This window comes from Nitrosomonas sp. Nm33 (assembly GCF_900107265.1).
Classification (GTDB): domain Bacteria; phylum Pseudomonadota; class Gammaproteobacteria; order Burkholderiales; family Nitrosomonadaceae; genus Nitrosomonas.
Map to the genome: position 1 here is coordinate 1 of NZ_FNPJ01000013.1, position 54716 is coordinate 54716.

Here is a 54716-nt window from a genome sequence, read left to right on the forward strand (position 1 = left end):
GCAACACGATACGACAAACTAAAGAGAAATTATGAAAGTATGGTTGCCATGGCATGCGGGTATCTGTGGCTACCTGTGTGAAATGTCAACAGACCGTAGCATACTACTCATTACTGCTAACAATAGCTGCAAGCTTTCTGGGCTACATTATTCCCAACTGCTGTCTGATTATATAAAACAGCCGTTGAGCAGCATCTAATCATCAAGGTTATCTCAGAAATTTCTATTGATTTGGATACAGCTCAGTAGTCATAAAAAATGAGCTCATCCAAATCGAGTTCCTATGTGGAGAAGCTTATTTTGACGCGGAAACTGCCCAGAAAAAAATTAGTAACAAATTGGAAGTTACTCTGAGTAATACATGTATCAAGAACTTGTGCACACGTTATAATTCCATTTCCAAATCAAAGATGACACGAAGGCGAACCGCAGACAGTATAAATAATACGGCAAGGTGAAGCTGACAAAGTCAGGTTTGATTTAGAAATGGGATAACACCAGAAAGTAAAAGCGCAATTGCAGAAGATCAGGTAAAGCTGCAGATTGGCTCTCGAACTCAGGTGATCAGTACAGGCAGGCTGATAAACTTTGATACCACGGGTATTATCAACGACGCTATAATAGTCATTTCAAATATCGCTCCATAGCGATTACAGAAATAACATTGAATCTACTCACACTTCTGATTTAGCGAATCAAAATGTTTTAAGCCTAAACGTAAACAAAATAGATCCTCATTTCATTAAGTAAAAGAGCGTTACGATATTTCTGCTTCATTAGATCATTTATGCAATAGTTACACCATGTTTGCAAAAATTTCCGTATAAATTTTTCTCAATCGCTAAACATTTTTGCTTTCACTTCAGATCATTAATTCGGAACTATATGCTTCCAATCAGTTCAATTTTACAGAAACCCCAAACAGACCTGTGTAATTGCTCTAAAGCTTTCAATAAGAGCTTTTATTCAGGGTTTCCATTGCGTCCTTTTTGAGTTAACATTGCCCCCCATGACCAAGTATGTCTTTGTGACTGGCGGTGTAGTATCTTCCTTAGGTAAAGGTATTGCCGCAGCTTCATTAGCAGCCCTTCTGGAAAATCGTGGTATTAAAGTTACCATGCTAAAACTGGATCCTTATATCAACGTAGATCCTGGCACGATGAATCCATTTCAACACGGAGAAGTTTTTGTTACTGATGATGGTGCAGAAACTGATCTCGATCTAGGACATTATGAGCGTTTTATCAGCACGAAGATGACTAAACGCAATAATTTTACGACTGGTCAAATCTATGAAAGTGTAATTCGTAAAGAGCGACGAGGAGACTATCTTGGTGGCACAGTACAAGTTATTCCCCATATTACCGATGAAATCAAACTTTTTATCCGTAATGGCGTAAATGATGCCCAAGTGGCTATTGTAGAAATTGGTGGCACCGTTGGCGATATTGAATCTTTGCCCTTTTTGGAAGCAATCAGGCAAATGGGAGTGCAGCTTCCACCCCATGATACGTGCTTTATTCACTTGACCTTATTACCCTATATTGGGTCAGCTGGAGAATTAAAAACCAAACCAACACAACATTCAGTAAAAGAGCTAAGAGAGATTGGGATACAACCTGATGTATTGCTCTGTCGTGCCGATCGTATGCTTCCACAAGAAGAACGACGCAAAATTGCTATGTTCACCAATGTCAAGGAAGAAGCTGTCATCTCAGTGATTGATGTCGACAGCATTTACAAAATACCTGCATTGCTGCATGAACAAATGTTGGATGAAATCATCTGTCACAAACTGAATATACTTGCCAAATCAGCCGATCTCTCAGTCTGGAAAAAACTGGTTTATGCATTAGAGCACCCTAAATACGAAGTAACGATTGCTTTAGTAGGAAAATATGTCGATCTGACTGAATCTTATAAATCCCTATCAGAAGCGCTGATACATGCTGGCATTCATGCTTGCAGCAAGATAAACATATGCTATATCGATTCAGAAGATATCGAGAAAAATGGTACGGATTGTCTCGTTGGCAAGGATGCCATTCTGGTTCCTGGCGGATTTGGTAAACGTGGAGTTGAAGGAAAAATAAAAGCTATTTACTACGCCCGTATCCATCGAATTCCTTATCTGGGTATATGCCTTGGTATGCAGCTAGCTGTGATCGAATATGCACGCAACGTGCTTAAAATGGAAGATGCGCATAGTACGGAATTCAATCCTACCACCCCTTATCCTGTTCTAGGATTAATCACTGAGTGGCGTACGCGCGAGGGTCGCCTTGAGAAACGTACAGCAAAGACGGATCTAGGAGGAACCATGCGTCTAGGCGGACAGGAATGCATACTTAAAGAAGATTCGCTAGCAAGAAAGATTTATGGAGCAGACAAAATCATTGAACGTCATCGCCATCGCTACGAAGTCAATGCAGAATTTATTCCTCAATTGGAGCAAGCAGGACTACACATAAGCGGCTTATCTGCCGAAGAAAATTTATGTGAAATGGTCGAATTATCACAAAGTGAGCATCCCTGGTTTGTTGCCTGCCAGTTTCATCCGGAATTTACTTCTACACCTAGAATGGGGCATCCCCTATTCAAAGCTTATGTTAAAGCTGCTATTGACTTTGCCAACAAACGCACCAGTTCAGAAATAAAAAGTAGCGCTGAAATAAAAAATTCAATTTGAATCGTTACAATGTGTTTTATATATTCATTTATTCAGTTTATCTACCTAACCTTTCACAAACAATCAAATTATAAAAAATGATTGTTTGTCTAGATGTAAATAATTTAACAACAATATTTGAGTGAAATAACTACAAGGAAAGTCGCATGAGTGCAATAGTGGATGTAATCGCCCGTGAAATTTTAGATTCCCGTGGCAACCCGACCATTGAAGCAGATGTATTACTTGAATCTGGTGTGCTTGGACGCGCATCGGTTCCTTCAGGTGCATCTGTTGGCACTAAAGAGGCAGTAGAATTACGTGATGAAGACAAACAACGCTACTCAGGGAAAGGTGTATTAAAAGCTGTTGAAAATATTAACACCGAGATCTCAGAAACTATTATGGGGCTTGATGCAGTAGAGCAATCTTTCATCGACCAGACTCTGATAGATCTTGATGGTAGCGAAAACAAATCAAGGTTAGGTGCTAACGCAATTCTTGCTGTTTCATTGGCGGTAGCCAAGGCAGCGGCTGAGGAATCTGGTCTACCGCTATACCGTTATTTGGGAGGTGTTGGCGCAATGTCACTGCCGGTGCCTATGATGAATTTGATCAACGGTGGCGCCCATGCTAATAATAATCTGAATATGCAAGAATTCATGATTATCCCATTAGGCATGCAAAGTTTTCGCGAGGCGGTCCGGTGTGGCGCTGAGATATTTAGTACACTCAAGACACTCATAAATAAAAAAAATATGTCAACAACTGTCGGCGATGAGGGAGGGTTTGCCCCCAATCTCATGAATAATGAAGAAGCACTTAAACTTATTGTACAAGCTATTGATCAGGCAGGTTATTTACCTGGTTCCGATGTAGCAATTGGTGTCGACTGTGCCAGTTCAGAGTTTTATAAGGATGGGAAATATCATATAGAATCAGAAGGACTGAGTTTTACTTCAGCTCAATTTGTCGATTATCTTGCTAGCTGGGTAGACAAATATCCAATCATCAGTATTGAAGATGGTATGAGCGAGCATGATTGGGATGGCTGGGAGCTACTTACTAATAAGCTAGGCAAATTAGTGCAACTCGTTGGAGATGATGTATTCGTTACTAATACAAAAATTCTAAAAGAAGGAATCGCACGCGGTGTTGCTAATTCAATTTTGATTAAAGTCAATCAAATTGGCACGCTTACTGAAACTTTGTCTGCAATCGAAACGGCTAAGTGTGCTGGTTACACTGCCGTGATATCTCATCGCTCGGGAGAAACTGAAGATACCACCATTGCTGATATTGCGGTCGCAACAAACGCACTGCAAATTAAAACTGGCTCGCTTTCTCGTTCTGATCGTTTGGCAAAATATAATCAATTATTGCGCATTGAAGAAGATCTTGGTGAAACGGCTAAATATCCGGGGCGGAGAGCTTACTATCAACTAAAGTAATGAAGAAACTGGCTGTCACGCTTCTCGTACTGATCATTCTGGCGCAATATCCATTGTGGTTTGGCAAAGGAAGTTGGCTGAATGTATTTGAAATAGACCAGCAAATTGCTATTCAGCGCCAAACTAATCAGAAATTACTAAATCGAAATACTGTTCTGGAAGCTGAAGTTAATGATCTCAAGAAAGGGCTCGATGCCATTGAAGAGCTTGTCCGGAATGAATTGGGCATGATACGGGGAGATGAGGTTTTTTTTCAAATCTTAGAGAGCAATGAAGAGAGCAGCTCACAAATAGGAAGACAATAGAACGTGATTATTGGGATTATGATTGGTTATTCAGGAATGATCCCATCACGTGCCAGAAAACAAATAAGAGCATGTTTATCCTTTAATCAAAAGGACGCCACAGTAAGCATAACACGAGCTAAATAATCTATTAGTTAACTTTGACCAACTTATTAAAGTTATTGTTAATAAGTTCTTGCTTTAGGCGGAAATGAGCTTACTGTCAAAGGCTTCAGCCGGACCGGTTTGTAGTCAATACGATGATTTTCCCTGAAAAATAAAGTGTGCTTGAGCCATTTGTCATCGTTCCGCTCAGGAAAATCATCCCTGGCATGCGCACCACGACTTTCACGACGAGCTTCAGCTGATACTATGGTTGCCGTTGCAACTTCAATCAGATTATCGAGTTCTAATGCTTCAACTCGGGCAGTATTGAATATTTTACTTTTGTCCTTGATTTCCGTTTGCGCAACATGTTTGGCGATTTCACTGATTTTTTCTACCCCTTCCTTCAGCATGTCAGCAAAACGAAATACACCACAATATGTCTGCATGGTTTTTCGTAATAGATCACCTACTTGGGCAACACTCTCTCCGTCTTTCTGGTTATCCAAACGTGCCAATCTTGCGAGTGTCTTATCGGCAATGTCGGAAGGGAGTTGTTTGTATTGGGAATTTCGTTTCAAATCTTCAATAATTTGATTACCTGCTGCTCGCCCAAAGACGATAAGGTCCAGTAACGAATTAGTGCCCAAACGATTTGCTCCATGCACAGAGACGCAAGCACACTCGCCTATCGCGTAAAAGCCTGGCACAGCTTCTTCTGGCCCTGTTTTATAAGGCGCAACGACTTGACCGTAGAGATTAGTAGGAATCCCGCCCATCATATAATGAGCCGTCGGAACAACAGGGATAGGTTGTTCAATGGGATCTACATGCACAAACTTGATTGCTATCTCACGTATTCCGGGTAAGCGTGATTTGATCACCTCGGCACCAAGATGATCGAGCTTCAATAAAAGGTGATCAGCATTTGGGCCAAAACCTCGGCCCTCTTTTATTTCGGTTGTCATAGCACGCGATACTACGTCGCGACTCGCCAGATCCTTGGCATGCGGTGCATAACGTTCCATGAAACGCTCACCGTCCTTATTGAGCAGATACCCCCCTTCCCCCCGCACGGCTTCACTAATCAGCACCCCTACTCCATACAAACCAGTTGGATGAAACTGCCAAAATTCCATATCTTGCAGCGGGACGCCGGCACGCGCAGCCATAGCCAGACCATCACCCGTATTAATAAAGGCATTCGTACTCGCCTGAAAAATGCGGCCAGCCCCGCCTGTGGCAAATAAAGTCGCCCTGGCTTGAAGAATCATGACCTCGCCAGTTTCCATTTCCAGCGCGGTTACACCAAGTACATCACCTTGCTCATCCCGCAAGAGATCTAACGCCATCCACTCTACAAAAAACTGGGTGTTTGCACTCACATTACGCTGATAAAGTGTATGCAGCATGGCATGACCTGTGCGATCAGCCACTGCACAAGATCGTGTTGCCTGCGTCTCCCCAAAATTCCGTGAGTGCCCGCCAAAAGGACGCTGGTAAATTTTGCCATTCTCCAATCGATCAAATGGCATACCGTAATGTTCGAGCTCGTAAACAACCTCGGGAGCCTGCCGACACATGAATTCAATTGCATCCTGATCACCGAGGTAATCAGATCCCTTTACGGTATCATACATATGCCAATGCCAATTATCCTCGGTGACATTACCCAGGGAGGCAGCAATACCGCCTTGTGCAGCAACTGTATGTGAACGAGTGGGGAAAACCTTAGATAGAACGGCTACTTTTAAACCAGCTTCTGATAATTGCAGCGCAGCCCGCATCCCTGCTCCGCCTGAACCAACAATCACCACATCAAATTTTCGTTTCGGGATGTTCACGTTAACTCCACAGAATTTCAGCAAACCAGATAAGATAGAAAAACAAGGAAATGATAACTGCGATATGCAACGTTAGACGAATAATTGTGGCATGAATATAATCCATAAATACATTACGCATACCTACCCAAGCATGCCAACAAAGGCTTATAAAAAATAAAAAAGAAGCTATTCTCACCCACTGACTGGTAAATAGCGATTTCAACGCTGCATAATCAGAAATTGGATAGAAAGCGAACAGGAAGGCTAATAGTAATACATAAACTACCATCAATACTGCTGTAACGCGCTGGATTAACCAATCCCGCAAACCATAATGAGCGCCGCTTATAATACGATTCATATCTTTTACCATAATAAAGCTCCCATCAGCACTGTCAGGATAAAACCCATTATGAATACAATCTTACTACTCAAACGCGCTTGTTCCAGGGAAATACCATAATGTAAATCCAGCGCCAGATAACGAATGCCTGCGCAAAAATGATGCATAAAAAACCATACTGGCAGTAATAAGGCCCATTTCACAAATGGATTAACCAGTATCAGTTGTAACTCAGTAAAACCCTCAGGCGAACCTAATAGCATTTGCAAGCTGCAAAGTAACAATGGAATACCCGGAAAAAACAATAATACACCGCTTATACGATGCAGGATGGAAACCTGCGCTGGCAACGGCTGCTTAATCTTAAAGAGATTAAGATATTTTGGCCGCTTTCTCTGAAATTTTGTTTCCATAGAATAAGTAATGGACCATGTTGTTTTTAGATAATTGACAACACTAACAAATCTTTACAGATTTTAGTTTAATCTGTTATTCCGTGTCATACAATGCCAAATCATCATTTAAGATTTGTTCTGATGACTATCTTAATAATGCTCGAATTCCGTACGACCCTCGCGTCTGATCAAATCATCAATCGTAAGGCCGATTGCTGGCCTGCCATTAAATACAGTTCCCGATCTTTTATTATTGAAGTGCTCTAACATGGTTCGGTAGGCTGACGGTGGTAATGGGAAGGATTTGGCTTTTTTTACCTGAAGAAGAGCATTCTTCATATAAAACTCAACAAACTCTCTCACTTCAGGTTTCTCTGCTGCCTTGATACTTACATAAATAAAAATAGGACGGGATAGAGGTTGGTAACTTCCGTTCTCAACTGTTTCAACAGATGGCAAAACACCACCATTACCGCTATCTATCGCAACGGCTTTAACTTTATCCTGATTCTCGATGTAATAGTGAAAACCGAAGAAACCCAATCCATTCTTATTGTTTGCCACCCCCTCCACTAATACGTTGTCATCCTCGGATTCAACATAATCGCCACGGCTTAATTTTGACTTGCCAACGATAGCCTTGGTAAAGTAATCAAAAGTGCCAGATGCTGAATCAGCTCCAAAAAGTTTGAAATCTTCATTTGGCCATGCCGGGTTTATTTGGTTCCATTTGGTAATTCTACCCTGGGCAATTGGTTCCCATATTTTCTTCAATTGTGCGACAGTCACGGTTGTACTCCAATTGTTATCCGGATTAACAGCCACGGTTATTGCATCAAAAGCAACGGGTATCTCTACGAATTTCACGCGGGAATTTTTGCACTCTGCCATTTCATTTTCCAGGATAGGGCGGGAAGCATTCACGATATCTATTTCACCGCGGCAGAATTTGTTGAAGCCGTCACCGCTACTAGAGATATTAACCATCACTTTGACAACATCTTTCTTAGCTACCTGAAAATTCTTTGCTACCGCTTTGGTAATGGGATAAACGGTGCTGGAGCCATCTATTTTGATAATTGACTGAGCACTTACAATATCGGCAGCACCGATTAAAGCACTCATTAAGATAAGCATACTCAGCACCTTAAGAGTGTGTACTTGTAACATTTTATCCTCCTTTGTTTGAGATACCGCTTAGAGTAGCTTACCTTAGAGCAGTTTCGGTACTATGTGTATAAGAATGTTAATACATATTTCTAGACTTTGATCATATCCGCTTGTTTCTGATCGATCAGAACATAAATTACTATACTCTTCATCAATCAGAAACTGGTTTTTTTAAATAAATGCGAATAAGTGCGATATAGTTTTGGAAACATTAGAGTTTATATATATCATCACTATTACCAGCTCACTGCACAATAAATTGCCGGTTTAGATTCAGAACACTCCTATTCCTCATTACACTGCCGAGAATTCAGGAAATAGCCCTCTATTCTCGGCGTGTGGAAAACCTTAACATCTTGTTTTCTTTACACTCGGTTAAAAATCGACTGTAATCTGTGATAGGAATGCTGCAAAACCACCATTATCCCATCCGTGGGTTCGTGCGCCTGCACCACCGGAGTAGCCTCGAGTATTTGTAGTTGGAGTTCCAGATGTGTCGATATCTAGCAAATAGACCATATTGTTCTGAAATTTGACATTCGAATGAGGATACCAATTTAAGGCAAATCTGAACATTGAAGCTCGACCACCTCTAATTACACCCGAGTTCATGTCAATAAAATCATAGCCAGCAGCGACCTCCCACGCACCCAAGCCTGAAAGATTCCAGTGAAATGGTTTCTTGGGCTTAATCCGGTTTGCTGCACCGTTTCTGACATGGTAAGCTTTGGATTCACCGGTCAGGAAATAGCTTACAAAACCGTAGTAGCCAGTCAAATGCTCATTGTCATAACCGACACCATTGATATTGGTACGTAAAAATTCAGCTTGAGCGGAAAAAGGGCCATAAACTAACCAGGATTCTGCCCCATAGCGATCGAAACTGGTGATCTGGCGGCGATTTGGATCGGTTAGTGCACCATTACTCAGGTTTCCAGTATTCAGAACACTGGTACGATCTACGTTTGTTCCAAGGAATCCAACAAATGACATACCGCCGCCGCTAGTTGATCCCTCTCCAACCATAGTGCCGTCAGCTCGGAACTGCGTATTGACCGTAGTGTGTCCTGCAGAGATACCTACGTGCAAGAATTTGGTGTCATCTTCCATCCACGGCCTGCCTGTTATACGACCGATAGCTGTCCAGCCGGTGTCACCAGAGCCATTATTGCGGTTCTGATTACCGTTGGCGTTAACCGAGGTATTAGCCGAATTCCCCGCACCAATAGGTTCTGTTTGAAAAGCGATCCCAGTCTGCCAGCGCGGAACCGCATAATTGACACCAATACCAGTTTTATACACATTAGGATTATCAATGAAAGCGTTAACTGCCATATGGCGTTCAATAAAAGTTAAAAAACGGTTACTGGCAGCTTCTTCCAAGCTGAACGGTTCTTTGAATGAACCAATTTTGTATGACAATGCATCGGTGTGATTAAATCGTACGAAGGCATCAGTAATCCCGGCTGCTACCGTGCCATTGCCACGGCTAAAATCGTACTCCAATTTATAATCCCATACTTTAAAGAAAGTACCTTCAACACCAAGACGTGCACGGCGGATAGTTGCGCCACTATTCAATTCATTGGGTGTATTGCTACCAATAGGAGGATTGGGTTCATTGATAAAATTGTATTCTGCAGCAGGCTGGATACGTCCATTTACTGCAAATGAGAAATTACCGTCCTTGGTTTTAAAATGCAAACCTCGATCATCAAAATCCATGTGAACTTTCTCGGCTTCCTTGACACGTTCCTCGAGTACTGAGATTTGGTTAGAAAGACGCTCAGTCGTAGCTTTATCCGCCACTTCCGTCGTTTGGTCCTTACGGGCTGGAGCTAATTCAGCCGACTCAGTTTTTCTCGATGGTTCTGCTGAAGTCTGCGATGGTGCTGATAGTACTTTCGGTGTTTCTGTTTTTGGAGGTATATCCTCAGCTTTTACGAAAGTACCTAAAAGTACCCGGCCAGGTCCTGGCTCAGCAAAAATTTGCTTGGTCTCGGTATCAACATAAAGCTCCAACGCAATTGCATCTGAAATAACTCCGGCACTCAAAGCAAAAGAGAATGCTAGAGCATGTTTGAATATTTTCATGTTCTGTCCTTAATGAGATGTCCTTAAGGGCAGCATGGTAATAAAATAGTATTACAGTTTTATGACATTATTACAATTTCATGACATATATGACATTTCTTTAATGAGGCTTAGCAAGTCAGTAAAATTGCTAGAATCTAAAGAATTGAAAATTCGTTCTCAATGAAGAGAATTCAACTGGAAAGATAAAATAGGCTAGAGGAGATCGGAATAAAGGTGTGACCTGGATATAGTACAAATCACACGGAGGATAGTGCCTGAGAAAACAAGCTTTTAAGCCCTGCTATCGACAATTGAGAAACTAATCAAAATAGCCTCCGGCTTTGCCGGAGGCTATTTATTCTATAATCGTCTTTCTAGTTTTACCACTTCATCAATTCTGAGATCTAATTTGCTCTCGCCACCAAAAACGGTACCCACTTTTCTTTGCTTAAGGTGATCCAGGTTCAACTGATAAACCTCTGCCGGCAGAGGAAAGTATTTGACTTCTTTTACAAGAGCAGGTGCATTTTTCATGTAAAAATCTACCAATTCATTCACTTCAGACTTATCTGCTGCCTTGGCGTTTACATAGATAAAGATTGGGCGGGATAAAGGTTGATAGCTTCCATTTTCTACTGTTTCTGCTGAAGGAATAACACCACCCTTACCATTATCTATCGCAGCAGCATTTACTTTCTTCTTGTTCTCAGTGTAATAAGCAAAACCAAAGAAACCAAGACTGTACTTATCAGTAGCTATACCTTGTACGAGCACGTTATCATCTTCAGAAGCAGTAAAATCACCACGACTCGATTTTGCCTTGCCAACAATTGCTTCTGTAAAATAATCGAATGTACCAGAATCCGCACCTGCGCCAAATAACTTGATTTTCTCATTAGGCCATGCTGGATTAACTTGATTCCACTTGGTTATTTTCCCCTGTGCCGATGGCTCCCATATCTTTTTCAACTCGGCAACTGTTATCGTTTTGCTCCATGTATTATGGGGATTAATTGCTACTGTTAAGGCATCAAACGCAATGGGCATTTCTATATACTGAACACCCGCTGCTTTGCAAGCTTCCATTTCAGAATGCTGGATCGGTCTCGAAGCATTGACGATATGAATTTCTCCTCGACAAAATTTCTTAAAACCACCCCCTGTCCCCGATATTCCTACTGTTACCCGAACCCCGCCTTTTTTAGCTTTCTGAAAATCTTCCGCAACCGCTTCTGTAATGGGATAAACAGTACTAGAGCCATCAATCGTTACAGTTGGATTGGCATTGACTTGACCATTCATAGTAATCGCCATAGTTAAGACTATAACGAAAGGGGTAATTTTGAGTATATGTGATTTCAAAGTGAATTCCTCCATACGTAATTAGCTCTACAAATTAATGACATCGCCTGGGCAAAATTAAATGAGTAACGAATACTAGTTGATGAATATTGCAGAATTGTGACAAGCTACTCTAAAGCTTAATTTATTTATTAGATTGTTCAATCGAAGGAAGTTATTCCATTTTCAAATCAAAAATGGCGCGGAAGCAAGCCGAAAACAGTATAAATAATACGGAAAGGGGAAGCCGGCAAAATCAGATTTGATTGAACAATGGAATGAGTTCAGCTCTCACCTTCACAAATCACTATCCGGCAGAGTGCGCCGACAAAATAGTATGTTGCTCACATTCTTGATCGGCACAAAACATGTGAACCACTTATGCAAACCTGGCTTAGAAAAACAGGCGTTCCAACTCTACTCCGGGATCGTCCGCGCGCATGAATGTTTCCCCTACTAAAAATGTATTCACCTGATGCGCCTGCATCAAAGTGACATCATCACGTGTTTTGATACCACTCTCAGTAACGACAATTTTCTCCGCTGAAATTTGTTCTAGCAGCTGCAAGGTCGTATCCAGGTGTGTCTCAAAAGTACGTAAATTGCGATTGTTAATACCAATCAGCGGTGTGGACAGTTGCAAGGCAAGCTCGAGTTCGTCTGCATCGTGCACTTCAACCAGTACCGCCATACCAAGTGAATGCGCAAGAAACTCAAGTTGACGCATGCGTGCAAGTGGATCGGCTGCATGCTTTTCATTAGGATAAGGAAACAGCAGAAAAGCGGAAACAATCAGCAAAATACAATCCGCACCCATGGCACGGGATTCGAATACCTGATAATCATCCAAAATGAAATCTTTGCGCAACACCGGTAGCTCACAGGCCGTACGCGCCTGTTTGAGATAATCTGTGCTCCCCATGAAGAATTGTCTATCTGTCAAAATGGACAGGCAAGCAGCGCCATGCCTGGCATAACTTGCCGCAATCTCCGCCGGATCAAACCCCTCGATCTCAGTGCCAAGTGTATTTCCCATGGTCAAGTCAGACGACGTCATCGCTGACTTGACCCGTCCACGCAACAATCCTTTGCTCGGACTCGCCTGTTTTATTTCAGCGATCACAGCAGGTAATCCCTGATCAATTTTGGTGCGAATAGCGCCAACAAAATCACGCGGTGCAGTCGCTGCTTGAGACTCTGTCTCCATCGCCGCTAACGGCTTTGATGCTCTGGCAGCGGCTATTTCCTGAACTTTAACGGTAAGAATTTTATTCAGAATATCAGACATGCTTGAATCCTAACTACTTTGATGATGGGAAAAGGCGATTAAATCCTGCATTTTTTTCATGGCTGCACCACTTGCGAGAACGCTACGGGCTTTTTCGATTCCCTCGGCAAGCGATGCTGTGATTCCTGCTACATAAATGGCTGCGCCTGCGTTCAATAAAACAATGTCTCTCGCTGGTCCGGACTGATTATCCAGCACAGCTAGCAGCATTTCTTTGGCATGGGCTAGATCGGTTACTTTAATGGTTTCAATCGGTGCACTGGCAATACCAAAATCCTCTGGCTCGATCGTATATTCATAAATTTCACCTTGCTTAAGCTCACCCACTCTTGTTTCCCCGGTAATCGTGATCTCATCCAGACCATCATAACCGTGTATAACCATAACGTGATGACTGCCCAGGCGTTGTAGCACACGTGCAATGATACTGACTAGCCTCGCGTCAAATACACCTAATAACTGATTTTTGGCACCGGCAGGATTAGTAAGTGGCCCCAGAATATTGAATAATGTGCGTACCCCCAATTCACGCCGAACGGGGGCAGCATGCTTCATCGCAGTATGAAAATTAGGCGCAAACATGAAACCGACACCGATTTGATCAATAGACTGAGCGATTTGCTGAGGGGTTTGATTCAGATTGACCCCGACGGCTTCGAGCACATCCGCGCTGCCCGATTTGCTGGAAACTGAACGCCCCCCATGTTTGGCCACCTGTGCGCCCGCTGCAGCAGCAACAAAAGTCGATGCAGTTGATACATTGAAGGTATGGGAAGCATCCCCACCCGTTCCACAAGTATCAACCAAATGCGTTAAATCCGACACGTCAACTCGGGTAGCAAATTCACGCATCACTTGGGCTGCGGCAGCAATTTCTTCGATGGTTTCTTTTTTTACCCGCAACCCTGCAATGATGGCAGCAATCAATAGCGGCGATATTTCACCAAGCATGATCTGCCGCATCAGTGTTAGCATGTCATCGTATGGAATTTCCCGTTGCTCGATCAGGCGAGCCAATATCGCTTGTGGGTTCACAGATTAAATGGCTTTATGAAAGAATTAGATATCTGATTGTTACCCGCCAACCAGAAAATTTCTGAGTAATTGGTGCCCATGCTCGCTCAAAATCGACTCTGGGTGAAACTGCACGCCCTCGATCGGTAGTGTTTTATGGCGTACACCCATAATTTCACCATCCTCAGTCCAGGCAGTAATCTCCAGGCAATCCGGCAAACTTTCACGCTCGATCACGAGAGAATGATAGCGCGTCGCTATAAACGGATTGGGCAAACCTCGAAACACCCCCACATCATGATGAAAAATCTGCGAGGTTTTCCCATGCATGAGTTGTTTGGCGTGAACGATTCGTCCTCCAAAAGCCTGACCGATACTCTGGTGACCCAGGCATACACCCAGCGTCGGAACCTGCCCACCGTAATCTCTAAGTAATGACAAGGAAATCCCTGCTTCATTGGGCGTACAGGGCCCCGGGGAAATGACGATTCTGTCAGGATGAAGCTGTTTAATGCGCTCCAGCGTTATCTCATCATTACGAAAAACCTCGACTTCCTCACCTAATTCACCAAAATATTGCACCAGGTTATAGGTGAAAGAATCGTAATTGTCGATCATCAGCAGCATTTTTTATATCAATAAAACTCAGTAATAATAGTTGGAAGCAGTAAACATCAGATGAGCTTACTAAACGCTGATTTTATCACGGACTAAATAACCATCGGCTAAAGTTGGTAGATTTGATTTACGATTTGTAAGTCTGGATACATATCGATTGGGTAGCATTCTTATTCGAGCTTCTTTCTAAAAGTATCTATCCGAATTTGACTCAAATTGACGCTCCAAGTATTTGCCTGATTATTGCTTCCGTCATCTTCCTGCCCTTGCACAGACACAGAATTACCCTCGCGCCAACGGATGCTTACTGCGGTATATTCTCTCAGCTAAGTTAACTGACAAAACTGCCAATTTTAATCCTATGATGGAAATAAAAAGGGTCGCCTATAGCGACCCTATCATTTGGTGCATCTTTCAGCTTGTTAGCGTCCAGAGCACAAATCCCAATATGCTATTGTTATGTTGAGTATCCTAATAGAGAGAGATATTATAGTCAATAAAATCATACTAATACCTTAATCTTAATAGGGAATATGTCATGCTGCATAAGATGCGCTATCGACTGGCACTTGATTTAGGATCAACTTCACTGGGCTGGGCGATGATTAGATTAGATGCCAATCAGCGACCCTGTGCGGTTATCAAAGCGGGGGTGCGTATTTTTTCGAACGGCCGCAATCCGAAAGATGGTTCTTCTTTGGCTGTAACCCGCAGAGAAGCCCGCGCCATGCGTCGTCGTCGTGATCGTCTGCTCAAACGCAAGGCACGCATGATGCGTACACTCATAGAATATGGCTTTTTTCCTGCCGAAGAAGCGCAGCGGAAGGCACTAGAAACACTCAATCCTTATAAATTACGTGCTGATGGATTGGATAAAGCACTCACTCCGGCTGAATTTGGCCGTGTATTGTTTCACATCAACCAACGACGCGGATTCAAGAGTAACCGCAAAACTGATAAAAAAGATACTGATAGTGGTGCGCTAAAAACCGCTATCAGCAAATTGCGCGAAATACTGAAAACAGAAAACTGCCGCACCGTGGGTGAATGGCTGCACAAACGCAATCAAGCAGGTCAAACTGTTCGCGCTCGCTACCGCCAAGACAAAACTATCAAGGATGATGGCAAGGCAAAAATTGACAAGTATTACGATCTCTATATTGACCGCGCCATGATTGAGCATGAGTTTAATGAATTATGGAGAAAGCAGGCAGAATTCAATCCAGCCCTATTCAGCAGTGCAGCCTACACCGACTTGAAAGACGTATTGTTGTATCAACGTCCGCTTAAACCTGTCAAACCTGGGCGTTGCACCTTTATGTCCGATGAAGAACGTGCACCGTTAGCATTACCTAGCACCCAACGCTTCCGTATGTATCAGGAGGTTAATAATCTGCGTATCCTGCGGGAAGGCTTGAAGGAAGAACCTCTGACATTGCAGCAACGCGATGATCTAATTGTTGTGCTAGAAAGAAACAATAAACGCACCTTTACGCAAATTAAGAAATTGCTTGGCGTTGGCGGTGCAGTTCAGTTCAACTTTGAAGATCCGAAACGTGAGGAACTTAAAGGTAATACCACCAACGCCATTCTTGGCAAAAAAGAACATTTTGGTGAGGCTTGGATTGCGTTCGACGAAGCTAAACAAGACGCCATTGTCATGCAATTAATCAAAGAGGAAAACGAAGCTAAACTCATCCAGTGGCTGCAAGATGAAACCGGCATTGAGGAAGAACGTGCTGAAATCATTGCCAATGTTGGATTACCGGAAGGCTATGGCAGTTTAGGTACAAAGGCATTAGCACGAATTCTGCCAGAACTGCGCCGTGATGTGGTGACATACGACAAGGCGGTACAAGCTGCAGGCTTCGAGCACCACAGTAAACTCAATCAAAATAGAGGAATTCCCGGCATCACGTTCAAAATCGAAAGCATTGATCAAGATACTGGTGAGATCAAAGAATTTCACATTCACAAGGAATTGCCTTATTACGGTGAATATCTGCAACGCCACGTTGGATTTGGCAGCGGCAAACCGGAAGATCCCATCGAAAAACGATACGGCAAAATTGCTAACCCCACCGTGCATATCGGGTTAAATCAGGTACGCCTTGCAGTAAACGCGCTCATTAAGCGCTACGGTCATCCCAGCGAAGTCATAGTCGAGGTGGCGCGTGACTTGAAACAAAGCAAAGAGCAGCGCAGCGAAGAAAATAAGCGGCAAGCTGAAAATCAGCAACGCAACAATCGGTTACGCACTGAAATTGCTAGAATTTTACAGATTAATGAAGAGGGCATCCGTCGCGACGACATTGAGAAGATGATTTTATGGATCGAACTCAGTGCTGATGTCGCTGACCGGAAATGCCCTTATTCAGGTGTACCGATCAGCGCAACCATGCTCCTGAGCGACGAAGTGGAAATTGAGCACATTTTGCCCTTCTCACAAACGCTCGATGACAGTCTCAACAACAAAACGGTGGCGCTCCGTAAAGCCAATCGCGTTAAAGGAGACCGGACACCGTGGGAAGCACAGCAAGATTTTGCTGCTCAAGGCTGGAGCTATGCGGATATCCTCGCCAGGGCAGAAAACATGCGCAAAGAAAAACGCTATCGTTTTGCCGAAGATGGTTATAAACGCTGGCTGAAGGATGATGCGGGATTCCTACCGCGCGCACTGAATGACACGCGCTATTTAAGCAGAGTGGCACGCGAATACCTGCACCTGATTTGCCCCAATACTCGTGTCATCCCTGGTCGCATAACCGCCATGCTGCGCAGTCAATTTGGTCTCAACAAGGTGCTCGGCTTGAACGGAGAAAAGAACCGCAATGACCACCGCCACCACGCGGTGGATGCCTGCGTAATTGGCGTGACTGATCAGGGTTTGTTGCAAAAATTCGCAAAAGCCAGTGCCAGCGCGCGTGAAAAGCAACTCAACCGGCTCGTGGACAACATGGAGTCACCGTGGAAAAACTACCAAGAGCATGTACAACGCGCCATTGATGCTATTTGGGTTAGCCACAAGCCGGATCACAGCCACGAAGGCGCAATGCACAATGACACAGCTTATGGCTTGCGAGGCAATGGCAAAGTCAGTTTCCATAAAATGATGGATGGTAAGCGTGAATACATTGAAGATAATCTCAAAGTCATTGAAATTGCCGATACAAAAGCTGCAGAACGCCATGGCTTGTTGCCCAATGGTAAACCTAAACCCTATAAAGGCTACAAAGGTGACAGCAACTACTGCATTGAAATTGTTCGCAATGAAAAAGGCAGATGGGAAGGAGAGGTTATTTCTACCTTTGAGGCTTATCAGCTCGTGCGTGAACAGGGTGCCGCACAGCTTCGGCATCCGGCTTTGGGTATCAGCGGGAAACCTTTGGTAATGCGGTTAATGATTGATGACACAGTTCGTTTAGATGTTGACGGTCAATCTTGCACAATGCGAATAGCGAAATTAAGTAGTAATGGGCAAATATTCATGGCAGACATATGTGAAGCAAACGTTGATGCAAGAAATCGAAATAAAGAAGATTCATTTGCCTACATTTCCAAAATGGCAGGTTCTCTTCAAACAGCCAAAGCACGCCGCGTCACCATTTCTCCGATTGGCGAACTCCGCGATTCCGGTTTCAAGGGGTAACTCAGATGATAGGCCGCATCGTAGAAGTGGCGGATGACCGGCGGCATTTGTTCCTTTCGCGCGGTTTTCTGGTGGTAAAAGACACGGAAGGCGAGCGTAAGGAATTGGGGCAAGTACCGTTGGATGATATTGCTGCTGTAATCGCCAATGCGCATGGCCTGAGTTATACCAATAACCTTTTAGTGGCGCTAGCCGAGCGTTGCGCACCATTCGTGCTGTGTGCTGCCAATCACAATGCGGTAGGGATGGTACTGACAATAGATGGTAACTATCAACAAGCAAAACGATTTGATGCACAACTTGCTGCCAGTCAGCCGCTCATGAAGCGGCTTTGGGCAGAAATTGTCAAATCAAAATTACAGCAACAAGCTACTGCACTTGAGGCTGCAGGTGCGCCATTTATTCCTCTGTCTGCTCTGGCCCGCAAAGTGCGCTCCGGTGATCCGGAAAATTTCGAAGCCCAAGGCGCGCGGCGCTACTGGGGACTTCTGTTTGGGGATGATTTTCGCCGCGATCAGCAAAGTGACGGTCTTAACGCCATGCTCAACTATGGTTATACCGTCTTGCGCGCAGCCACCGCACGCGCTGTCGTTGCGGCAGGATTGCATCCAACCATCGGATTGCATCACAGTAACGAAGGCAATGCAATGCGGTTAGTGGATGATTTGATGGAACCTTTCCGACCTGTGATAGACCTGAAAGTCTGGCAATTACATCAGCAAGGTGAAATTCAGGTGACACCAGAAAACAAACGCGCATTGGTAAGAACGCTATATGACGATATGCAAACCAATGTGGGCGCAACTCCTCTGATGGTCTGCGCACAGAAGCTTGCTACTTCACTGGCTCAAGTTTTTATGAGCGAGAGAAAAAAACTTGATTTGCCTCTGCCAGGGTTGCCACTCGACCTTGCTGCATCACTCAAGGACGACTAACGTGCCATGCTTTCCGGATATCGCTTAATGTGGATTGTCGTTATGTTCGATTTGCCAGTGGTTGAAAAAGATGAACGTAAAGCAGCTACAAATTTTCGCAATGCCTTATTGGATATGGGCTTTGAGATGTCACAGTTTTCAGTTTATATGCGCTTTTGCAGTAGCCAGAGCCAGATAGACACCTACTGCGCACAAGTAGAAAAAATCTTGCCTGGAGGTGGAAAAGTCAATATCCTGCAATTTACTGATAAACAATATGAACGCATCATCACTTTTCATGGCAAAGCAAAACAATCAAATAAAAAATCACCAGAGCAGTATGAACTTTTCTAATAAAAGTTATTTTTTCTTTATTTCCGATTACGTTAACTCCATGAATAATCATGGAGTTAACGTGCCTGGAGTTTAGCATATTGGGATCTGTGCTCTAGCCGGAACTAACTTTAGAGTCATTTGGCATAGTGATAAAGTTTAGCATATTGGGATCTGTGCTCTAGCCGGAACTCTGGCCGGTAACACCATTACAGCGCGCATAGTTTAGCATATTGGGATCTGTGCTCTAGCCGGAACTTGATCACGAGCGCACAGGGATATTTTGGCAGTTTAGCATATTGGGATCTGTGCTCTAGCCGGAACGTAATCTCTCCAGCGAGGTTCTCATAATGGAGTTTAGCATATTGGGATCTGTGCTCTAGCCGGAACTGCAGCATCATGTGATTGAACTGCTGTGGTAGTTTAGCATATTGGGATCTGTGCTCTAGCCGGAACTAATACGTATTGCGCCGCCATCAATTTTGAAGTTTAGCATATTGGGATCTGTGCTCTAGCCGGAACATTTTAAATAAACAATCACTATCAAGACGGAGTTTAGCATATTGGGATCTGTGCTCTAGCCGGAACTGTAACGTCTTACCTGCGCCATCAATATTCAGTTTAGCATATTGGGATCTGTGCTCTAGCCGGAACACTGGCGAGATATTCACAAATGCTGAAGATAGTTTAGCATATTGGGATCTGTGCTCTAGCCGGAACCATTTGCTTAGTATTCACGTATTCCTTCATAGTTTAGCATATTGGGATCTGTGCTCTAGCCGGAACCGAAAGACTTATATTAGACCTTGACCATATAGTTTAGCATATTGGGATCTGTGCTCTAGCCGGAACATTCCCCACTTTTACACTACTGCCAGTCTTAGTTTAGCATATTGGGATCTGTGCTCTAGCCGGAACACAATACAGATGCTAGCCCACCAGCAGCGGAGTTTAGCATATTGGGATCTGTGCTCTAGCCGGAACTATACGATCTTTGAGTTTCCGCATAATTTTAGTTTAGCATATTGGGATCTGTGCTCTAGCCGGAACACCATCACGCCTAACACCACCGCCGGTCCAAGTTTAGCATATTGGGATCTGTGCTCTAGCCGGAACTTCTGCCGGTAATTAGCGCCATATTCAATAAGTTTAGCATATTGGGATCTGTGCTCTAGCCGGAACGGGTGGAACGAATGCGGCATGCGTACATAGAGTTTAGCATATTGGGATCTGTGCTCTAGCCGGAACTCGGTTACAGTAAATGCTGGTTCCGAGGCAAGTTTAGCATATTGGGATCTGTGCTCTAGCCGGAACACCATTCCGAATGAGTTGAAATGACAGAGGAGTTTAGCATATTGGGATCTGTGCTCTAGCCGGAACACAATCAGAAGAACAAAAGGTGTCAGTCATTGCATCTTGCAAAACGAACGAATTGACCAACTAACAGTACTGTAATGAACATTAAAATACGTTGCAATTTCAAACATTGTGTAATATCCCGTTTTGTATAGCGCATTCATTGCTTCTCCTCTATCAGTAATGCCGGCAACAATTTCATCCATTGGTTTCCTGGGCGATTTCTTCGATCGCTTGGTAATATGAATACTATTACTTTGCTTCAAACTAATATATTTTTGCACCTCACCAATAAAAGCATTATCGAGTAAGGTTAGGCATGAAGCGCCTCGGCGAACTCTTCTGTGGAAACGCCAGCCTGCTTGAGAAGACCAGCCAGCGTACCGATCTTCAACTCGTGATGGTTGGGAATAACGCAGCCAGACGAACCGCGGCGCATGACGATGTGGCTTCCGCGTTGACGGACGACGACGAAACCGAACCGTTCCAAGGCTCGCACGACCTCGGCCCCGGACACAACCGGCAATTTAGGCATGTTCTGGCACTTCGAACGTAGTCAGCAATGGCCGACCAGAAACAGCAAGGGGAAATTCTTCGAGATATAACTCTGTCGCCTCGCGCAGATTGACCAAAGCTTCTTCTACGGTTTCGCCTTGCGTAGTCGTGCCGGTTTCAGGGTTGAATGCGACATACCCTCCTTCCGGGGCTGGGCTTAAAACAGCGGACAGTTCCATAAATTTTCTCCTTTAGTTGCAGGGGGACGAAATACCTAAAACAAATAGCATTTATCCGCCACCACCCCCAAGTTTACAATAGCCACTACCCTATCGGCGGATAAACCTTGTTGAACTAAACCAGCAGGAAGCGGCCCTTATGGGAATTGTAAAACTGTGGAAGTGAAAGTCAACTGACAGTTGTGACGAGTGAGTATCTGGTGAATTTAAAAAAATAGCGTTTCAACGGAGCTGGACTGGCACGTTTCCTTCTCGATTTTTGTCTGGATCGGTCCATTGTTGAGTCATTCATCTTGAAAAGGTGTCATTTATTGTATCTTGCAAAATGAACGAATTAACCGACTGATAGTACTGTAATGAGCGGTGAATTCGTACACCATACAATGACTGACACCTTATGCGATGGATAGCGGCCTTCGACTGTTCGATAAGCTCACAGCTCAGGCCGAACGGTGTTTTTGTAAATATCGTGCTGGAAAGTTCTACTGGCGAACTAGCCGGGTTAGTCATGCTAGCAATAGCATTTCAACAATATTCTTATGACCTATCAGTAAAGTAAAATTAAAAAATAGGATTAGCATCACGTTTCAAGTCAATCGTAACTATTATCTATAGGGAAGAATTATGAATCATCTTATTAAGCATACTGGCTGGTTGGTATTAGCCATTGCAGGTGCCTTTTCTTTTGGCGTCATTGCCCTGCAGCAAGGCGAATCCATTAATGCGATCTGGATTGTGATTGCGGCTGTTTGTGTTCACCTGATTGGCTATCGCTATTACAGCCTATTTATCTCACGACGTGTATTAGGACTTGATTCCGAACGCATGACGCCTGCGCATAAATTTAATGATGGACTGGATTATGTGCCGACTAATAAGTACGTGTTGTTTGGCCATCATTTTGCTGCAATTGCCGGTGCTGGACCTTTGGTTGGGCCGATTCTGGCTGCCCAGATGGGTTATTTACCTGGTTTATTGTGGTTGCTGATAGGAGTGGTTGTGGCTGGTGCCGTACAAGACTTCATCGTGTTATTTATGTCGATGCGGCGCGATGGCCGCTCGCTCGGTGACATGATCAAATCTGAGCTTGGGCCGCTCCCCGGGATGATCGCGCTAGTCGGCACCTTCTTTATCATGCTGATTCTGCTGGCGGTATTGGCTTTGATTGTGGTCAAGGCGCTGGCTGAATCACCTTGGGGAACCTTTACCGTTGCCGCGACCATCCCTATTGCATTCTTCATGGGTATTTATGCGCGCTATATTCGCCCAGGACAGATTGGTGAGGTTTCATTGATTGGATTTATTCTGCTCATGCTCGCGATCGTCGGTGGGCAATCCATTCAGGAAAACCCTGAGCTGGCAGCTTTATTTACCTTTAATGGCGTCCAACTCACCTGGATGTTGATTGCGTATGGCGCAATCGCTTCGGTGTTGCCGATCTGGCTATTGCTGGCACCGCGTGATTATCTATCGACTTTCCTGAAAATCGGCACGATTGTCGGGTTAGCTGTGGGTGTGCTGGCTATTTCACCAGAGCTTAAAATGCCGGCTTTCACACAATTTGTTGATGGGACGGGCCCAGTCTGGTCTGGCAGCTTGTTTCCCTTCCTCTTTATTACGATCGCATGTGGTGCTGTTTCTGGTTTTCATTCGCTAATCTCATCGGGTACGACACCGAAAATGATTAAAAATGAGAAGGATGCCCGTTTCATTGGCTATGGCGCCATGCTGATGGAGTCATTTGTCGCGATTATGGCGCTGGTTGCTGCTTCAATCATCGAACCAGGGATCTATTTTGCAATGAATAGTCCGGCAGCACTGATTGGAAGTACAGCCGAGTCTGCTGCTCAAACCATTTCGCAATGGGGATTTTATCTTACACCGGAAATGCTGACTCAAACCGCCAAAGATGTGGGTGAAAATACCATCATCTCTCGTACTGGCGGAGCCCCTACTTTGGCTGTCGGCATGGCCCAAATTCTGTCTAACTTCATCGGCGGACAGGCAATGATGGCATTTTGGTATCACTTCGCGATTCTGTTTGAAGCACTCTTTATCCTGACAGCAGTCGATGCGGGTACCCGTGCTGGACGATTCATGTTGCAGGATCTGCTCGGTACTTTTGTACCTGCCATGAAACGCACCGACTCCATTGTCGCAAATCTCATTGCCACGACTTTATGTGTCGGTGGTTGGGGGTATTTCCTCTACCAAGGGGTCATCGATCCATTAGGTGGCATCAATACTTTATGGCCGCTCTTCGGTATTACTAATCAGATGCTCGCTTGCATTGCGCTCATTTTGTGTACCTGCATCCTGTTCAAAATGCAACGTGACCGGTATGCATGGATCACCATTGTGCCTACCGTTTGGATTGCCTGCACCACCTTAACTGCTGCCTGGCATAAAATATTTAACGACAATCCCCGAATTGGTTTTCTAGCCCATGCAACCTCATATGAAGAGGCGCTAAGCTTAGGAAATCTGCTTGCGCCTGCTAAATCCACTTCCCAGATGCAACAGGTGATTTTTAACGATTATCTGGACGCTGGGCTCGCCGCTATGTTCATGTGCATACTGATCAGTATGTTGTTTTTTGGCTTTAGAACTATCCTGCTTGCACGCAGAGTAGCGCGCGTCGAATTATCTCCTGTCAATCCTTATTAATTTTTAGACTTACTAAAGAGAGGTTTTTCATCATGTTAAATAAAATTATCCGAGTAGGGAGTTATCTAGGGCAAAGCATGCGATTAATGATTGGTGTGCCTGAATACGACGTATATGTTGCGCATATGAAAGAGGCGCATCCTGATAAGGCAATCATGTCTTATGAAGCATTCTTCCGTGAGCGGCAGGAAGCGCGTTATGGTGGCAAAATCAGCCGCTGCTGTTAACCCCGTCTATTGAAAACTGGGCGTCTTACCAAACTCAGTCATAATGCAGGTGAGACGCTCCCAAAACTCGTATTTCTGGAACCTCAATAACAGTATTTACCGGTTTTATACCAAAGATACTCTTGTGCGCTGCTATTTATGGCTTTCCAGCTTTTTCAGCACATGATGGGTAATATTATTTGCAAGCTCCTGTTCATCCAGAAATATTGTCCCTGCGTTTTCTTTTTGTAGTCGTGCAGCATCTTCTACATCATGCGTGCTGATTAGGATCTCAGCCTGCGGATTCAGGATGTGGGTGGTTTCGACCATTTGTTGTATCCGCAACGCATCAGCAGCGGTGATAATCAATACGCTGGCGCGAGCGATGTGCGCCTGGATCAAAACAGCCGGATCAGTGGCATCACCCGCTACAGCATGGATACCCTGCTTACGTAAGCGCTCGACGACTTCGCGATTATGATCCACCACGACAAAATGGATTCCTTTCTTGGCCAAAATTTCACCTATACGCTTCCCCACAGCTCCATAACCAACAATTACCACATGATTTGTCACATAATTGGATGCAACTGCCAGCGGTAATTCTGCCAACGGATCAACTGAACGCTCCAATCTGCGGGCGAGTCGGGAACGAGCACGGATCCAGTTCTGAATGGGCTCAGCTGATTGAAATATCAATGGATTAAGCGTAATAGAAATAAAAGCCCCTACTAATATCAGGTTATATCCCTCATGCGGAAGAAGCCCTAGAGACAAGCCAAGCGAAGCAAGAATAAATGAGAGCTCCCCGATTTGCGCGAGACTGACCGACACCGTGAGAGCTGTATTAAGTGGATAGCGAAAAATGAGCACGAGTATAAAGGCGGCCAGCGATTTTCCCAGCATAATGATCGCAACCACAACAAGCACGTGTAGCGGCTCCTCGATCAAAATATGCGGATCAAACAACATGCCTACGGACACAAAAAACAGCACGGAAAAAGCGTCTCTGAGCGGTAAAGATTCCTGAGCGGCACGATGGCTCAAACTAGACTCCCGCATCACCATGCCGGAGAAAAATGCACCGAGCGCAAAGGAAACATCAAACAGTATTGCTGCTCCATACGCAATTCCCACTGCAACGGCGATAACGCATAGCGTGAACAACTCGTTCGATTTGGTGCTGGCAACATGCCAAAGCAGCCATGGAAAAAGCCTTTTCCCCACGATAAGCATCAATGCTATGAATGCTGACACCTTAGCTAAGGTGATGATGAGTGTCATCAATAATTGCGTGCTTGCAACTGAGCTAGTGTCACCTCCTACACCAACGGAGAGTGGCGGCAGTAATACAAGAGCCAGCACAACGACTAAATCTTCAACGATTAGCCAGCCAACTGCTATTCTGCCATTGATCGATTTAAGCAATCCGTGCTGCTCCAATGCACGCAAGAGCACAACTGTGCTAGCAACTGACAGCGCCAAACCAAATACAATACCTGCAGCTATATCCCAGCCCCAACTCATCGCGATTGTGGCTCCCAAGGCAGTTGCCACTACAATCTGTACAATTGCGCCTGGCAGCGCAATGTGTCGAACTGCCAGCAAGTCATCTAGCGAAAAATGCAATCCAACACCAAACATCAGCAGAATGACGCCGATTTCTGCCAGTTGATTTGATAACTCGATATCTGCCACAAACCCAGGTGAATGAGGGCCAATGATCATGCCGGCCAGTAGGTAGCCTATTAAAACAGGGAGTTTTAATCGTTGAGCAACAATCCCCATAATCAGCGCCAGGCCGAGACTGACTGCAATAGTCATAATTAGAATTGTGCTGTGTGGCATTCTTGAAAAAATTGATGGTTTTATTAAATTATTTCAATTTATGGAAGCAAATGGGGTCAAGTATTTCAATTCATTCCTGGAATGAAGCAACACGCATAAATAACAGGCAATAAGATGCCCTTGATCAGGAAACGCCTTAGGGCTGGGCATTTAATTTTGATTAATGCTTCAGCTCATCACGCTTTTACTGATATCTTCTTTGAGATAATTTTGTCGGCTTCAGATAATTCTGAAGCTCTAGAAAATCATTCTAGCGATTTGCAGCGATATTTTAGATATGCTGCACCGGCCCAGCTATGGCTATCGCGCACAAGAAAAGGATGATTTTCATCTTTCGTTGTCAGCTTTACCCAGATTTAAGGGTAATCAAAATGCTCAACCTTTATAAATATAATTAATATAAGTTGTTATCATCATGACAACGAAAAGCACCAGAGACAGAGCAATACGTATTGTTAATGATTTGACCATACGCGTGCCCTGCCCATTATCTTTAAGCATGTAGTAAAGTGCGGATCCAAGACTGTAAAGTATTATCAGCAATAGTAAAATAGCAAAGATCTTCAATTTTTATTCCTATTATTGTTGGAATTAAATTAAGTGATCATCAAGCTTAAGCACTCAATGACTTTATGTGTTTCATCCCGTTTAGTTGCGACTCTGCTTATATAATATATTGTAACTGATTACCATAACATATGATTGATCCAGTAATTTTTAGATAGTTTCTCGATATTTTGCTAACTCCTTCAACTTTTTCAGAACAACATGTTGAGTAAGCACAACATAACAGAATTTCCGCCTGCTATTCTTCTGATGGGGCCGACAGCTAGCGGAAAATCGAATGTAGCCATGGAAATTGCCCAATATTTTCCAGTTGAAATCATCAGCGTGGATTCAGCTCAGGTTTATCGGAAAATGAATATCGGCAGCGCTAAGCCTGATCAGTATGCCCTGGCTGCAGTACCTCATCATCTGATTGATTTAATTAACCCAGACGAGCATTATTCTGCCGCACAATTCCGCCAAGATGCGCTCACAAAAATGGATGAAATCACAGCAAGAGGGAAAATACCTCTATTAGTAGGTGGCACCATGCTTTATTTCAAAGCCTTGAAAGAGGGTCTCTCTGAACTTCCTTCTGCAGATGAAAATATTCGGAGGAAGATTGAAATAGCTGCTGCAAAGAAAGGCTGGCCAGAAATGCATCGCATGTTGAAGCAGTTTGATCCAATCACTGCAGAACGCGTCAAGCCTCATGATAGCCAACGCATCCAACGGGCACTAGAAGTATACTATCTCACTGACAGACCTATGTCAGAAATACTATCGCAACAGAAAAGCACACCGCTCCCCTATAACCTGATCAGCATCGCGCTCCTTCCAGCTGACCGGAAAATTTTGCATGAGCGTATTCTTTTCCGTTTCGAAAAAATGATAGAAATGGGATTGATTGATGAGGTACGCACTATCCGTGATCAATTTTGTGTAAATGCAGAAACTCCTTCCATGCGCTGTGTCGGTTATCGGCAGGTATACATGTATCTGGACAATTTTATTAGCCTCACTACAATGAGGGATATGGGGATTGCGGCTACGCGGCAATTAGCAAAACGTCAATTGACCTGGTTACGAGCAATGACAGAATTACAGGAATTCGACTGTCTTGCAGAAAATTTATCCCAGCAAGTGATCGCATACTTGCAAACCAGAGATTTTGCAACTAATTGACACTCAAGGTTTTCTTCCCCCCTATTTAAATTTAAGCTAACTTTAATTTTAAGGAGATAATATAGAAATGCGCAATAAATTATGGATTCTAATTGGGATACTTTCTAGCATTTTGGCCATACCGGGCTGTGGTAATTCAGAAAAAGTGCATGAATCCTGGGTAGTACCCGCTGAGGGACCTCAATACGATGATAATGCTATTTCCAACAATATTAAATCAAGGCTATCAGCTAATGCAGATGTGAAAAATCTAGCTCTCAATATTGAGGTAAGAAACGGCGAAGTATCCATAAGTGGTCTAGTTGACAATCAAGCCCAAGTCGATCAGGTCATTATGCAAGTATGGTTGGTTGAAGGGGTCAAAAAGGTTAGTAATCAAATCCGCGCGAAGAACAGTCAATCAGCAGCAAGCCAATAAACTCTAAATATAAGAAATAATAAAAAAATAATACTTGCCACCCCGGAGCTTCTCCGGGGTTTGTTTGATACGGCGTAGACTCCGATTACAGTTAAATTCCCCGCAACAACTCATTAATTCCTGTTTTGGAACGAGTTTTAGCATCAACCTGTTTTACAATCACCGCACAATAAAGGCTATATTGCTTGTTCTCTGAAGGCAGGCTTCCTGATACCACCACTGAACCTGGCGGTATTCGGCCGTAAGTGATTTCCCCTGTTTCCCGGTGGTATATCTTGGTGCTCTGGCCAATATAAACCCCCATTGAAATGACAGAGTTTTCCCCAACGATCACCCCTTCGACAATTTCGGAGCGCGCGCCAATAAAACAATTATCCTCAATGATCGTCGGATTGGCCTGCACAGGTTCCAGTACGCCACCAATGCCTACCCCCCCTGATAAATGCACATTTTTACCAATCTGAGCACAAGAACCCACAGTCGCCCAAGTATCAACCATAGTGCCCTCATCAACATAGGCGCCGATATTAACATAAGAAGGCATCAACACTACATTGTTAGCGATAAATGAACCTCTACGAACTGCAGCAGGCGGTACCACCCGAAAACCCCCATCACGAAAATCTCTAGAACTATAATCCGCAAACTTGGATGGAATTTTGTCAAAGTAATTAGAGAAACCACCTTTTATGAAAGCGTTATCTTCTATCCGGAAAGATAATAATACTGCTTTTTTGATCCACTGGTGCGTCACCCATTCACCGCCAATTTTTTCAGCAACACGTAACTTACCGTTATCAAGCAGATTAATGACTTGCGCAATTGACTCTTTGAGGTTTGCTTCGACATTACGCGGTGTAATCTCAGCACGCCGCTCGAAAGCTTCTTCAATTATGGCTTGCAATTGTTCCATGTTATTCCTTAAAACGTTTAATCAATTCAGATACAACAATCTTTTATTCTTTCCATTGCTTCCACACATTCAGCTAATGGTGCGACCAATGCTATGCGTACGAAATTTTCACCTGGATTAACACCGTGGGCTTCACGTGCAAGGTAACTACCCGGCAAAACATTGACATTATAATCGCGATATAACTTTTGGGTGAATTCAACATCACTGATGGGTGTTTTTACCCAGAAATAGAAAGTGGCATCGGGCATAGTAATCGGCAGATGTTCTGCCAGGATAATCATGGCCTTATTGAATTTTTCCCGATACATGCGGCGATTTTCGATCACATGCTGCTCATCAGCCCAGGCAACCTTACTGGCGGCCTGCACCACTGGATTCATAGCGCTGCCATGATAAGTGCGATACAGCAAAAATTTTTTCAGAATAGCAGCATCCCCTGCCACAAAACCGGAACGCATCCCAGGCACGTTGGAACGCTTGGATAAACTACTGAACACGACTAACCGAGGAAACCCATTCCGACCAAGCTGGTGAGCTGCTTCTAAAGCTCCTAACGGGGGATGATCCTCATCAAAATAAATTTCTGAATAACATTCATCTGAGGCGATGACAAATCCATAACGATCAGATAGTGCAAATAACTGTTGCCATTCATCCATAGTCATTACCCTACCGGTAGGATTGTTTGGCGAACAGACGTAGACAAGTTGCGTACGTGACCAGATGTCGGCCGTTAGCTGCGCATAATCCAATGCAAAATTATTTTTAGCCAGGGTATTGAGAAAGTAAGGAGTTGCTCCCGCCAATAAGGCAGCGCCTTCGTAAATCTGATAAAAAGGATTTGAGCACACTACAACCGGAGGTTGTGCTGTATGGGCATCAATAACAGCCTGAGCAAATGAAAACAAAGCTTCACGACTGCCATTGACCGGAATCACTTCTGTATCTGGATCAATGGCTGTCAATCGATAGCGTTGCATTAGCCAGGTAGCAATGCTCGTCCGTAACCACTTTGCACCCATGGTTGTGGGATAATGTGCCAATCCGTCAAGATTATTAATTAGCTCCTGACAAATGAAATCAGGTGTTGGATGTTTAGGCTCACCAATGTGCAAATGAATGGGAGTTAGCGATGGATTAGGCGTGATTCCATCCAATAATTTTGAAAGTTTCTGGAAAGGGTAAGGCTGCAGGTTGTTCAGCGTTGGATTCATTTTGCTATATTAATGGTAAGGCCAAAAGTAGGTATAAGCGAGCGCATGTTTCTCAAATGCTCTCTACACTTAAACCACAGCAATTTTTTTTAGCAGACTACTTTTAGCAGACTACTTTTTACATGCTTTATTTGATAAAAATTATCCATTATAAAGGGCAATCCTCATGTTGACCAAACAAAAAAATATCGTACCGATCACCGCTTTGCTCATTGGTGCAACTTTTTGGGGAGTAGCTTGGTACCCCTTTCGTTTACTGGAGCAGGCTGGAATCAGGGGGGAAGCTTCTACTACCCTCACTTACTTTATTGCCTTATTAATTGGACTTGTGTTATTCCGAAAACAAGTTCGAACATTCAATTTCTTGGATAAAGCAGTCTATCTACTCGTCTGGATTGGCGTGTGCTCAGGTTTGGCGAACACTGCCTATGTTCTGGGAATCATTCATGGTGAAGTTATGCGAGTTTTACTTCTATTTTATCTGGCGCCACTGTGGACAATTCTATTTGCACGGGTTCTGCTCAGTGAAAAATTGAGCCTACTTGGGTACTGGGTCATTCTACTATCTCTAATCGGCGCAATGACAATGTTATGGCAGCCGGGAAATGACTTTCCTTTGCCTGCCTCGTATGGTGACTGGATGGGGTTATCAGGTGGCATTATGTTTGCGCTTGCCAACGTACTGATTCGTAAAAATCAAGCGCACAATATTCAATTAAAATCAATGGCAATATGGTTAGGTGTCACGTTAATTGGATTTTTTGCAACCTGGAAAATGGAATCCCTCCCATTAATCTCTGACATCTCTACAGACATCTGGGTACTTTTGCTAGTGCTGGGATTAATGATCTTCTTCCTGAGTATAGTATTACAATATGGTTTAACCCATATTCCGGCAAATCAGGCTATTGTTATTATGTTATTCGAGTTGATCGTTGCTGCCATTGCTTCATACTATCTTGCAAATGAAACAATGACGCCTAAAGAGTGGATAGGTAGTTTAATGATTATCTCGGCAAGTCTTTTTTCTGCACATATTAATTATGTAGAACCTGTATCTCAGCAGCCATGATGTCAGCAATCATATTAATTCCATTTCCAAATCAAAAATGATGCGAAGGCGAGCCGCAGACAGTATAAATAATACGGCAAGGCAAAGCTGACAAAGTCAGGTTTGATTTAGAAATGGAATAACAAGGAGAAAGGCGTTCACTCGCCTCCGAAGCACAGATTAGCCTGAATATTTGCTATTATAAATTTAATCTACGCGCCCACGCGTTGATTTTAATTTCTAAATAAGAAGAATATTGCAATCATGTACCATAAATGGTATTGACTTGTAATATCATGCGTATTATTCGATCATTTCTTTGATACTACAATTCACGGTATGGGTAATGATCATTCTGTCTATCAAGCGATAATTGCAATATTTGATGCGGAAATACAGGATGCCTTTGCTCAAGGATCTAATCAAACATAGCTAAATGAAAAAAATTCTTCTTCCTATACTCTGCGTCTTATTTTTCACAGCATGTATAACCAAAGAAAAATTTATAGACAAATTTGATCGTGGCAAAGACTGGGCGGAGCTGCAAACACAATTACCCCCCTATCCCCAAGCCGGCAACCTGCTGGAATTCAATGTTGGTCCTACCAGTACTCACCGCTACTTCGTAGATGCTGCATCTATCTCTGTGGAAAAAGATGGGGTCATTCGATATAGCCTGGTAGTGAAATCAGCGCAAGGCGCAGAAAATGCAACTTTTGAAGGGATACGCTGTGAGACAAGGGAAAAGAAACGCTATGCTTTGGGTCGCAATGACAGAACCTGGGTACAACCGCGAGTTTCCGAATGGCAAATGCTCCAAAATATTACACAAGATTATGCTCAACGTGAACTTGCTAAATATTATTTCTGTCCACGAGGTCTTATTGTCGGATCACCAGAGGAAGCTATTCAAGCGTTAAAAGCAGGAGCTCATCCGAAAGCTCTTCGATAATTGGAGAATGCCGTTGATGACGCTCCTCCAATGACAGCATCCGACTAAATCGATCGGCTGATTTGAGTCGATTCCGCTACTTACCAATGTCTCAAAAATGCCAGAAAGAGACGACCAAGCTTCAGCTCCAAGGTCACCATTCGTACGCACGCGGCAGGTCGAGTCCCGACTGTTGAAAACCTTCTCCATTAGTATGCTATATTAAAAGCAGTAAATTTATTCACATAGCTCGTCGAGCATCTTCGCTGGTTTGAGAGGAGACAACAGTGCAGTGCTAGCAAGATGCCAAAGGCTCGAAGACTATGGGAACGAATGCTGGATCCGGGCGTCACCTATGACCGAAATGTGTAGGCATATCGTTGCGCACATAAGCCGCCCATAGAATAACGAAGCATCCCTCAGGAGTGCCCCCATGAATCCTAGAATTGACGGTACCAAATTTGGCTCCATCACTACAGATGGGTCTGATATCGAACACGATGTTCTCATCAGGCTTTCAGGTGAGATCAAGAAGAGAAAGAAAAAACTATCTAAGGCAGTATTCGGTACATCACATATCATCTCGCTCGAAAAGGCTGAGCACATATTCGAAAAGGGAGCTGAACGGCTTATCATTGGCTCAGGTCACTATGGCAATATAACGCTCTTGGAAGAGGCATCAGAGTATTTCAAGAAAAAGGAGGTCCGAGTTGATCTCTCACCTACTCCCGAAGCCATTCACCAGTGGCACAAGGCTAAAGGCCCAACCATCGGACCTTTTCATGTTACTTGCTGATCTCTGAATCCCGTCATGCATTTATATGACTATTCCTTAGTCCCTCCTACCCAATCGCGACTAACTCGTCTATCACCATGAGCGATTATTCTCTCATTAGCTGGAACGAAGCTGGCATTGAAAGATCAGCTCGCTGGTATTCAGAAAAGGGGATGCCTGCGCCCAGGCGCGTGCTGGTCATCGATGATCGCATGACTGCAGATGTTGCTTACCGCTTGGTCTGCGAAGGAACAGCACTACTGTGGAAGGGTGATTTTCAAAACGCACGCCAATTACTGCAGGCATTGGCAAGGCGAATAGATAAAAAACGACTCGCACACAAAACAACCTCGTCACCTACCGAACTCTTTCATCGGTACCGCCAGACTCAATCACAACGTGCCCGCATTTTGGGCAGCCTACTGATTCCTTTCAATGCAGATCACAGCATCCCTTTACGCCGCGCGCCCGATGTACGCTTGGAATGTCTTGAAGCGCATGGGCCGCGGACAGAAGCTTATATCGCATCACTTTGTGAATTACAGGGACTGATCGGAGCCTTTGAGTGGCGTAAAAAGGGCATAGCGTTGCCAGCACTGGGTGGCCGTATTCATCCGCATTACGGTGTGTTTGCACCCATTCGAAGCGAGTACGTAGATTTGGTCATAAACACCCCCTTACCCAGGCAAGTCACGGCACAGTCTGTCGCGTTCGATATCGGTACCGGAACAGGCATACTGGCCGCCGTGCTGGCGCGTCGGGGCTTCCAGCGCATTGTCGCGACTGATCTGGATGTACGTGCCATTAACTGCGCGCGCGAAAATTTGACCCACCTGGGCATAGTAACCCAAGTTGATCTGGTGCAAACAAACCTCTTTCCGGAAGGACAAGCATCGCTGATCGTATGCAATCCGCCGTGGATTCCCGCGCGGCCCAGCTCACCGCTTGAACATGCGATATTCGACCCGGAAAGTCGAATGCTGTGGGGATTTTTGCATGGACTCAGCCTACATCTGGCACCCGAAGGCGAGGGTTGGCTGATTCTCTCCGATTTTGCCGAACACCTTGGGTTGCGCACTCGTGCTGAATTACTTGCTGCCATTGACGCGGCGGGCCTGAAGGTTCTGAGTAAATCAGATGTCAAGCCATACCATAAACGCGTCGCGGATACCAGTGACCCGCTGCACGCTGCTCGTGCAGCAGAACTCACCTCATTATGGCGGTTAACAGCAAAATGACCATTGAGCTGGAACGCAGAGTGCCTATAAATCCGTGTATTTTTTTGCGGTCCCTTTGGATTTTGCAACAGGATACTTCAGCGCATTCTTTTCAATCTTCTCCAGCATGATTTGTTTAACATTAAAATCGTATTTTTCAGCCAGCAGAAAAGCAAATGCGAAGACATCGGCAAGCTCTTCCTTCACTTTGTCGATGTCTGCTTGCTCAGAAGGTTTCCAAAGAAATGCTTCCAGAAGCTCGCCAGCCTCAATATTCAGCGCCAAGGCGAGATCTTTCGGATTATGAAATTGCGCCCAGTCCCGCTCATCACGAAACTCAACTAATGCTTGGATAATTTCTTCAATGTTGTTCACTAGAGGTAGGTCTTAACTGTGACTAATGAAAGTTTTTTCCAGTTTGCAGCCAGGCTAAAGCACCCAATCCTGCTGCACGACCACTGGCCAAAGCAGCGGTAAGTAAATAACCACCGGTTGGAGCTTCCCAGTCAAGCATCTCTCCTGCGCAAAATACACCCGACATAGTTTTCAGCATTAATTGAGCATCCAGAGATTCAAAACAAACTCCGCCTGCGGTACTAATCGCTTCATCTATCGGGCGGGTAGCAATTAGTTTCATCGGCATAGTTTTAATCGCAGCAGCCAGCAGTTCTGGATTAGCAAATTCTGTAGCAGACAAATATTCTCGCAACAGCCCTGCTTTCGCTCCCTCAATACCAATCCGACTACGCAAATGATTAGCCATAGACTTGGAACCGCGCGGTTTTGCTAACTCTTTGACCAAACGGGGCAAGTTCTTATCAGGGACAAGATCAAGATAAACAGTCACCGAACCACAAGCATTAATCGTGTCACGTAACGGCGCGGATAAGGCATAAATCAAACTGCCTTCAATACCAGTCACGGTGATCATTAATTCTCCCAGTTTTTGATAACTTTTCCCGGTAGCATCCGTAAAAGATAGTATCACCGATTTCAACGGCAGCGCGGCAAAGCGGCCACGAAAATACTCACTCCACAGTACTTGAAAACCACAATTGGCAGGCTGTAATGGGGCGATAACTACACTTTGTTCTGCCAATAATGGCAACCATGCTCCGTCGGAGCCTAATTTTGCCCAACTACCACCGCCTAACGCTAAAATCACAGCATCAGCATGAACTAATATTTCACCGTCTGGCGTTGAAAACTTTAATGCTTGATTTGCCTCCCAACCGCACCAACGATGGCGGGTATGAAAAGTTACACCGGCAGATCGCAAACGGCGTAACCAGGCTCTTAATAAAGGAGCAGCTTTCATTTCTAGCGGAAATACGCGTCGTGATGAACCCACAAAAGTTTCAATGCCCAAATCACGTGCCCAGTCCCTTACCATTTGTGGCGTGAAATGATTCAGTAACGATTCTATTTCTGGCTGTCTACTGCCGTAACGCAAAACAAAGTCGTTAAAAGGTTCAGCATGAGTCAGATTCAAACCACCTATTCCTGCCAATAAAAATTTGCGCCCGACTGAAGGCATTGCATCATAAAGGTGAACTTCTAAGCCTGGTTGACTTAACACTTCCGCAGCCATTAATCCCGCGGGCCCGCCACCGACAATGGCAATTGTAGACATGGTAGTTAAAATACCAAAAAAGAATTAAATTGCCAATCATTCTTTATCATTGGAGCGAACTGATGATATTTTTGATAAAACTGAGTCTGATTTTGCAAAGGTCTCCAATTCACAGGCTGTGAACAAATTGTCCCAAATAAGATTTGGCAAATTCGAGAATTTCATCAGCGCATTGCACAATGCTTTTCATTATCATCAGATTGACCACTTTCCGAAGTTGATCAGCCGTTCATGGAGCAGTTGAAATTGGATCTTTTTGGCACGAAGCGGCCATTTCAATGATGCTGATTGCCAGTGCTTATTCAATTCTATTTTTGAATACGTCAAATTAAATCCAAACTTTTAAACCTTATTGGTTATTTTTCTCTCTGTTTTTCCGCCATTTTCTGAAGGGTTGTCATCATCTCCATGGGTAATGGAAAAACGATCGTGGAACTCTTCTCACCAGCAATTTCGGTAAGCGTTTGCAAATAACGAAGCAGCAGTGCCTCAGGTTGTCGCGCAAGAACCTGCGCAGCTTCCAATAGGCGTTGCGATGCTTGTAATTCACCTTCAGCATGGATCACTTTTGCTCGTCGCTCACGTTCTGCTTCTGCTTGCCTGGCAATCGCCCTAATCATACTTTCATCGAGATCAACGTGTTTTAATTCAACATTGGCAACCTTGATGCCCCAAGCTCCGGTTTGTTCGTCCAGAATTCTCTGGATATCATTGTTGAGTTTTTCTCGACTTGCCAGCATCTCATCCAATTCATGCTGACCAAGCACAGAACGTAAAGTAGTCTGGGCTAACTGACTGGTTGCAGTATTGTAATTCTCCACCTGAATAATAGCTCTTTGTGGATCAATAACTCGAAAATATAAAACTGCATTTACTTTTACCGAGACATTGTCGCGCGATATCACGTCCTGAGTGGGTACATCCATGACAACAGTACGTAAATCAACTCGTACCATGACCTGAATAACCGGGATAACAATAACCAAGCCTGGTCCTTTAACCTTCCAGAATCGCCCCAATAAAAACACGACACCCCGTTCATATTCACGCAAAACCTTAAAAGCACTAGCCAGAAAGAAAACAATAAATCCGAGAGTCAATGTAATCGTTGATACCATATCTATATCCATGCTAATTCTCCTTTGAATTATCCTGATTATAGGTTTCTACTCCCAGTGTCAGACCTTTCATTGCAGTCACATGGACTTTCTGTCCACGACGTAATGGTGTACTGGTTTTTGCTCGCCACAATTCCCCATGCACCCTGATCCATCCTTCATGGTCGAAATCATCGACCACTTCTCCGATATCACCTATCAGTTCTTCTCTGCCGCTCACGATAGGGCGTTTTCTGGCTTTTATCGCCATACTCACCACCACTAGAAAAAATCCTGCAGTCATTAAAGTAACCGTAGCAATTAGTGGAATGGAAATACCATAGCCGGGTATATCCATATCAAGCAACATGATAGAACCCATGGCAAAAGCGATCATACCGCCAATTCCAAGCGCACCAAAACTGGGCACAAACATTTCAGCCAGCATAAATACGATACCAAGAAAAATGAGCGCAAGTCCGGCATAATTGACAGGTAATACTTGGAATGCAAATAACGCGAGTAATAAACAAACTGCACCCACCACCCCGGGTATAAGTGTGCCTGGATGAGCAAACTCTAATATCAATCCATAGAAACCAATCAGCAACAAAATATAAGCAATATTGGGATCCGTGATAATTGCCAGCAATCGTGTGCGCCAATCCTGTTCAAGATGCTGGATATTGATTCCTTGAGTTGATAATGTTATTTCTTGCCCTTGTATGTTGATTGTGCGTCCATCAATCTTGCTCAGCAAATCAGGAATATCCACCGCGATCAAATCAATCACACCTTCGGCCAGCGCTTCATTAGCTGTTAAGCTGGCAGCCTCACGTACCGCTTTTTCTGCCCATTCAGCGTTCCGTCCACGCATCTGGGCAAGACCACGGATATAGGCAACTGCATCATTAATGATTTTTTTCGTCGTGGGATCTTGCGTATTGGCTTGTTCATGCTGATTATTTTGTGATTTTTTATCAGATGAATCGGGAGCATCTGAAAAATCGCCTACTTTCACAGGTGTAGCTGCACCCAAGGTAGTAGCGGGTGCCATGGCAGCAATATGGCTTGCATAAAGAATATAGGTACCCGCACTGGATGCACGAGCCCCACTTGGTGCAACATAGCTGACAACAGGAACGGGAGAAGCAATGATTTCCTGAATGATCTCGCGCATTGAGGCATCCAGACCACCGGGTGTGTTTAGCCGAATGATGACAAGCTGAGCATTGTATGTTGCCACACTAGCAAGACCGCGTTTGATATAATCATGACTAGCTGGACCAATGGCACCCTCAATATCCAACCATAATGCTGTGCTACCAGCCTGTACTATCAGCGGGCACAATCCATATGAGAAAAGCAGCAGGATAATGCTGAGTTTGATTTTCAATCGAAAAAAAACCTGCTCAACTTTTCTCTCAGGACACATTGGATTATCACCCACTTAACCAGATTTTACGAAGGTGCTCCCGATTGAGAGCCAGCCATTGCAATGCTATGATCGCGCTGGCTGCAATAATTTTTCCTGAAGCTAATAAAGATAGGGCCTTATCTACAGTCATCACATGGACTTTGATATCTTCCCCTTCTTCCATTTTGCCATAGATCCCATCTACATGCGTAGAGTCGACCTTACCACAAAATAAAGCGATGCGTTCTGTTGTTCCACCTGGACTGACCAGATAATCATAAAGAGGAACAAGTTCATGGATATCGCAACCAGCTTCTTCTACCGCTTCCCTTCTCACAACCTCTTCTGCAGACTCATTCGCTTCGATGATGCCGGCTACAATCTCCATCAGCCATGGTCCACTGCATATGGGCATCGCACCCACTCGGAATTGCTCAATCAACACCACTTGATCCCTTGCTGGATCATAGGGAAGAACCGCGGCAGCATGGCCACGCTCCAACAACTCACGAATAATGGGTTGACTCCAGCTGCCACTGAACAGACGATGGCGCAAGGTGTATCGCTCCATACGAAAGAAACCTTGGAAGCACAGTTCTTTTCGTATAATTTCTACTCCCGCTTCTGTCATACCCCTTCCTCGTCGATAAAATTATTGAATTAGATCTCTATTCACAGTAGTACTAAATTATTTCTATGAATGAGCTCAGATTCATCCACATAGCCGAGAATAGACTGAATTTCATGGCTCGGTCGCCGCATGATTTTTTGAGTTTCCTTGGCGCTATAATTAATCAGACCACGCGCAATTTCATTCCCTTCTTGATCCAAACAAGCCACTGCTTCTCCTCGCTCGAAGCCACCTCTGACATCTATCACACCGATCGGTAATAAGCTTTTTCCTTCCGTGACAAGTGCTTTCATGGCACCCGAATCAAGGATTACACTTCCCCGAACCTGTAAATGGTCAGCTAGCCATTGCTTTCGTGCAATGAGCATCGGCATGGTGGCTAATAAAAGGGTACCAATTGCCTCACCTTGCGCTAGACGAACAAGTACGTTAGTCTCTCTCCCCGAAGCGATAAGGGTATGCGCTCCGCTTCTCGCTGCACGCTTTGCTGCAATAACTTTACTTTGCATTCCACCCCGTCCAATTTCGCTGCCAGCCCCTCCCGCCATAGCTGCTATTTCTGGATCACCAGCATTGGCTTCCTGGACTAATTTGGCATCCATATTTTTACGCGGATCACTGGTAAATAATCCAGCTTGATCAGTAAGTATAACGAGTACATCGGCTTCAGTGAGATTGGTAACTAGGGCAGCCAAAGTATCGTTGTCACCAAAACGTATTTCATCAATTGCAACCGTATCATTTTCATTGATGATTGGTATGATATTAAGTTTCAATAAAGTAGTGAGTGTTGAACGGGCATTCAGGTAACGCCTGCGGTCGGATAAATCATCATGCGTAAGCAATACCTGAGCCGTAAGTAACTTATAGCGACCAAAACAGGCTGCGTACGCTTGTGCCAGCCCCATTTGTCCAATGGCTGCAGCAGCTTGCAATTCATACAATGCGGTCGGACGTTTTTTCCAGCCCAACCGCTGCATGCCTTCAGCTATGGCACCTGAAGAAACCAATATAATTTCTTTCCCCATATCTTTGAGGTGAGAGATCTGAGCAGCCCAGCAGGCGAGTGCATCATGATCAAGCCCCTGACCCTGATTGGTGACAAGACTGCTCCCAACCTTGATAACGATACGACGAGCTTGTTTCAATATTGATTGGCTCATTATTCAGTAGTCACTGCTAATTCTTGTTCGAGATAATTCATAATGGCATATATCAATGCATTACAACCTTCACCTGTCAATGCTGAAACCCCAAACCACTTACCTTCCCACTCAAAATCACGAATAAATTTATTACATAACGCATCACGCTCCGAATCAGGCAGCATATCAATTTTATTCAGCACTAACCAACGAGGTTTCTGATAAAGTGTTTCATCATATTTTCTGAGTTCTTCGATAAGCGCCTTAGCTTCATGAACTGGGTTTATCTGCTCATCTAAAGGCGCAATGTCGATAACGTGAAGTAATAAACGCGTTCTTGCCAAGTGTTTCAGGAACCGATGACCAAGCCCTACCCCTTCTGCAGCACCTTCTACTAAGCCGGGAATATCTGCCATGACAAAACTTCGGTCTTGATCTACCCGGACTACACCTAGATTGGGATGGAGCGTAGTAAAAGGATAATCCGCTACCTTGGGGCGCGCTGCTGATACTGCGCGAATCAGGGTTGATTTTCCAGCATTCGGCATACCCAGAAGGCCAATATCTGCTAGCACCTTGAGCTCTAGCTTTAGCTCAAAAGCTTCTCCAGGTTCACCATGGGTAAATTGCCTTGGTGCGCGGTTGGTACTGGATTTGAAATGAATATTACCTAATCCTCCTGTTCCACCTTTAGCCAAAAGTACTTTTTGTTGATGATGTTGCAGATCTGCTACGATTTCACCAGTAGCTATATTGGTAATGATCGTTCCTACAGGCATACGCAAAATAATATCGTCTGCGCTCTTACCATAACAGTCTGAACCGCGCCCATTTTCACCTTTTTTAGCACGAAATAAAGGTGTAAAGCGATATTCAACCAGAGTATTAATATTATGATCGGCAATCGCGTAAATACTACCACCACGGCCACCATCACCACCATCTGGCCCACCCTTAGGAATAAATTTTTCCCGACGAAAACTAGCTATACCATTGCCCCCATCACCTGCAAATACTTCGATCTTTGCTTCATCAATGAATTTCATAAACTTGTCTCAATTGTCTCAACCTGAAATCAGTTCAAGGTACAAAAATAAGCAGGCATTGTATTTAGCGGTAGCCTCACAAATAAAAAAAGCCCCATCATATTGAATGGGGCTTTTGAGAATTTAACGAGTTTAAACAGGTATAATTGATACTGTTTTGCGATTAAGTGCACTTTTTACACCAAATATAACCTTACCTTCAATTTTTGCATATAAGGTATGGTCCTTACCAATGCCAACATTTTCTCCAGGATGAAACTGAGTGCCACGTTGACGAACAATAATACTCCCAGCCTTAATCAATTCTCCTCCAAAACTTTTTATCCCTAGACGTTTGGAATGTGAATCGCGTCCATTTCGCGAACTACCACCAGCTTTTTTATGTGCCATTTAATTCCTCACTTCTTTATTTACGCTGAAATACCAGTTATCTGGATTTCGGTATAATTTTGTCGATGTCCTTGATGCTTCTGATAGTGCTTGCGGCGGCGCATCTTAAAGATGCGTATTTTATCATGCCGCCCGTGTCCTACAACAGTAGCGCTGACCTTTGCACTATCAAGAAATGGTTTTCCAATTGATACACTCTCGCCTTCAGAAACCATCAAAACTTGATCAATTACTAAATTACTGCCAGCTTCCGCTACAATCTGTTCTATTTTTAATTTATTACCGACTTCAACACGATATTGTTTTCCGCCCGTTTTTATTACAGCATACATATCCTATTCATCCTCTTTCATATATTCTAAAATTATACAATTCTACGAACATCTTGTGTGGCAAATATTTAATATCTATTTACACCATCTAGCTTGACACTTAAGCCGGGACATTTCTACTATAGTTATTTCTTCAAGGGGTTGTTGTGCCAATCGAACGTATTAGGAGCTTTATTGCTCAAGACATGAGCGCTGTTGATGCTGTGATTCGACAAAAGCTTCATTCTCAGGTCGCACTTATTCATCAAATAGGTGAATACATCATTCATAATGGAGGCAAACGACTGCGCCCAGCACTGGTTATTTTATCTGCTGGTATCTTTGGCTATTCCGGGCAGCATCACCATAATCTAGCTGCAATAGTCGAATTCATTCATACAGCAACACTGCTACATGATGATGTAGTAGACGAGTCACAGTTACGGCGAAATAGAGCTACCGCAAATGCTTTATTTGGTAATGCTGCCAGTGTATTAGTGGGAGATTTTCTTTATTCGCGCTCCTTCCAGATGATGGTAGAAGTAAACAATATGCGCATTATGCAAGTACTATCTGATGCCACTAATATCATAGCCGAAGGTGAGGTCCTACAATTACTCAATTGTAGAGATCCTGATGTAGAAGAAGAGAATTATCTACGTGTTATTCGCTTTAAAACCGCTAAGCTTTTTGAGGCTGCTGCTCGTATTGGGGCAATCATTGGCAACGCCACTCAACCTGAGGAAGAGGCTTTAGCAGTTTACGGAATGCACCTGGGTACAGCATTCCAATTGATCGATGACCTGCTTGATTATTCAGGCGATTATCAGGATACTGGCAAGAATCTTGGTGATGATCTTGCAGAGGGTAAACCAACACTTCCCCTCATTTATGCCATGCGCAACGGTTCTGATAAACAAGCAAATATCATACGCGAAGCCATTAGAACAGGTGGAGAAAGCGGATTCCAGACTGTTCTAGAGATTATCCAGGAAACAGGTGCTCTTGATTATGCAAAACAACGCGCACAAAATGAAGCTGAAATAGCTTCAGAAGCTATCGCAAATTTGGCTGATTCCAGCTATAAGGAATGTTTGTTACAATTGGCTCATTTCGCTGTAACAAGGAATCATTAACGAAATTTAATTGATCCTCCTTGTTGCCACCAAAATAAGTCTGAGATAAAACTCAGCATGCCTAATGTATATTCATAAGATATTCACGGGGTGCAGCTCAGCCTGATAGAGTACTGCGTTCGGGACGCAGGCGTCGGAGGTTCAAATCCTCTCACCCCGACCAACCCTATATAAGCTGCTATTCCATTTCCAAATCAAAGATGACGCAAGAGCGAGCCGCAGACAGTATAAATAATACGGCAAGGTGAAGCCGACAAAGTTAGGTTTGATTTAGAAATGGAATTACTTATCCGGGCTTCTCTGATTAAGCTTTCAGCGCACATACAGACTGGCCAAATGCTTGCAATCCTTCAATTACTCTCCCGTCTTCAAGAGTAATTGGCTGGGGTAATAAGATAAATGGCTCATTTCCAGCAGTAATTGAAACGATTGACAAATCTAACCGACTTGCCCAGCATTCGATGGCATCGCGACCGATAAATGTATTCAGATGAACATTTGGTTTACCCAAAAGAATATTAGCGTAAGTAGCTTCAAAAATATCCCAATTTTGGGGAAATTCCAGGAATGAAAAAATTATCATGCCATCTTTTTTGATGACTCTTCGAGCTTCAAGTAAATAACAGTAGATTTCTTCGTAAAGTAAATGAGTAAATACCGAGAAAAAAACACAAAAATTTGCACAACTGTTGGGATAAGGAATAGAAATGTTCTCAACTTTCTTGAATTGCCAATTGGAAGGACTATCTTTCTTGGCGTAATCAAGCAACTCATCAACGACATCAGTTCCTAAATATTTTCCATTTACTAGATAAGGAATCATGGCTTTTGCCAAGCGTCCCGAACCACAACCTACATCAATCAATGTATGATCTGGTAATAAGCCATAATGAATGAGCAATTGCTTTTCGATTTGACCCCATGCAACAAAGTTACCCCCGATAGCACGCGACATAGCCTCATCCAATGGATACTGCTTCATCAAATTTCTCACTAGATTTCGATAATCTTCGACAAAATGAAATTTCTGGCTTCCATTTTGTTTACGAAAAGCATTATTTCGTTTCTCGTCGCCGCCAAATTGCTTAAAATGATCATAACCGGAGCTAAATACTCCTTGTTGTACAGCTTTAGCAACATCAGGATTGATGGAAAGATAAGCAGCTTCATCCCATTCTGCTGGGATAGTATTTGGAGAAATTATAGTTTTAGACATATGATCTCTTAATTGATAGATTCAAGTTTGAATTGCAACAATGCATAGTAAATCGGACGTAATTTACCGATATTTAACTCAGATATTTCACCAGGCTAGCCTGTAACATGATGTAAAAGCTGATAACAAGCGCTTTCGGCTAGATTCACTTAAATTCAATTTATATCGTTGACCTTCGCGCGCTGACGGGAAATTTGTGACATCTTTCCACTCCTACTTTGCACCAATTGCCGCGAAGATTGGCTTGGCGTGGAATACGTAAATCTGCTCGCAAACCGCCTCGCTATCATTCCGTGTCCTGGCTAAATATTCGGGTTAAAAGAATATGCTAAAAGAATATCTCAGTGAAGCTTCTTTAGGAAGTTCTAAATAAGAAACTATTTGACAAAACGCTTGATAACAACTTACATACCGCCTGCAACGCTGGAAGCACGTGATTCTAAACAATGTTGAAATATGGCAAATCAGTTTCCCCTTGTTTGGTCTACTGGGAATGTGATAAGTGAAGAGGGGTGGTATCACAGACGCAATTACTTTCTTTAATTTGTGGTGGAATTTCGAGTAATAGCAAAGCGGAGAAATCCATCTCCGTTCATTCCATTACTACAGTTTATGTTTCTTTATCGATAAAGAAAGGAAAATAAATTAAACTTGTAAACTGGATAAGCTATATATTTTCGCGTCAGTAAATGACAAATAATAATTATTTTCCTACTTCCTTTTATTCACAAATTTTTCTATTTAATTCTTTTCTAAAATTTCACCTCGAAACACAAAAACTAAATAACCATTTTTTGCTCGAGAAAAAGGATCAACTTTGGAGTAATCATGCAACATCTAGAAGAAGTCAAAAATATCTTGGTTGATGTCCTCAATCTGGAGGAGCGTAAGAATTCACTTAGAGAAGATACAGTTTTACTTGGAAATATCCCTGAGCTGGACTCAATGGCAGTCGTCAATGTCATCACAGCACTGGAAGAATATTATGATATTTCAATAGATGACGATGAAATCAGCGCTAAAACCTTTGAAACACTTGGCAGCCTGACCCACTTTGTTGAACAAAAATTGCTCTCATTGAAATGAGTATAGGAAATTCTCCCTTTGAGCTTTTTGTCTGAAAAAACCGAGCAAGGAAAGTGTTCTTGTTCTGGTTATAAACTATCTTTAATTAAACTATTGTGATCAAGTAATCAGGATATTTTGTAAACTTTTATGAAAGTATAAAATTTTTGTAATGAAATAGATGCCCACTACCCTAATAGTGAGTAGACCAAGGAAATTTCACCCCAGTCCTTCGCAAAGCCGGACATGAGCCTATCAACTCATCCAATTTCCATCATCCAATCGTAGGAATATACTTTATTTCAAGTGCACAAATGCATAGTTAAAACAATTGACGCTCTTCGGCCAATAATATATATGAGCTGGTACAAAACTTACTGCGAACTTACTGCGCCGTTGCCCGCGTCAACTTGAGCAATTTTCCATTCTCCTCATCAGTCAGCAGATAAATCGCGCCATCGGGCCCTTCCGCGACATCGCGAATACGTGCGCTATCCCTTAATAATTTTTCTTCGCTAATGACATTCTTCTCATTGACTACCAACCTGACCAGATGCTTGCCTGCCAATGCACCAATAAATAAATTACCCTTCCATTCTGGGAACATGGTGCCTTTATAGAACATCATGCCAGAAGGGGCGATGGAGGGTGTCCAGTAATAAATCGGCTCTTCAAACCCTTGCTCTGCATGTTCCTTTTTGATGGGTGTCATCCAGTAGTGAATACCATAACTAGCTAGTGGCCAGCCATAATTCCTGCCCGGCTTGGGAATGTTGATTTCATCTCCCCCACGCGGGCCATGCTCATGAATCCATAATTCTCCGGTGCTCGGGTGAATGGCGGCACCTTGAATATTCCGATGACCATAGGACCAGATTTCCGGTTTGGCTTTTTGATCTTTGACAAAGGGATTGTCGGAAGGCACAGAGCCATCACTCCGGATTCTAACCAGCTTACCGAGATGATTATCGAGCTGCTGAGCTTGCTCCATATATTTGAAACGCTCACCAAGTGTCACAAAAAGATTGCCATCCAGCGCAAATACCAGGCGAGATCCAAAATGCTTGGTGCCGTCTGTTTTGGGCTGCTGACGGAAGATCACTTGTAGATTTTCCAGCGCCATATCGACCAGCTTTGCTCTGGCAACAGCGGTGCCAGCTACACTGGCTTGTGGTTCCGCATAAGAAAAATAAACGAGATGATTTCTGGAAAAATCTGGATCAAGTGCTAAACCCAGCAACCCGCCTTGATCCTCAGCAAACACGGTCGGCACACCCTTGATGGGTTCGGATAATTTGCCATCGGCCGATACGATGCGAAGCTGCCCTATACGCTCGGTTAAAAGTATTCGTCCATCAGGCAGGAATGCCATGCTCCAGGGATGATTTAGCCCCTTAACTAAAACATGTACATTGAGTTTCACCTGGGAAGATTGAGCATGTGCAGTGGAATAAAAATAAAGACTGCTCAACGTAAGTAAAGCGAACAACTTGATTATCAGCAAGATACGAGTCATTTTCATCCCTTCCTTATAGATGGTATGAACAAATAAAGCATTAAAATGGTGTCATCCGGATGCGCAACCCACCAAAAACATTGAGGGGCGGACCTGGTTCAAAAAAACGACCCAATGCGGCGTTGATACGCGTATTAGCATTGTAGCGCTCATCGAACAGATTATTAATGCCGACGAATACCGAACCTTCGAGCCAGCGATGTTTCTTTTCCCACCCCAACAACAATTGCCCCAGGGTATAGGCATGGTTAGTGACGGTATTGATGTCATTCACAAAAAACTCTCCTACCCGATGAACATGCAATTGCCCAAATATTCCAGTGGGATGGGTGTAACGTACCCTCCCCTCCCATCTATGTTTTGGCAAACCGGGAAATTCATTGCCTTTCAGATCGATATTATCGACAATAAAGCGCTCAAACTCGAAATCCGAATAGGTATAGGCGATTTCACCTTGCAATCCCTGCCATACTGGCGTTGCCAGACGGCTTTCAACCCCTAGTCTGCGTGATTTTCCCGCATTGCGAAAAAAAATGCGACCAGGAGACTCGGCTAATTCAAATGGTGTGATTTCGTTGCGGGTATGGATATGAAAAAATGTAGCTTCATATGCAAAACCAGCTGGGTTACCCCGTAGTCCGATTTCCTTGCTCAAGGAAGTCTGGGCTTCAAGGTTATTATTGAATCCTCCCGTTCCTGCAGGATTGTTGATCAGTTCTGTGGTCGTGGGCGCTTCGAATACGGAAGCAATATTGGTATAGATCTGATGGGTATCCAGCAGGCGATACACAAGCCCCCCTGTGCCACTGGCTTGAGAGAGCGTTCTGGTGCCCGATTGATCGCTATCCAAAAGAAATACATCTTTTACCCGGTATTGAAACCAATCCCAACGGCCACCGGCCACAAGATCCAATTTGTCAGTTAGACTCCATTCATTGCGTAAAAACGGCCCGACATTCTGTACGCGTTCAATTTGATCAAAATTTAATGCACCTTGCACTCCAAAAAGGTTATTGAAACGTCGTCGATCGTCATTCTGGATGGCATAGTCGACACCGACCAGCAAGCGATTAGCGCGCTTTAGCAAAGTATGATCACTCGCAAACTGGGCTGCCAATCCTCCTGTCCAGCGATCGAATTCCACCTGTCCGCCAATGTTAAATGGCAGCAGATTCTGAAAATCGCGGTGTAACGCATGAGCAACAATAGTCAGTATCTGGTTAGAGGATGGGCTTTTCCGGTAGCGCACGGCGAATTGTTCCTGGCGGATGGCTTCACTTGCATTAAATAACTGATTATTCGCTGCTGCCTGTTTCGGGTTGGCATTAACCTCGGCGAGTGTTAATGCACCTGGATCTTTCGAATCAGGGGAATAAAACTGATGCAGTAAAATCATCCAGTCAGAATCAGGTGATGATTGGAAATTCAATTTGACTTGGGAAAACAGGTTTTCCATGCTGCTGTGATTGCGCCAGCCTTTCTGCTGGAGATACGATCCGAACAATCCATAGTCAAAATTTCTCATCCGCCCTCCTGTATACAACTCTGATTTCAAATAACCGAACTGACCAAAAACTAGACGGGGCGCGACTTCAAACTTTTCGCGTGGTGAGCGAGTGGTAATGCTGATCATACCGCCAGAAGCATTACCGTATAACGTGGTCGATGGGCCTCGCAGAATTTCCATACGTTCGATTAAAGCCGGATCAATAGCATCGAGCTGTGTCTGACCATCGGGTAAGGTTTGCGGAATATCATCGACACGCAACTGGATGCCCCGCACGCCAAACGGTGAGCGCGCACCAAAGCCGCGGATGGCTATCCGCAAATCCTGCGTAAAATTATATTGATTCTGAAAAAAAACACCGGGCGTGCCATGGGCGAACTCATCCAGCGTGGCACCAGGCTGATGATCGGTATATTTACTCCGCTCAATACGGGTAATTGCATCAGGTATTTGTTCAGGTTTTTTTTCTGTGCGTGTTGCAGTCACTGTAAGGGGAGCAAAGATGACAGGCTCGGGTATTTTGGATTGTTGTGCTTGGGCTAAAACAGGCGTGATGAAAAACCCAATCAGAATGGAATTGATCGCCAAGTAGCTGTTCGAGTGTATACCACAAGCTAGCATATCTAGTCAGTAGTACCTAAATTGGCACATACAATAATTAAAATCCCATATCACAATCGAACATTAAAAGAATCGGAAATTCTTAATAAAAAATGATTGTTCGGAATTAGAAAAATTAGCTGTAAAAGCTGAAAATTTGGCGAAAGAAAATTTTACAAAAGATAAGATTCATTTGCTTTTCCCTCACATTATCGGATTATGTGGTCATTTTTTGATTACTACTTCAATTCTACTATCATGTATCTATTCAAAAATAAAGTCGCGAGTATCATTCTTTGGTGGATGGAGCTACAATGTCACGCAACAGCCGGGTAGTACGGAAAAACTTGAACAAGATATCTACCTTCTCCTTTGCAGCCAGAATCAAAAGCTTTAGCTACGCTTTTGCAGGCATAGCTGTATTAATAAAAAGCCAGCATAATGCCTGGATTCATCTTCTTGCAACTACTCTGGTAATCAGCTGCGGACTATTTTTTCAGATTGAATCTGTTGAGTGGTGTCTTGTCATTTTGGCTATCTTAGCGGTGTTTGTTTCAGAAGCTTTAAACACTGCCATCGAATTTTTATGCGATGTTGCTTCCCCTGCTCCGCATCCATTCATTCAAAAATCCAAAGATGTGGCCGCAGGTGCTGTACTGATAAGCGCCATTGGCGCTGTCATCATAGGTTTAATTATTTTTCTGCCTTATTTTAAAGTCTACCTATAACCATTTCTCAGTCAATTCAGATTTTGTAACCTGTCAATGCTTATTTTTAATCTCTTATCCCGTTTCTAAATCAAATCTAAATCAAATATGACGCGAAGGTGAACCGCAGACAGGATAAATAATACGGCGGAGAGCTGACAAGGTTCTCCTTGAACTTAAATAATCCTAAAGGCAGTTTTTTTAGGATTATCAATAGTATTATTCACCATTAATGGTAATAACAAGCCTTCTGCTTCCCCCGTGATTCCGGTGCTCGCAAAGATAGATTCCCTGCCATGTGCCAAGAGTGGGTCGCCCATTGGTGACAGGAATGATCAAACTGCAACCTAACAAACTAGATTTTAAATGTGCTGGAAGATCATCGCTTCCTTCGTCCATATGCCTGTAATAAGGTGCATCCTCAGGTACTATATGATTGAAGAAATCTTCAAAATCCTGGCGCACGGTAGGATCTGCATTCTCATTAAGGGTTAATGATGCAGAAGTATGCTGAATAAAGATATTCATGATCCCTATCTTGACCTCTCTTAATTCCGGCAGCTGTTGCAATATTTCATCAGTCACCAAGTGAAAGCCGCGTGTGCGGGCTCTAAGATAAAGTTGTTTTTGTATCCACATAAAATATCTATCCAATTTCTTGAAATTATGCAGCTTCTTTCAATCTCAGGCAGAGACTTTTTTAAGCTGGCGATATTCCATATTGTATCGATACTCTATCTAACAGGTTGTTAAAAAACGTATTCGAGGCAGTCGATGATAGGCAAAAGCAGGCGAAAAAAGCTGAGTTTATACCTGATAAATGAGCATTTTGAGCCTGTTTTTAACACTGCAGCGGCAACATCAATTTCAGTTGAATAATTTGTTAGTAGGTTTGATCGATTCTATTGCACCATGTCACTTTTCATCACGATCAGATAAACTACATCATCAAAAATTACTACCATCAAAGTTTTTCTTATGACAGAAACTGTTATTGATTTTATTCGTCACGGCGAGCCTGTTGGCGGGCATCGTTATCGAGGTCACAACATCGACGACCCACTCAGCGAAAAAGGCTGGTCCCAAATGTGGGATGCAGTTGGTGAATATAACGCATGGGAGCAGATTATCACCTCCCCACTACAACGCTGCCAGACGTTTGCGCGTGCGCTGGGAGAACGTCACGGAATAGACGTTACTGTTGAGCCTCGATTTAAAGAGGTGGGATTAGGTTCGTGGGAAGGGCTTAGCCATGATGAAATTAAAATAGGTAGAAGCGATGAGTTTCAGGCCTTCCTGAGAAACCCGGTAAATCATCGACCTCAAGGTGCAGAAGTCCTTGACGATTTCATCAATCGAGTCAACTCAGCTTATGACGAAATCGTGGAGCACTATCGAAGTAAGCATTATCTCATCGTTGCGCATGCAGGTGTAATTCGTGCAGTCATCGCAAGAACAGTCCATGCACCACCGGTTGGTTTCTATCGAATTAAAGTCAATAATGGCGGAATTACCCGTATACGGCACACAGAAACAGGCGAAATGCTGGAGTTTCTGAATGGGAAGCTATCTGGGGCTGAAAACAAATAATCTTAAAACCGCAGTTGGACGGAGTGAAGCGTGTAATGATTCAGGTGCGGGCAAAGCGTGATAAGACCGCAGGATTGCCCCCTGAAACGAAGAGCAACGCCGCATTCGCGCCTGGAGCGACATATGATGCACCTCGTAGCGGTCTCACCATTCTGATGAATGAGAAAATTTCGAAAATGCTCCCTATGCCATGAGCTTAGCTCGACCCTTCACCATAGGGGAAAAAAGTTGATAGAAAAATACTGCTGTTTCACACTTTTTTACTCTACCAAAGTAGGATCTATCCAACCTTGGCTCGCAAAGTACTTTGCCAGTTCTACAGCTATCTTACCAGCCATACCTTTTGCTTGTTGTACGGAAGCCGATTTATAAGCCTTTCCAGCACCCAGTGCTACATTGGCGGAAACCACTGCTGCTGTACCAGCTCCTGCTGCCACACCAGCCGACCCCAACATAGCTGCTCCAGGCATGCTGCCACTTTCGGAATGGGCATCAAAGGCGATCAGTTCCTCAATGCCAGAATCTCCCTGTGCTAAAACCCGCACACGACTATTAAGCGAAGATTTGCCTGCACCTAAACCAATTACAGTACGCTGCAAGCGATGACCTTCATCGATGTCGATAAATTCCCCTGTAATCATAATCGCGTTTTTGCCAATGGGCTTATTAGTTGTAGCTCGCACTGGATTAAAACCCATAGCGGCTATCTTTGCCATCAATTCGGCGGCCAGAGCATCAGCTACTTCGCGCCCAATCTGAATTTGTTCAGCTGTTTGATCACTCCCGATGAACCTCCTGTCGATTTTTGCAAAAAGGGCGGAATTTTGATTAACGTCCTCTAAGTTAACTGCAAAATCATAGATTAGCACTTCTTCAGGTTTAGACTGGCTGAAAAAAGGTGGTTCTTTTGCCGTTTGCGTGGCATGCTGGACACAGCCAATGACTAGCAAAGCTATTATGAGCGTCATGAGATCTTTAAAAAACATTATCTTCATCAAAAACCTCGCCTATTTGATTTGAAAACTAAAAAGATCCCAATCTTTGCTGCATAGTTTTGAGCACTATGCCAACAGTAAACCATATCGTCAAGCTATGTCGTTGCTTTATTTGATTAAATACAAAGCAAAGAAGAGTACGCTGGCTTTTTATTGATACGAAACGAATCTATTATGGATGATTTAGTTATCCAAAGCCATTAAAAAGCCAATATAAGTGAGATTTTCGAGGTAATATATTTCAAGGTGCTTTGACAAGCAGAGGTGATAAGTTTTTAGCGTGCATCTTATAAAGGAGCTACCATGAAACATCACAAATACCTTATTGTCGGTGGTGGGATGACTGCCGATTCAGCTCTTCACGGTATTCGCCAAATTGACCCAGATGGTACCATCGCCATGATCTGTGAAGAATTACACTCGCCCTATGATCGCCCTCCGCTAACTAAGTCATTATGGAAAGGCGCGAAATTTGAATCAATCTGGCGTAGCAAGCGTGACCTTGATGTTGCTGTCCATATAGGCAAAAAAATAGTCAATCTTGACCCGACCAAAAAGACCGCGACTGATAATGTCGGAAATATTTATACCTATGAAAAACTTTTACTCGCCACTGGCGGATTAGTCCGACGATTGCCCAATGTAGATGCAAATATCATCTACTATAGAACCGTAGATGATTACCAGAAGTTACGCGAACTATGCGAGCAAGGTTCAAATTTTGTTGTCATCGGGTGTGGTTTCATAGGTTCAGAAATTGCTGCTGCACTTGCAATGAACAATAAACACGTAACCATGATTTTTCCTGAAAAAAGTATAAGCGCGCGTGTTTATCCACAAGCACTCTCAGAATATTTGAATAGCTATTATCGAGAGAAAGACGTCACCATCCATGCAGCCGACAGAGTTAAAGCCATTCGGAAAGAAGGCGCCAAAATAAGTGTGATTACTGAAAATGGTATTGAAATAGCCGCTGATGGAATCGTAGCCGGACTAGGAATTCAACCTAACACTGACCTTGCCAAACAAGCCGGACTTGCAGTAGATAATGGCATTCTAGTCGATGAATGGCTGCGCACGAGTAATCCTGATATTTATGCTGCAGGCGATGTAGCGAATTTCTATAGCCCTCTCCTGGAAAAACGAATACGGGTAGAACATGAAGACAATGCAAATATCATGGGGGAAATGGCTGGCAAAAACATGGCTGGTCAATCAAATCCTTATCATTATCACCCTTATTTCTACTCTGATCTATTTGATCTGGGATATGAAGCAATAGGTGAGCTTGATGCTAGCCTTGATATCATTGAAGACTGGAAAGAGCCCTTTCGCAAAGGCGTGATCTACTATTTGCGTAATGGGCAGGTACGCGGTGTACTGCTGTGGAATACATGGGGTCAGCTTGAGGCTGCTACTCAATTGATTGCTGAAAAAGCTCAGCACACCCATGCAACTCTGTCAGGACGAATAAGCGATTAGTTATTACGCTTTTGCCAGCATTTGCCTGATTAAAAGCTTGTATCGATGCACTTGTACGCCAGAGAACAAAAATCCTGGAAATCCTTCCAGGATTTTTGAGGTTGCCTTATTTGACAACCTCTATCAATAGCACAAACAAAATACTCGCTACTAACTTAGCGATAACCTCCAACCTATCACCCAACTTTTTATCAAGTGCACTAATTGATCACGTTTTTGATGGTATCGGCAGGCAGTGGTACCAGTTCTATTTTATAAGCTTGTTGGGAATCTTCAGCGCAGTGCCCGGCTGCCATGGAAAATGCTGCAATCCATAAGGCTAGATTGTGCAGCTCATGCGTTTAATGTTAAAACACCTCTGGAACCCTTCGAATCATAAATACTGAATATGGGTTTTATAATGACTTCGAGTAATTTGCTTTATCCACGGCGAGGATGCAGATATTTCTTGATCATTGCAGGCATTTAATTGCTCATGCATTATTTGGTGACTCAAAAGATTGCTTTGGGGTTTAGCTGATCAAGCTAGCGTAATTCTAATTTGCACTAGAAACTGCATTAATAATCCAATCCCAGCTGGTTATACTTTTGATTAAAGCCGGGGCATTTTCGAGATTACATAATGCACTAACCAAATGATTCTCGAGCGTATCGATGCTGTCAAATACGCGGTTATGAAAGTATTTTTCTCGC

General features: G+C 43.6%; 50 protein-coding genes, 1 tRNA gene, 1 pseudogene and 1 CRISPR repeat array. Of the genes and pseudogenes, 22 read left to right on the forward strand and 30 right to left on the reverse strand.

Annotated elements, in window-relative coordinates; translation table 11 throughout:
• The 4 genes and pseudogenes from BLV54_RS15440 to ftsB all read left to right on the forward strand — a co-directional run.
• Positions 1-81 (forward strand): annotated as a pseudogene (locus BLV54_RS15440) (IS5/IS1182 family transposase); the annotation flags it as partial.
• A 928-nt stretch (positions 82-1009) separates the two neighbouring features.
• Positions 1010-2689 carry a CTP synthase gene (locus BLV54_RS04490; protein WP_090568377.1) on the forward strand — a complete coding sequence of 560 codons (1680 nt, stop codon included), beginning with the start codon at positions 1010-1012 and terminating at the stop codon, positions 2687-2689.
• A 146-nt stretch (positions 2690-2835) separates the two neighbouring features.
• Positions 2836-4119, forward strand: coding sequence for a phosphopyruvate hydratase (gene eno / locus BLV54_RS04495; RefSeq protein ID WP_090568380.1), 1284 nt, complete (start codon positions 2836-2838; stop codon positions 4117-4119).
• Positions 4119-4424 (forward strand): cell division protein FtsB, encoded by a 306-nt coding sequence (gene ftsB, locus BLV54_RS04500; RefSeq protein ID WP_090568384.1) that lies wholly within the window; start codon positions 4119-4121, stop codon positions 4422-4424. The genes eno and ftsB overlap by 1 nt, the downstream gene beginning before the upstream one ends.
• Before the next feature lie 164 nt (positions 4425-4588).
• Here the strand turns inward: ftsB and sdhA are convergent, their stop codons facing one another.
• From sdhA to BLV54_RS04545, 9 genes are all read right to left on the reverse strand, one after another.
• Positions 4589-6352: a succinate dehydrogenase flavoprotein subunit gene (sdhA, locus tag BLV54_RS04505; protein ID WP_090568391.1), complete on the reverse strand. Its 1764-nt coding sequence runs from the start codon at positions 6350-6352 to the stop codon at positions 4589-4591.
• A gap of 1 nt (position 6353) precedes the next feature.
• Entirely contained in the window at positions 6354-6695 is a 342-nt protein-coding gene (gene sdhD, locus BLV54_RS04510; RefSeq protein ID WP_339389435.1) for a succinate dehydrogenase, hydrophobic membrane anchor protein, read from the reverse strand.
• Positions 6696-6700: 5 nt separating this feature from the next.
• The gene (gene sdhC / locus BLV54_RS04515; RefSeq protein ID WP_090568397.1) at positions 6701-7090 is read right to left on the reverse strand and encodes a succinate dehydrogenase, cytochrome b556 subunit; all 390 of its coding nucleotides are present in this window, start codon (positions 7088-7090) and stop codon (positions 6701-6703) included.
• Positions 7091-7222: 132 nt separating this feature from the next.
• The gene (locus tag BLV54_RS04520; RefSeq protein WP_090568400.1) at positions 7223-8242 is read right to left on the reverse strand and encodes a PstS family phosphate ABC transporter substrate-binding protein; all 1020 of its coding nucleotides are present in this window, start codon (positions 8240-8242) and stop codon (positions 7223-7225) included.
• Between the two features lie 375 nt (positions 8243-8617).
• Complete coding sequence (locus BLV54_RS04525; RefSeq protein ID WP_090568403.1) at positions 8618-10336, reverse strand: OprO/OprP family phosphate-selective porin; 1719 nt, start codon at positions 10334-10336, stop codon at positions 8618-8620.
• A 342-nt stretch (positions 10337-10678) separates the two neighbouring features.
• Positions 10679-11620, reverse strand: coding sequence for a PstS family phosphate ABC transporter substrate-binding protein (locus BLV54_RS04530; protein WP_256329123.1), 942 nt, complete (start codon positions 11618-11620; stop codon positions 10679-10681).
• A gap of 433 nt (positions 11621-12053) precedes the next feature.
• Entirely contained in the window at positions 12054-12947 is an 894-nt protein-coding gene (locus BLV54_RS04535; RefSeq protein ID WP_090568411.1) for an indole-3-glycerol phosphate synthase TrpC, read from the reverse strand.
• 9 nt (positions 12948-12956) lie between these two features.
• Entirely contained in the window at positions 12957-13982 is a 1026-nt protein-coding gene (trpD, locus tag BLV54_RS04540; RefSeq protein WP_090568413.1) for an anthranilate phosphoribosyltransferase, read from the reverse strand.
• A gap of 39 nt (positions 13983-14021) precedes the next feature.
• Complete coding sequence (locus BLV54_RS04545; protein WP_090568416.1) at positions 14022-14588, reverse strand: anthranilate synthase component II; 567 nt, start codon at positions 14586-14588, stop codon at positions 14022-14024.
• Between the two features lie 529 nt (positions 14589-15117).
• On the opposite strand from BLV54_RS04545, the gene cas9 reads away from it, so the two are divergent.
• Genes cas9 through cas2 form a run of 3 tightly spaced genes read left to right on the forward strand, consistent with a single transcriptional unit; the run spans position 15118 to position 19496 of the window.
• Positions 15118-18228 carry a type II CRISPR RNA-guided endonuclease Cas9 gene (gene cas9 / locus BLV54_RS04550; protein ID WP_176969669.1) on the forward strand — a complete coding sequence of 1037 codons (3111 nt, stop codon included), beginning with the start codon at positions 15118-15120 and terminating at the stop codon, positions 18226-18228.
• A 5-nt stretch (positions 18229-18233) separates the two neighbouring features.
• Positions 18234-19163 (forward strand): type II CRISPR-associated endonuclease Cas1, encoded by a 930-nt coding sequence (gene cas1 / locus BLV54_RS04555; RefSeq protein ID WP_090568419.1) that lies wholly within the window; start codon positions 18234-18236, stop codon positions 19161-19163.
• 27 nt (positions 19164-19190) lie between these two features.
• Positions 19191-19496: a CRISPR-associated endonuclease Cas2 gene (gene cas2 / locus BLV54_RS04560; protein ID WP_090568421.1), complete on the forward strand. Its 306-nt coding sequence runs from the start codon at positions 19191-19193 to the stop codon at positions 19494-19496.
• A 69-nt stretch (positions 19497-19565) separates the two neighbouring features.
• Positions 19566-20855: direct repeats of the CRISPR family, unit length 36 nt; unit sequence AGTTTAGCATATTGGGATCTGTGCTCTAGCCGGAAC.
• A 26-nt stretch (positions 20856-20881) separates the two neighbouring features.
• Here cas2 and BLV54_RS15955 read toward each other — a convergent pair.
• The 3 genes from BLV54_RS15955 to BLV54_RS04570 all read right to left on the reverse strand — a co-directional run bounded on the left by BLV54_RS15955 (position 20882) and on the right by BLV54_RS04570 (position 21565).
• Positions 20882-21037: a hypothetical protein gene (locus BLV54_RS15955; protein ID WP_176969671.1), complete on the reverse strand. Its 156-nt coding sequence runs from the start codon at positions 21035-21037 to the stop codon at positions 20882-20884.
• Positions 21038-21144: 107 nt separating this feature from the next.
• Complete coding sequence (locus BLV54_RS04565; protein WP_090568424.1) at positions 21145-21366, reverse strand: type II toxin-antitoxin system HicA family toxin; 222 nt, start codon at positions 21364-21366, stop codon at positions 21145-21147.
• Positions 21359-21565, reverse strand: coding sequence for a HicB family protein (locus BLV54_RS04570; protein ID WP_090568427.1), 207 nt, complete (start codon positions 21563-21565; stop codon positions 21359-21361). Before BLV54_RS04570 ends, BLV54_RS04565 begins: the two co-directional genes overlap by 8 nt.
• Before the next feature lie 624 nt (positions 21566-22189).
• On the opposite strand from BLV54_RS04570, the gene BLV54_RS04575 reads away from it, so the two are divergent.
• Positions 22190-24232 carry a carbon starvation CstA family protein gene (locus BLV54_RS04575; protein WP_090568429.1) on the forward strand — a complete coding sequence of 681 codons (2043 nt, stop codon included), beginning with the start codon at positions 22190-22192 and terminating at the stop codon, positions 24230-24232.
• 32 nt (positions 24233-24264) lie between these two features.
• On the forward strand, positions 24265-24459 hold the full coding sequence (locus BLV54_RS04580) for a YbdD/YjiX family protein (RefSeq protein WP_090568433.1): 195 nt from the start codon (positions 24265-24267) through the stop codon (positions 24457-24459).
• A gap of 132 nt (positions 24460-24591) precedes the next feature.
• Here BLV54_RS04580 and ybaL read toward each other — a convergent pair whose 3' ends face one another.
• On the reverse strand, positions 24592-26286 hold the full coding sequence (ybaL, locus tag BLV54_RS04585) for a cation:proton antiporter domain-containing protein (protein ID WP_090568435.1): 1695 nt from the start codon (positions 26284-26286) through the stop codon (positions 24592-24594).
• Between the two features lie 375 nt (positions 26287-26661).
• Positions 26662-26853, reverse strand: a complete 192-nt coding sequence (locus BLV54_RS04595) for a twin transmembrane helix small protein (RefSeq protein ID WP_090568439.1) — start codon at positions 26851-26853, stop codon at positions 26662-26664.
• A 201-nt stretch (positions 26854-27054) separates the two neighbouring features.
• On the opposite strand from BLV54_RS04595, the gene miaA reads away from it, so the two are divergent.
• Together miaA and BLV54_RS04605 are read left to right on the forward strand one after the other, a co-directional pair.
• Positions 27055-28017, forward strand: a complete 963-nt coding sequence (miaA, locus tag BLV54_RS04600) for a tRNA (adenosine(37)-N6)-dimethylallyltransferase MiaA (RefSeq protein ID WP_090568441.1) — start codon at positions 27055-27057, stop codon at positions 28015-28017.
• 67 nt (positions 28018-28084) lie between these two features.
• Positions 28085-28435 carry a BON domain-containing protein gene (locus BLV54_RS04605; protein ID WP_256329128.1) on the forward strand — a complete coding sequence of 117 codons (351 nt, stop codon included), beginning with the start codon at positions 28085-28087 and terminating at the stop codon, positions 28433-28435.
• 91 nt (positions 28436-28526) lie between these two features.
• On the opposite strand, the gene dapD is transcribed toward BLV54_RS04605, so the two are convergent.
• Together dapD and dapC are read right to left on the reverse strand one after the other, a co-directional pair.
• On the reverse strand, positions 28527-29348 hold the full coding sequence (gene dapD / locus BLV54_RS04610; protein ID WP_090568444.1) for a 2,3,4,5-tetrahydropyridine-2,6-dicarboxylate N-succinyltransferase: 822 nt from the start codon (positions 29346-29348) through the stop codon (positions 28527-28529).
• A gap of 26 nt (positions 29349-29374) precedes the next feature.
• Complete coding sequence (gene dapC, locus BLV54_RS04615) at positions 29375-30565, reverse strand: succinyldiaminopimelate transaminase (protein ID WP_090568447.1); 1191 nt, start codon at positions 30563-30565, stop codon at positions 29375-29377.
• 166 nt (positions 30566-30731) lie between these two features.
• Here dapC and BLV54_RS04620 point away from each other — a divergent pair, with 166 nt between their 5' ends.
• The 4 genes from BLV54_RS04620 to BLV54_RS04635 all read left to right on the forward strand — a co-directional run bounded on the left by BLV54_RS04620 (position 30732) and on the right by BLV54_RS04635 (position 34560).
• Positions 30732-31637, forward strand: a complete 906-nt coding sequence (locus tag BLV54_RS04620) for a DMT family transporter (protein WP_176969672.1) — start codon at positions 30732-30734, stop codon at positions 31635-31637.
• Between the two features lie 415 nt (positions 31638-32052).
• Positions 32053-32568: a CNP1-like family protein gene (locus BLV54_RS04625; RefSeq protein WP_090568450.1), complete on the forward strand. Its 516-nt coding sequence runs from the start codon at positions 32053-32055 to the stop codon at positions 32566-32568.
• Between the two features lie 412 nt (positions 32569-32980).
• Positions 32981-33343, forward strand: coding sequence for an MTH938/NDUFAF3 family protein (locus BLV54_RS04630; RefSeq protein ID WP_090568453.1), 363 nt, complete (start codon positions 32981-32983; stop codon positions 33341-33343).
• A gap of 77 nt (positions 33344-33420) precedes the next feature.
• Positions 33421-34560 carry a methyltransferase gene (locus tag BLV54_RS04635; protein ID WP_090568455.1) on the forward strand — a complete coding sequence of 380 codons (1140 nt, stop codon included), beginning with the start codon at positions 33421-33423 and terminating at the stop codon, positions 34558-34560.
• Positions 34561-34584: 24 nt separating this feature from the next.
• On the opposite strand, the gene BLV54_RS04640 is transcribed toward BLV54_RS04635, so the two are convergent.
• The 9 genes from BLV54_RS04640 to rplU all read right to left on the reverse strand — a co-directional run bounded on the left by BLV54_RS04640 (position 34585) and on the right by rplU (position 42230).
• Positions 34585-34914 carry a nucleotide pyrophosphohydrolase gene (locus tag BLV54_RS04640; protein ID WP_090568458.1) on the reverse strand — a complete coding sequence of 110 codons (330 nt, stop codon included), beginning with the start codon at positions 34912-34914 and terminating at the stop codon, positions 34585-34587.
• 22 nt (positions 34915-34936) lie between these two features.
• Positions 34937-36172, reverse strand: coding sequence for a TIGR03862 family flavoprotein (locus tag BLV54_RS04645; protein WP_090568461.1), 1236 nt, complete (start codon positions 36170-36172; stop codon positions 34937-34939).
• A gap of 356 nt (positions 36173-36528) precedes the next feature.
• Positions 36529-37302, reverse strand: coding sequence for a slipin family protein (locus BLV54_RS04655; protein WP_176969673.1), 774 nt, complete (start codon positions 37300-37302; stop codon positions 36529-36531).
• Between the two features lies 1 nt (position 37303).
• Complete coding sequence (locus BLV54_RS04660) at positions 37304-38704, reverse strand: NfeD family protein (protein WP_090568466.1); 1401 nt, start codon at positions 38702-38704, stop codon at positions 37304-37306.
• 7 nt (positions 38705-38711) lie between these two features.
• Complete coding sequence (gene nudF / locus BLV54_RS04665; protein ID WP_090568468.1) at positions 38712-39317, reverse strand: ADP-ribose diphosphatase; 606 nt, start codon at positions 39315-39317, stop codon at positions 38712-38714.
• 41 nt (positions 39318-39358) lie between these two features.
• The gene (gene proB, locus BLV54_RS04670) at positions 39359-40480 is read right to left on the reverse strand and encodes a glutamate 5-kinase (protein ID WP_090568471.1); all 1122 of its coding nucleotides are present in this window, start codon (positions 40478-40480) and stop codon (positions 39359-39361) included.
• Positions 40480-41508 carry an Obg family GTPase CgtA gene (gene cgtA, locus BLV54_RS04675; protein ID WP_090568474.1) on the reverse strand — a complete coding sequence of 343 codons (1029 nt, stop codon included), beginning with the start codon at positions 41506-41508 and terminating at the stop codon, positions 40480-40482. Before cgtA ends, proB begins: the two co-directional genes overlap by 1 nt.
• 132 nt (positions 41509-41640) lie before the next feature.
• A complete protein-coding gene (gene rpmA, locus BLV54_RS04680; protein WP_090568477.1) occupies positions 41641-41898 on the reverse strand; it encodes a 50S ribosomal protein L27 in 258 nt (85 codons plus the stop codon).
• A gap of 20 nt (positions 41899-41918) precedes the next feature.
• The gene (gene rplU / locus BLV54_RS04685; RefSeq protein WP_090568480.1) at positions 41919-42230 is read right to left on the reverse strand and encodes a 50S ribosomal protein L21; all 312 of its coding nucleotides are present in this window, start codon (positions 42228-42230) and stop codon (positions 41919-41921) included.
• A 146-nt stretch (positions 42231-42376) separates the two neighbouring features.
• On the opposite strand from rplU, the gene ispB reads away from it, so the two are divergent.
• A complete protein-coding gene (gene ispB / locus BLV54_RS04690) occupies positions 42377-43345 on the forward strand; it encodes an octaprenyl diphosphate synthase (protein ID WP_090568482.1) in 969 nt (322 codons plus the stop codon).
• An 86-nt stretch (positions 43346-43431) separates the two neighbouring features.
• Positions 43432-43508 (forward strand) — tRNA-Pro (locus BLV54_RS04695).
• Between the two features lie 141 nt (positions 43509-43649).
• On the opposite strand, the gene BLV54_RS04700 is transcribed toward BLV54_RS04695, so the two are convergent.
• The gene (locus tag BLV54_RS04700) at positions 43650-44561 is read right to left on the reverse strand and encodes a class I SAM-dependent methyltransferase (RefSeq protein WP_090568485.1); all 912 of its coding nucleotides are present in this window, start codon (positions 44559-44561) and stop codon (positions 43650-43652) included.
• Between the two features lie 828 nt (positions 44562-45389).
• Between BLV54_RS04700 and BLV54_RS04705 the strand changes: the two genes are divergently transcribed.
• On the forward strand, positions 45390-45647 hold the full coding sequence (locus tag BLV54_RS04705) for an acyl carrier protein (RefSeq protein ID WP_090568488.1): 258 nt from the start codon (positions 45390-45392) through the stop codon (positions 45645-45647).
• Positions 45648-46011: 364 nt separating this feature from the next.
• Here BLV54_RS04705 and BLV54_RS04710 read toward each other — a convergent pair whose 3' ends face one another.
• Positions 46012-47142, reverse strand: coding sequence for a PQQ-dependent sugar dehydrogenase (locus BLV54_RS04710; protein ID WP_218132311.1), 1131 nt, complete (start codon positions 47140-47142; stop codon positions 46012-46014).
• A 40-nt stretch (positions 47143-47182) separates the two neighbouring features.
• Positions 47183-49237: a TonB-dependent receptor family protein gene (locus BLV54_RS04715; protein ID WP_256329132.1), complete on the reverse strand. Its 2055-nt coding sequence runs from the start codon at positions 49235-49237 to the stop codon at positions 47183-47185.
• 326 nt (positions 49238-49563) lie between these two features.
• Here BLV54_RS04715 and BLV54_RS04720 point away from each other — a divergent pair, with 326 nt between their 5' ends.
• Positions 49564-49977: a diacylglycerol kinase family protein gene (locus tag BLV54_RS04720; protein ID WP_176969674.1), complete on the forward strand. Its 414-nt coding sequence runs from the start codon at positions 49564-49566 to the stop codon at positions 49975-49977.
• A 198-nt stretch (positions 49978-50175) separates the two neighbouring features.
• Here the strand turns inward: BLV54_RS04720 and BLV54_RS04725 are convergent, their stop codons facing one another.
• Positions 50176-50595: a secondary thiamine-phosphate synthase enzyme YjbQ gene (locus BLV54_RS04725; RefSeq protein ID WP_090568495.1), complete on the reverse strand. Its 420-nt coding sequence runs from the start codon at positions 50593-50595 to the stop codon at positions 50176-50178.
• A gap of 339 nt (positions 50596-50934) precedes the next feature.
• On the opposite strand from BLV54_RS04725, the gene BLV54_RS04730 reads away from it, so the two are divergent.
• Complete coding sequence (locus tag BLV54_RS04730) at positions 50935-51546, forward strand: histidine phosphatase family protein (protein WP_090568498.1); 612 nt, start codon at positions 50935-50937, stop codon at positions 51544-51546.
• A 23-nt stretch (positions 51547-51569) separates the two neighbouring features.
• Positions 51570-51740, forward strand: coding sequence for a hypothetical protein (locus BLV54_RS15960; RefSeq protein WP_176969675.1), 171 nt, complete (start codon positions 51570-51572; stop codon positions 51738-51740).
• 66 nt (positions 51741-51806) lie between these two features.
• Here BLV54_RS15960 and BLV54_RS04735 read toward each other — a convergent pair whose 3' ends face one another.
• Positions 51807-52541: a DUF4410 domain-containing protein gene (locus BLV54_RS04735; RefSeq protein ID WP_090568501.1), complete on the reverse strand. Its 735-nt coding sequence runs from the start codon at positions 52539-52541 to the stop codon at positions 51807-51809.
• A gap of 303 nt (positions 52542-52844) precedes the next feature.
• Between BLV54_RS04735 and BLV54_RS04740 the strand changes: the two genes are divergently transcribed.
• Positions 52845-54023: an NAD(P)/FAD-dependent oxidoreductase gene (locus BLV54_RS04740; RefSeq protein WP_090568502.1), complete on the forward strand. Its 1179-nt coding sequence runs from the start codon at positions 52845-52847 to the stop codon at positions 54021-54023.
• The last annotated feature ends 693 nt before the right edge of the window (positions 54024-54716 follow it).

Bases quoted from the DNA above. Each gene is read 5' to 3' on its own strand.
- BLV54_RS04490 (WP_090568377.1), top strand. From the start codon at position 1,010: ATGACCAAGTATGTCTTTGTGACTGGCGGTGTAGTATCTTCCTTAGGT.
- eno (WP_090568380.1), top strand. From the start codon at position 2,836: ATGAGTGCAATAGTGGATGTAATCGCCCGTGAAATTTTAGATTCCCGT.
- ftsB (WP_090568384.1), top strand. From the start codon at position 4,119: ATGAAGAAACTGGCTGTCACGCTTCTCGTACTGATCATTCTGGCGCAA.
- sdhD (WP_339389435.1), bottom strand. From the start codon at position 6,695: ATGAATCGTATTATAAGCGGCGCTCATTATGGTTTGCGGGATTGGTTA.
- sdhC (WP_090568397.1), bottom strand. From the start codon at position 7,090: ATGGAAACAAAATTTCAGAGAAAGCGGCCAAAATATCTTAATCTCTTT.
- BLV54_RS04520 (WP_090568400.1), bottom strand. From the start codon at position 8,242: ATGTTACAAGTACACACTCTTAAGGTGCTGAGTATGCTTATCTTAATG.
- BLV54_RS04525 (WP_090568403.1), bottom strand. From the start codon at position 10,336: ATGAAAATATTCAAACATGCTCTAGCATTCTCTTTTGCTTTGAGTGCC.
- BLV54_RS04530 (WP_256329123.1), bottom strand. From the start codon at position 11,620: ATGAATGGTCAAGTCAATGCCAATCCAACTGTAACGATTGATGGCTCT.
- BLV54_RS04535 (WP_090568411.1), bottom strand. From the start codon at position 12,947: ATGTCTGATATTCTGAATAAAATTCTTACCGTTAAAGTTCAGGAAATA.
- BLV54_RS04545 (WP_090568416.1), bottom strand. From the start codon at position 14,588: ATGCTGCTGATGATCGACAATTACGATTCTTTCACCTATAACCTGGTG.
- cas9 (WP_176969669.1), top strand. From the start codon at position 15,118: ATGCTGCATAAGATGCGCTATCGACTGGCACTTGATTTAGGATCAACT.
- cas1 (WP_090568419.1), top strand. From the start codon at position 18,234: ATGATAGGCCGCATCGTAGAAGTGGCGGATGACCGGCGGCATTTGTTC.
- cas2 (WP_090568421.1), top strand. From the start codon at position 19,191: ATGTGGATTGTCGTTATGTTCGATTTGCCAGTGGTTGAAAAAGATGAA.
- BLV54_RS15955 (WP_176969671.1), bottom strand. From the start codon at position 21,037: ATGGATGAAATTGTTGCCGGCATTACTGATAGAGGAGAAGCAATGAAT.
- BLV54_RS04565 (WP_090568424.1), bottom strand. From the start codon at position 21,366: ATGCCTAAATTGCCGGTTGTGTCCGGGGCCGAGGTCGTGCGAGCCTTG.
- BLV54_RS04570 (WP_090568427.1), bottom strand. From the start codon at position 21,565: ATGGAACTGTCCGCTGTTTTAAGCCCAGCCCCGGAAGGAGGGTATGTC.
- BLV54_RS04575 (WP_090568429.1), top strand. From the start codon at position 22,190: ATGAATCATCTTATTAAGCATACTGGCTGGTTGGTATTAGCCATTGCA.
- BLV54_RS04580 (WP_090568433.1), top strand. From the start codon at position 24,265: ATGTTAAATAAAATTATCCGAGTAGGGAGTTATCTAGGGCAAAGCATG.
- ybaL (WP_090568435.1), bottom strand. From the start codon at position 26,286: ATGCCACACAGCACAATTCTAATTATGACTATTGCAGTCAGTCTCGGC.
- miaA (WP_090568441.1), top strand. From the start codon at position 27,055: ATGTTGAGTAAGCACAACATAACAGAATTTCCGCCTGCTATTCTTCTG.
- BLV54_RS04605 (WP_256329128.1), top strand. From the start codon at position 28,085: ATGCGCAATAAATTATGGATTCTAATTGGGATACTTTCTAGCATTTTG.
- dapD (WP_090568444.1), bottom strand. From the start codon at position 29,348: ATGGAACAATTGCAAGCCATAATTGAAGAAGCTTTCGAGCGGCGTGCT.
- dapC (WP_090568447.1), bottom strand. From the start codon at position 30,565: ATGAATCCAACGCTGAACAACCTGCAGCCTTACCCTTTCCAGAAACTT.
- BLV54_RS04620 (WP_176969672.1), top strand. From the start codon at position 30,732: ATGTTGACCAAACAAAAAAATATCGTACCGATCACCGCTTTGCTCATT.
- BLV54_RS04625 (WP_090568450.1), top strand. From the start codon at position 32,053: ATGAAAAAAATTCTTCTTCCTATACTCTGCGTCTTATTTTTCACAGCA.
- BLV54_RS04630 (WP_090568453.1), top strand. From the start codon at position 32,981: ATGAATCCTAGAATTGACGGTACCAAATTTGGCTCCATCACTACAGAT.
- BLV54_RS04635 (WP_090568455.1), top strand. From the start codon at position 33,421: ATGAGCGATTATTCTCTCATTAGCTGGAACGAAGCTGGCATTGAAAGA.
- BLV54_RS04645 (WP_090568461.1), bottom strand. From the start codon at position 36,172: ATGTCTACAATTGCCATTGTCGGTGGCGGGCCCGCGGGATTAATGGCT.
- BLV54_RS04655 (WP_176969673.1), bottom strand. From the start codon at position 37,302: ATGGATATAGATATGGTATCAACGATTACATTGACTCTCGGATTTATT.
- BLV54_RS04660 (WP_090568466.1), bottom strand. From the start codon at position 38,704: ATGTGTCCTGAGAGAAAAGTTGAGCAGGTTTTTTTTCGATTGAAAATC.
- nudF (WP_090568468.1), bottom strand. From the start codon at position 39,317: ATGACAGAAGCGGGAGTAGAAATTATACGAAAAGAACTGTGCTTCCAA.
- proB (WP_090568471.1), bottom strand. From the start codon at position 40,480: ATGAGCCAATCAATATTGAAACAAGCTCGTCGTATCGTTATCAAGGTT.
- cgtA (WP_090568474.1), bottom strand. From the start codon at position 41,508: ATGAAATTCATTGATGAAGCAAAGATCGAAGTATTTGCAGGTGATGGG.
- rpmA (WP_090568477.1), bottom strand. From the start codon at position 41,898: ATGGCACATAAAAAAGCTGGTGGTAGTTCGCGAAATGGACGCGATTCA.
- rplU (WP_090568480.1), bottom strand. From the start codon at position 42,230: ATGTATGCTGTAATAAAAACGGGCGGAAAACAATATCGTGTTGAAGTC.
- BLV54_RS04700 (WP_090568485.1), bottom strand. From the start codon at position 44,561: ATGTCTAAAACTATAATTTCTCCAAATACTATCCCAGCAGAATGGGAT.
- BLV54_RS04705 (WP_090568488.1), top strand. From the start codon at position 45,390: ATGCAACATCTAGAAGAAGTCAAAAATATCTTGGTTGATGTCCTCAAT.
- BLV54_RS04710 (WP_218132311.1), bottom strand. From the start codon at position 47,142: ATGACTCGTATCTTGCTGATAATCAAGTTGTTCGCTTTACTTACGTTG.
- BLV54_RS04720 (WP_176969674.1), top strand. From the start codon at position 49,564: ATGTCACGCAACAGCCGGGTAGTACGGAAAAACTTGAACAAGATATCT.
- BLV54_RS04725 (WP_090568495.1), bottom strand. From the start codon at position 50,595: ATGTGGATACAAAAACAACTTTATCTTAGAGCCCGCACACGCGGCTTT.
- BLV54_RS04730 (WP_090568498.1), top strand. From the start codon at position 50,935: ATGACAGAAACTGTTATTGATTTTATTCGTCACGGCGAGCCTGTTGGC.
- BLV54_RS04735 (WP_090568501.1), bottom strand. From the start codon at position 52,541: ATGAAGATAATGTTTTTTAAAGATCTCATGACGCTCATAATAGCTTTG.
- BLV54_RS04740 (WP_090568502.1), top strand. From the start codon at position 52,845: ATGAAACATCACAAATACCTTATTGTCGGTGGTGGGATGACTGCCGAT.